This window comes from Mycobacterium neglectum, from assembly GCF_002591975.1.
GTDB classification, from domain to species: Bacteria; Actinomycetota; Actinomycetes; order Mycobacteriales; family Mycobacteriaceae; genus Mycobacterium; species Mycobacterium neglectum.
The window spans coordinates 346,030-399,264 of record NZ_NVQE01000001.1; the positions used below are offsets into that span (position 1 = coordinate 346,030).

Annotated in this window: 53 protein-coding genes and 3 tRNA genes (1 of these 56 only partly in view); 27 read left to right on the forward strand and 29 right to left on the reverse strand. The window is 65.9% G+C overall.

The genetic code is table 11. The features are described 5' to 3' along the window. Positions 1-814, forward strand: partial view of a cyclopropane mycolic acid synthase family methyltransferase gene (locus CSQ99_RS01680; RefSeq protein ID WP_099037275.1) — the 3' portion only. The gene continues 86 nt to the left of window position 1, outside the view; 814 of the gene's 900 nt are visible here — the last part of the coding sequence; its start codon lies off the left edge, out of view; it ends in the stop codon at positions 812-814. 23 nt (positions 815-837) lie between these two features. On the opposite strand, the gene CSQ99_RS01685 is transcribed toward CSQ99_RS01680, so the two are convergent. The 12 genes from CSQ99_RS01685 to CSQ99_RS01740 all read right to left on the reverse strand — a co-directional run bounded on the left by CSQ99_RS01685 (position 838) and on the right by CSQ99_RS01740 (position 7,621). Then, complete coding sequence (locus tag CSQ99_RS01685; RefSeq protein ID WP_099037276.1) at positions 838-2,424, reverse strand: PE-PPE domain-containing protein; 1,587 nt, start codon at positions 2,422-2,424, stop codon at positions 838-840. Positions 2,425-2,955: 531 nt separating this feature from the next. Continuing rightward, complete coding sequence (gene rplA / locus CSQ99_RS01690) at positions 2,956-3,663, reverse strand: 50S ribosomal protein L1 (protein WP_099037277.1); 708 nt, start codon at positions 3,661-3,663, stop codon at positions 2,956-2,958. Positions 3,664-3,730: 67 nt separating this feature from the next. Beyond that, the gene (gene rplK, locus CSQ99_RS01695) at positions 3,731-4,159 is read right to left on the reverse strand and encodes a 50S ribosomal protein L11 (protein ID WP_099037278.1); all 429 of its coding nucleotides are present in this window, start codon (positions 4,157-4,159) and stop codon (positions 3,731-3,733) included. A 34-nt stretch (positions 4,160-4,193) separates the two neighbouring features. Then, positions 4,194-4,982, reverse strand: a complete 789-nt coding sequence (nusG, locus tag CSQ99_RS01700; protein WP_425437754.1) for a transcription termination/antitermination protein NusG — start codon at positions 4,980-4,982, stop codon at positions 4,194-4,196. A gap of 62 nt (positions 4,983-5,044) precedes the next feature. Further along, positions 5,045-5,473: a preprotein translocase subunit SecE gene (gene secE / locus CSQ99_RS01705; protein ID WP_176560814.1), complete on the reverse strand. Its 429-nt coding sequence runs from the start codon at positions 5,471-5,473 to the stop codon at positions 5,045-5,047. Positions 5,474-5,541: 68 nt separating this feature from the next. Beyond that, positions 5,542-5,614, reverse strand: a tRNA-Trp gene (locus tag CSQ99_RS01710). Between the two features lie 147 nt (positions 5,615-5,761). Next, positions 5,762-6,289 (reverse strand): (3R)-hydroxyacyl-ACP dehydratase subunit HadC, encoded by a 528-nt coding sequence (hadC, locus tag CSQ99_RS01715; RefSeq protein ID WP_099037281.1) that lies wholly within the window; start codon positions 6,287-6,289, stop codon positions 5,762-5,764. Between the two features lie 3 nt (positions 6,290-6,292). Further along, positions 6,293-6,721 carry a (3R)-hydroxyacyl-ACP dehydratase subunit HadB gene (gene hadB, locus CSQ99_RS01720; protein ID WP_099037282.1) on the reverse strand — a complete coding sequence of 143 codons (429 nt, stop codon included), beginning with the start codon at positions 6,719-6,721 and terminating at the stop codon, positions 6,293-6,295. Further along, complete coding sequence (gene hadA / locus CSQ99_RS01725) at positions 6,708-7,187, reverse strand: (3R)-hydroxyacyl-ACP dehydratase subunit HadA (RefSeq protein WP_099037283.1); 480 nt, start codon at positions 7,185-7,187, stop codon at positions 6,708-6,710. Before hadA ends, hadB begins: the two co-directional genes overlap by 14 nt. Before the next feature lie 49 nt (positions 7,188-7,236). Beyond that, complete coding sequence (gene rpmG, locus CSQ99_RS01730; protein ID WP_003929651.1) at positions 7,237-7,404, reverse strand: 50S ribosomal protein L33; 168 nt, start codon at positions 7,402-7,404, stop codon at positions 7,237-7,239. A 34-nt stretch (positions 7,405-7,438) separates the two neighbouring features. Continuing rightward, positions 7,439-7,512: transfer RNA gene (locus CSQ99_RS01735), tRNA-Met, on the reverse strand. Positions 7,513-7,548: 36 nt separating this feature from the next. Further along, a tRNA-Thr gene (locus tag CSQ99_RS01740) sits at positions 7,549-7,621 on the reverse strand. A 100-nt stretch (positions 7,622-7,721) separates the two neighbouring features. Here CSQ99_RS01740 and CSQ99_RS01745 point away from each other — a divergent pair. The 9 genes from CSQ99_RS01745 (at position 7,722) to CSQ99_RS01785 (ending at position 16,136) form a co-directional block, all read left to right on the forward strand. Further along, on the forward strand, positions 7,722-8,582 hold the full coding sequence (locus CSQ99_RS01745) for an NYN domain-containing protein (RefSeq protein WP_099037284.1): 861 nt from the start codon (positions 7,722-7,724) through the stop codon (positions 8,580-8,582). A 120-nt stretch (positions 8,583-8,702) separates the two neighbouring features. After that, positions 8,703-9,413: an MBL fold metallo-hydrolase gene (locus CSQ99_RS01750; RefSeq protein WP_099037285.1), complete on the forward strand. Its 711-nt coding sequence runs from the start codon at positions 8,703-8,705 to the stop codon at positions 9,411-9,413. Between the two features lie 159 nt (positions 9,414-9,572). Continuing rightward, the gene (locus tag CSQ99_RS01755; RefSeq protein WP_099037286.1) at positions 9,573-10,535 is read left to right on the forward strand and encodes a hypothetical protein; all 963 of its coding nucleotides are present in this window, start codon (positions 9,573-9,575) and stop codon (positions 10,533-10,535) included. 85 nt (positions 10,536-10,620) lie between these two features. Next, positions 10,621-11,319: a crotonase/enoyl-CoA hydratase family protein gene (locus CSQ99_RS01760; RefSeq protein ID WP_099037287.1), complete on the forward strand. Its 699-nt coding sequence runs from the start codon at positions 10,621-10,623 to the stop codon at positions 11,317-11,319. Between the two features lie 9 nt (positions 11,320-11,328). Further along, positions 11,329-11,919: a TetR/AcrR family transcriptional regulator gene (locus tag CSQ99_RS01765; RefSeq protein ID WP_099037288.1), complete on the forward strand. Its 591-nt coding sequence runs from the start codon at positions 11,329-11,331 to the stop codon at positions 11,917-11,919. Between the two features lie 95 nt (positions 11,920-12,014). Next, positions 12,015-12,752 (forward strand): hypothetical protein, encoded by a 738-nt coding sequence (locus CSQ99_RS01770; RefSeq protein ID WP_099037289.1) that lies wholly within the window; start codon positions 12,015-12,017, stop codon positions 12,750-12,752. 31 nt (positions 12,753-12,783) lie between these two features. Next, positions 12,784-14,352, forward strand: coding sequence for an HD domain-containing phosphohydrolase (locus CSQ99_RS01775; RefSeq protein WP_245908607.1), 1,569 nt, complete (start codon positions 12,784-12,786; stop codon positions 14,350-14,352). 48 nt (positions 14,353-14,400) lie between these two features. Continuing rightward, a complete protein-coding gene (mddA, locus tag CSQ99_RS01780) occupies positions 14,401-15,150 on the forward strand; it encodes a methanethiol S-methyltransferase (RefSeq protein ID WP_099037290.1) in 750 nt (249 codons plus the stop codon). Next, positions 15,147-16,136 (forward strand): magnesium transporter CorA family protein, encoded by a 990-nt coding sequence (locus CSQ99_RS01785; RefSeq protein ID WP_099037291.1) that lies wholly within the window; start codon positions 15,147-15,149, stop codon positions 16,134-16,136. The genes mddA and CSQ99_RS01785 overlap by 4 nt, the downstream gene beginning before the upstream one ends. 3 nt (positions 16,137-16,139) lie before the next feature. Here CSQ99_RS01785 and CSQ99_RS01790 read toward each other — a convergent pair whose 3' ends face one another. Genes CSQ99_RS01790 through CSQ99_RS01800 form a run of 3 tightly spaced genes read right to left on the reverse strand, consistent with a single transcriptional unit; the run spans position 16,140 to position 18,869 of the window. Beyond that, positions 16,140-17,267, reverse strand: a complete 1,128-nt coding sequence (locus tag CSQ99_RS01790) for an NAD(P)/FAD-dependent oxidoreductase (protein WP_099037292.1) — start codon at positions 17,265-17,267, stop codon at positions 16,140-16,142. A 52-nt stretch (positions 17,268-17,319) separates the two neighbouring features. Then, on the reverse strand, positions 17,320-17,697 hold the full coding sequence (locus tag CSQ99_RS01795; RefSeq protein WP_099037293.1) for a VOC family protein: 378 nt from the start codon (positions 17,695-17,697) through the stop codon (positions 17,320-17,322). 44 nt (positions 17,698-17,741) lie between these two features. Continuing rightward, a complete protein-coding gene (locus CSQ99_RS01800) occupies positions 17,742-18,869 on the reverse strand; it encodes a glycoside hydrolase family 3 N-terminal domain-containing protein (RefSeq protein ID WP_245908626.1) in 1,128 nt (375 codons plus the stop codon). Between the two features lie 170 nt (positions 18,870-19,039). Between CSQ99_RS01800 and CSQ99_RS01805 the strand changes: the two genes are divergently transcribed. The 6 genes from CSQ99_RS01805 to recD all read left to right on the forward strand — a co-directional run bounded on the left by CSQ99_RS01805 (position 19,040) and on the right by recD (position 29,275). Continuing rightward, on the forward strand, positions 19,040-19,798 hold the full coding sequence (locus CSQ99_RS01805; RefSeq protein ID WP_176560815.1) for a DUF3060 domain-containing protein: 759 nt from the start codon (positions 19,040-19,042) through the stop codon (positions 19,796-19,798). Positions 19,799-20,056: 258 nt separating this feature from the next. Then, positions 20,057-20,674 (forward strand): HD domain-containing protein, encoded by a 618-nt coding sequence (locus CSQ99_RS01810; RefSeq protein WP_099037359.1) that lies wholly within the window; start codon positions 20,057-20,059, stop codon positions 20,672-20,674. A gap of 68 nt (positions 20,675-20,742) precedes the next feature. Continuing rightward, positions 20,743-21,009, forward strand: coding sequence for a hypothetical protein (locus tag CSQ99_RS01815; protein ID WP_099037296.1), 267 nt, complete (start codon positions 20,743-20,745; stop codon positions 21,007-21,009). Positions 21,010-21,051: 42 nt separating this feature from the next. Continuing rightward, positions 21,052-24,303: an exodeoxyribonuclease V subunit gamma gene (gene recC / locus CSQ99_RS01820; protein ID WP_099037297.1), complete on the forward strand. Its 3,252-nt coding sequence runs from the start codon at positions 21,052-21,054 to the stop codon at positions 24,301-24,303. Between the two features lie 5 nt (positions 24,304-24,308). After that, entirely contained in the window at positions 24,309-27,602 is a 3,294-nt protein-coding gene (recB, locus tag CSQ99_RS01825; RefSeq protein ID WP_099037360.1) for an exodeoxyribonuclease V subunit beta, read from the forward strand. Next, positions 27,599-29,275, forward strand: coding sequence for an exodeoxyribonuclease V subunit alpha (recD, locus tag CSQ99_RS01830; RefSeq protein WP_099037298.1), 1,677 nt, complete (start codon positions 27,599-27,601; stop codon positions 29,273-29,275). The genes recB and recD overlap by 4 nt, the downstream gene beginning before the upstream one ends. Before the next feature lie 55 nt (positions 29,276-29,330). On the opposite strand, the gene CSQ99_RS01835 is transcribed toward recD, so the two are convergent. Next, positions 29,331-29,765 carry a nitroreductase family deazaflavin-dependent oxidoreductase gene (locus CSQ99_RS01835; protein ID WP_176560816.1) on the reverse strand — a complete coding sequence of 145 codons (435 nt, stop codon included), beginning with the start codon at positions 29,763-29,765 and terminating at the stop codon, positions 29,331-29,333. Positions 29,766-29,821: 56 nt separating this feature from the next. On the opposite strand from CSQ99_RS01835, the gene CSQ99_RS01840 reads away from it, so the two are divergent. The 4 genes from CSQ99_RS01840 (at position 29,822) to CSQ99_RS01855 (ending at position 35,022) form a co-directional block, all read left to right on the forward strand. Then, on the forward strand, positions 29,822-30,268 hold the full coding sequence (locus CSQ99_RS01840) for an SRPBCC family protein (RefSeq protein WP_099037299.1): 447 nt from the start codon (positions 29,822-29,824) through the stop codon (positions 30,266-30,268). Beyond that, the gene (locus CSQ99_RS01845; RefSeq protein ID WP_099037300.1) at positions 30,261-32,078 is read left to right on the forward strand and encodes a sulfatase-like hydrolase/transferase; all 1,818 of its coding nucleotides are present in this window, start codon (positions 30,261-30,263) and stop codon (positions 32,076-32,078) included. The genes CSQ99_RS01840 and CSQ99_RS01845 overlap by 8 nt, the downstream gene beginning before the upstream one ends. Before the next feature lie 461 nt (positions 32,079-32,539). Then, on the forward strand, positions 32,540-34,174 hold the full coding sequence (locus CSQ99_RS01850) for a fatty acyl-AMP ligase (protein ID WP_099037301.1): 1,635 nt from the start codon (positions 32,540-32,542) through the stop codon (positions 34,172-34,174). A 47-nt stretch (positions 34,175-34,221) separates the two neighbouring features. Continuing rightward, the gene (locus tag CSQ99_RS01855; protein WP_099037302.1) at positions 34,222-35,022 is read left to right on the forward strand and encodes a GAF and ANTAR domain-containing protein; all 801 of its coding nucleotides are present in this window, start codon (positions 34,222-34,224) and stop codon (positions 35,020-35,022) included. A gap of 1 nt (position 35,023) precedes the next feature. Here CSQ99_RS01855 and CSQ99_RS01860 read toward each other — a convergent pair whose 3' ends face one another. The 3 genes from CSQ99_RS01860 to CSQ99_RS01870 all read right to left on the reverse strand — a co-directional run bounded on the left by CSQ99_RS01860 (position 35,024) and on the right by CSQ99_RS01870 (position 37,723). Beyond that, on the reverse strand, positions 35,024-35,779 hold the full coding sequence (locus CSQ99_RS01860; protein ID WP_099037303.1) for a GAF and ANTAR domain-containing protein: 756 nt from the start codon (positions 35,777-35,779) through the stop codon (positions 35,024-35,026). A gap of 27 nt (positions 35,780-35,806) precedes the next feature. Continuing rightward, positions 35,807-36,514 (reverse strand): GAF and ANTAR domain-containing protein, encoded by a 708-nt coding sequence (locus tag CSQ99_RS01865; RefSeq protein WP_099037304.1) that lies wholly within the window; start codon positions 36,512-36,514, stop codon positions 35,807-35,809. Positions 36,515-36,577: 63 nt separating this feature from the next. After that, positions 36,578-37,723 carry a fatty acid desaturase family protein gene (locus tag CSQ99_RS01870; protein ID WP_099037305.1) on the reverse strand — a complete coding sequence of 382 codons (1,146 nt, stop codon included), beginning with the start codon at positions 37,721-37,723 and terminating at the stop codon, positions 36,578-36,580. A 210-nt stretch (positions 37,724-37,933) separates the two neighbouring features. Between CSQ99_RS01870 and CSQ99_RS30885 the strand changes: the two genes are divergently transcribed. Both CSQ99_RS30885 and CSQ99_RS01875 read left to right on the forward strand, forming a co-directional pair. After that, entirely contained in the window at positions 37,934-38,071 is a 138-nt protein-coding gene (locus CSQ99_RS30885; RefSeq protein WP_176560817.1) for a hypothetical protein, read from the forward strand. Further along, the gene (locus CSQ99_RS01875; RefSeq protein ID WP_099037306.1) at positions 38,055-39,215 is read left to right on the forward strand and encodes a N(5)-(carboxyethyl)ornithine synthase; all 1,161 of its coding nucleotides are present in this window, start codon (positions 38,055-38,057) and stop codon (positions 39,213-39,215) included. Before CSQ99_RS30885 ends, CSQ99_RS01875 begins: the two co-directional genes overlap by 17 nt. Here the strand turns inward: CSQ99_RS01875 and CSQ99_RS01880 are convergent. Further along, the gene (locus CSQ99_RS01880; RefSeq protein WP_176560831.1) at positions 39,154-40,245 is read right to left on the reverse strand and encodes a glycosyltransferase; all 1,092 of its coding nucleotides are present in this window, start codon (positions 40,243-40,245) and stop codon (positions 39,154-39,156) included. The two genes, CSQ99_RS01875 and CSQ99_RS01880, sit on opposite strands and share 62 nt — an antisense overlap. A gap of 289 nt (positions 40,246-40,534) precedes the next feature. On the opposite strand from CSQ99_RS01880, the gene CSQ99_RS01885 reads away from it, so the two are divergent. Together CSQ99_RS01885 and CSQ99_RS01890 are read left to right on the forward strand one after the other, a co-directional pair. Then, the gene (locus CSQ99_RS01885) at positions 40,535-42,139 is read left to right on the forward strand and encodes an SLC13 family permease (RefSeq protein WP_099037363.1); all 1,605 of its coding nucleotides are present in this window, start codon (positions 40,535-40,537) and stop codon (positions 42,137-42,139) included. Then, positions 42,136-43,191, forward strand: a complete 1,056-nt coding sequence (locus tag CSQ99_RS01890; protein ID WP_099037307.1) for a tartrate dehydrogenase — start codon at positions 42,136-42,138, stop codon at positions 43,189-43,191. Before CSQ99_RS01885 ends, CSQ99_RS01890 begins: the two co-directional genes overlap by 4 nt. 56 nt (positions 43,192-43,247) lie before the next feature. Here CSQ99_RS01890 and CSQ99_RS01895 read toward each other — a convergent pair whose 3' ends face one another. The 7 genes from CSQ99_RS01895 to CSQ99_RS01920 all read right to left on the reverse strand — a co-directional run bounded on the left by CSQ99_RS01895 (position 43,248) and on the right by CSQ99_RS01920 (position 48,112). Then, entirely contained in the window at positions 43,248-44,735 is a 1,488-nt protein-coding gene (locus CSQ99_RS01895) for a glycoside hydrolase family 130 protein (RefSeq protein ID WP_099037308.1), read from the reverse strand. Then, entirely contained in the window at positions 44,732-45,751 is a 1,020-nt protein-coding gene (locus CSQ99_RS01900; RefSeq protein WP_099037309.1) for a glycosyltransferase, read from the reverse strand. Before CSQ99_RS01900 ends, CSQ99_RS01895 begins: the two co-directional genes overlap by 4 nt. Next, the gene (locus CSQ99_RS01905) at positions 45,748-46,929 is read right to left on the reverse strand and encodes a glycosyltransferase (protein WP_425437749.1); all 1,182 of its coding nucleotides are present in this window, start codon (positions 46,927-46,929) and stop codon (positions 45,748-45,750) included. The genes CSQ99_RS01900 and CSQ99_RS01905 overlap by 4 nt, the downstream gene beginning before the upstream one ends. A gap of 158 nt (positions 46,930-47,087) precedes the next feature. Continuing rightward, a complete protein-coding gene (locus CSQ99_RS01910; protein WP_099037311.1) occupies positions 47,088-47,285 on the reverse strand; it encodes a hypothetical protein in 198 nt (65 codons plus the stop codon). A gap of 6 nt (positions 47,286-47,291) precedes the next feature. Then, a complete protein-coding gene (locus CSQ99_RS31205) occupies positions 47,292-47,453 on the reverse strand; it encodes a DUF6307 family protein (RefSeq protein WP_245908610.1) in 162 nt (53 codons plus the stop codon). Positions 47,454-47,481: 28 nt separating this feature from the next. Further along, the gene (locus tag CSQ99_RS01915) at positions 47,482-47,685 is read right to left on the reverse strand and encodes a cold-shock protein (protein WP_099037312.1); all 204 of its coding nucleotides are present in this window, start codon (positions 47,683-47,685) and stop codon (positions 47,482-47,484) included. A 19-nt stretch (positions 47,686-47,704) separates the two neighbouring features. Further along, complete coding sequence (locus tag CSQ99_RS01920; protein ID WP_342746660.1) at positions 47,705-48,112, reverse strand: DUF5994 family protein; 408 nt, start codon at positions 48,110-48,112, stop codon at positions 47,705-47,707. Between the two features lie 315 nt (positions 48,113-48,427). Here CSQ99_RS01920 and CSQ99_RS30890 point away from each other — a divergent pair, with 315 nt between their 5' ends. After that, positions 48,428-48,592, forward strand: coding sequence for a hypothetical protein (locus tag CSQ99_RS30890; protein ID WP_176560818.1), 165 nt, complete (start codon positions 48,428-48,430; stop codon positions 48,590-48,592). A gap of 3 nt (positions 48,593-48,595) precedes the next feature. On the opposite strand, the gene CSQ99_RS01925 is transcribed toward CSQ99_RS30890, so the two are convergent. Next, positions 48,596-50,419, reverse strand: a complete 1,824-nt coding sequence (locus CSQ99_RS01925; RefSeq protein ID WP_176560819.1) for a GAF domain-containing sensor histidine kinase — start codon at positions 50,417-50,419, stop codon at positions 48,596-48,598. 309 nt (positions 50,420-50,728) lie between these two features. After that, the gene (locus CSQ99_RS01930) at positions 50,729-51,082 is read right to left on the reverse strand and encodes a Fe-S protein (RefSeq protein ID WP_099037313.1); all 354 of its coding nucleotides are present in this window, start codon (positions 51,080-51,082) and stop codon (positions 50,729-50,731) included. A gap of 92 nt (positions 51,083-51,174) precedes the next feature. On the opposite strand from CSQ99_RS01930, the gene CSQ99_RS01935 reads away from it, so the two are divergent. Beyond that, positions 51,175-52,191 carry a TIGR03617 family F420-dependent LLM class oxidoreductase gene (locus CSQ99_RS01935; RefSeq protein WP_099037314.1) on the forward strand — a complete coding sequence of 339 codons (1,017 nt, stop codon included), beginning with the start codon at positions 51,175-51,177 and terminating at the stop codon, positions 52,189-52,191. Between the two features lie 114 nt (positions 52,192-52,305). Beyond that, a partial coding sequence (locus CSQ99_RS01940; RefSeq protein ID WP_099037366.1) for an esterase family protein occupies positions 52,306-53,235 on the forward strand: 930 nt, incomplete at its 3' end.

A 53,235-nucleotide genomic window follows, 5' to 3' on the forward strand; every position in this document is an offset into this window, starting at 1 on the left:
CGGTGTGTTCCAGGACCCGACTCGCAAGTACAGCTGCGCCTTCTTCACCCGCCCCGACGTGACCCTGTCCGAGGCGCAGATCGCCAACGTCGACCAGCATCTGGACGCGCTGGACCTGAAGCCGGGTATGACCCTGCTCGAGGTCGGCTGCGGCTGGGGCCTCACGCTGCAGCGGGCGATGGAGAAGTACGACGTCAACGTCATCGGACTGACGCTGTCGAAGAATCAGAAGGCCTACTGCGACCAGCTACTGGCCAAGCTCGGCAGCGAGCGGACCTTCGATGTGCGACTGGAGGGCTGGGAGCAGTTCCACTCCCCCGTCGACCGGATCGTGTCGATCGAGGCGTTCGAGCACTTCGGCTTTGAACGCTACGACGACTTCTTCAAGACCTGTTTCGACATCCTGCCCGATGACGGCCGCATGACCATCCAGAGCAGTGTTGGCTACCACCCGTACGACCTGGCCGAGCGCGGCAAGAAGCTGACGTTCGAGTTGGCCCGGTTCGTCAAATTCATCATCACCGAGATCTTCCCGGGCGGACGCCTGCCGACCACGCAGATGATGGTCGAGCACGGCGAAAAGGCCGGCTTCGTGGTGCCCGAGCCGAAGTCGCTGCGCAACCACTACATCAAGACCCTCGGCATCTGGGCCGACCGGCTGGAGCGCGACAAGGAAGCGGCGATCGCCGCCACCGACGAGGAGAACTACCACCGCTACATGCGGTATCTCCTGGGCGCGCAGTACTACTTCATCGACGAATCCATCGATGTCAGCCTGGTCACCTACCTGAAGCCAGGCGCCGTCGCCGCCTGATCTTCAGCGCGAACTGGTCGCCGCTAGGCGGCGGCCGGCTCAGGGGTCTTGGCCTCTTCGGCGTCCTCGTTCTCTTCGGGATCCTTGTTCTCTTCGGAGTCCTTGATCACTTCGGGATCCTTCGTCTCCTCGAGATCCGTGATCACTTCGGGATCCTTGATCTCTTCGAGATCCGTGATCACTTCGGGATCCTTGATCTCTTCCACGATCTCGTTGCCCTCGATCAGGGTCTCCTCCTCGAGCACGATCTCCTCGACGATCTCCGCGGGCTCTAGCGTGCCTTCGGGCTCGATCGTGCCCTCGGTCAGAGTGAGGTCCTCAGCGGTCTCGATATTGGCGGCCAACTCAGTCCCTTCACCTTCAAACTGCTGCTCGACGTCGCCGGTTTCCTGCATGGGCGCCTGTCTGGCAAAGGCCGGCTCGTCCTCCTCGTCGGCCATCAACGGCGACACAGGAGGCCCAGTAACAATCGGAGGTGTCAGCGAGATTTCCTGGGTCAATCCGAAATTGGCCAAGAAGTTGTTAATGCCTTGTAAGACCGCCGGGATCAGCTTGAGGAAGAGCGTGATCGGGTTGAAAAACGGGATGAACCCGGTCCCGATGGGGGCGCCGAACGGAATCCCACGGGCGTAACCGGTCTCTTCGATGATCACGCGCAGCGCGGGCTCGAGAAGGTCGGCGATCGGCTTGCCGATCAACGGGATGAGATGCAGCGGCCGGACGAGCGGTAGGACCTTCGGCGTGATGGTGTAGTACTTGGTGTCGCCGTACTCCTGGTAGTTGACGATGCCGGGATTCAGCAGCGGGTAGGTCGTGAGGGCTTCCCACTCCTCGATGGTGTATCCGGCCGGAGTTTCACCCGGATCACTGTCCTCGTTCCACGCCAAATAGGTGCCGTGGTCGTAGGAGAATCCGAGGATCGAGTTGGCCACCGCCAGCGGATTCAAGAGGAACGTCGGCCAGTCGGCGATGCCCTCCCACCGGATCGCCCAGTCTTCGGTGGGGATGCCGTCGGGGAATGCGGTCGTGGAACCGGTGGGCGTCGGCTGACCAGTCGTCACATTGAGGATCGGGATGTAATGCAGGAAGCCCAATCGCGACAGCAGACCACCATTCGGGCGGTTGGGGTTCCCGATGAAGACGAACGCATCCGGGGTCTGGCCCACCCAATCGCCGTTGATGTAATGCATCTTCGCGATGCTGACCACGCGAGCCCCCTGCGAATACCCGGCGATCACGAAGTCGCCGGTCGTGGCGTCCGCGGCGGTTTTGAGGTTTTGCACTCCCTTCGCCACCGACACGTTGAAGGTGTCGCACGACAAATTCGGGCACCAACCGGGTAACGGAATCGGCCAAAATGACGCAGGGTAGTCGACTCCCTTTAGAACGTCGCAGCCGCCAGCGTTGGCGCACGGCTCCTGCATGTAGTAGTCGCGGAAGTTCTCCATGTATCCGCCGACGCCGTTTGCGTTCGGCGTGCCCGTGCCCGGCACGATCAGCGCGGTGGCGGCCAGGCTGACGGCCGCGACCAGCGCCGTCACGGCGCCGAGAACGGCTGTGCCCAGCAAGCTCAGGAGGAACAGAACGACGACTCGACCGGCCTTGCGCATGCGTAAACAATCACATAACGCACCGCGTGGATCCGTCGGAATCGAAAATTTGCTCAGAGAAGTTTCGTATCGACTGTCGGATTTTCCGCGGCGCCGTTCGTCGACCTGGTAGGAAGTGGGACGCAGCGTTCTGCTGGCATCCGAAAGATGACGCCATGTACTGCTTCGCCCTGTTGCTAGGACCCGAGTCGCTGACGCGCGGACCAGAGGGAGCAGGTCGACGAATCATCGACTAGTTCTGCAGCCGAATTCCGGCTTTGCGACTCGTCCCGAACACCCCGGCACCGATACTTCGGGAACGACGTCATCCACCAACGGTTGAAGCTGCGAGGGATCATTCGGATCCCACGCTGGGCGCCAAGTTAGCTGGACAGCCCGCTTGGCAGCGCAACGGACTCGCCGCGGTTGCCGGCCGCTGAGCGGAAGTGTGGTCGGCCGACACAGGCTGCGGCGGGCAGACGTGCAACAGCCCCTATATCGTCAGATTCGACAATTTCTTCAGCGATTCGCCGCCGACGCAATTTCGGCTGACTACGCCTCGGTGAAGTTGCGGGTTACCGCCGGGTCCACGGGGATGCCCGGACCCGTCGTCGTCGACACGACAACCTTCTTGAGGTAGCGCCCCTTCGACGACGACGGCTTGGCGCGCAGCACCTCATCGAGCGCCGCGCCGTAGTTCTCCGCCAGCTTCTTCTCGTCGAACGACGCCTTGCCGATCACGAAGTGCAGGTTGGCCTGCTTGTCGACACGGAAGTTGATCTTGCCGCCCTTGATGTCGGACACGGCCTTGGCGACATCGGGAGTCACCGTGCCGGTCTTCGGGTTGGGCATCAGGCCACGCGGGCCGAGCACACGGGCGATCTTGCCGACCTTGGCCATCTGATCCGGCGTCGCGATCGCGGCGTCGAAGTCCAGGAAGCCGCCCTGAATCTTCTCGATCAGGTCGTCGCTGCCCACCTCGTCGGCGCCGGCAGCCAGGGCCGCCTCCGCCTTGTCGCCGACCGCGAACACCACGACGCGTGCGGTCTTACCGGTGCCGTTGGGCAGGTTGACGGTGCCGCGCACCATCTGGTCGGCCTTACGCGGGTCGACGCCCAGCCGGATGGCAACCTCGACGGTCGCGTCCTGCTTCTTCGACGACGTCTCCTTGGCCAGGCGCACGGCCTCGATCGGGGAGTACAGGTTGTCCTTGTCGACCTTCTCGGCCGCTTCGCGATATGCCTTGCTGTTCTTGCTCATTGGTGTCTCCTAATTGATGAGTTGTGGTTGGCGGGCCGCAGCTGGCCCTCCCACGGGTACGGCCGAACTATTCGACCGTGATCCCCATCGACCGGGCGGTGCCGGCGATGATCTTGGACGCCGCGTCAATGTCGTTGGCGTTCAAGTCTTCCTTCTTGGTCTCGGCGATCTCGCGCACCTGAGCCCAGGACACCTTGGCGACCTTGGTGGTGTGCGGGGTGCCGGAACCCTTCTGCACGCCTGCAGCCTTCAGCAGCAGCTTGGCGGCGGGCGGGGTCTTCAGCGCGAACGTGAAGCTGCGGTCCTCGTAGACGGTGATCTCCACGGGGATGACGTTGCCGCGCTGGCTCTCCGTCGCGGCGTTGTACGCCTTGCAGAACTCCATGATGTTGACGCCGTGCTGGCCGAGCGCCGGACCCACGGGCGGGGCGGGGTTGGCCGCTCCGGCCTGGATCTGCAGCTTGATCAGCCCAGTGACCTTCTTCTTCGGGGCCATGAGTGTTCGGTTTCCTTTTCTTTCTTACTTGTCTTTAGATCTTGGCGACCTGAGTAAAGGTCAGTTCGACGGGTGTCTCGCGACCGAAGATCGACACCAGCACCTTGAGCTTCTGCTGCTCGGCGTTGACCTCGCTGATCGATGCGGGCAGCGTCGCGAATGGGCCGTCCATGACCGTGACCGATTCGCCGACCTCGAAGTCGACGAGGATTTCCGGACGCTCCATCGAGGCCTCGGAGGACGCGGCCGCGCCCGCAGTGCTCTTCGCCGGCTTCTTCGCCGATGCGGGCGGCAGCAGGAACTTCACCACGTCGTCCAATGATAAGGGCGACGGCCGTGACGTCGCTCCGACAAAACCGGTGACGCCGGGCGTATTGCGCACCGCGCCCCACGACTCGTCGTTGAGCTCCATCCGGACCAGGATGTAGCCGGGCAGCACCTTGCGGTTGACCTGCTTACGCTGGCCGTTCTTGATCTCGGTGACCTCTTCGGTGGGCACCTCGACCTGGAAGATGTAGTCACCGACGTCGAGGTTCTGCACGCGGGTCTCGAGGTTGGCCTTCACCTTGTTCTCGTAACCGGCGTAGCTGTGGATGACGTACCAGTCGCCGGGCCGGGCGCGCAGATCCTTCTTCAGCGCGACGGCCGGGTCCTCGTCCTCGTCTTCCGCAGGCGCTTCGGCGGCGACATCAGGCTCAGCATCCTCAGCAGGCGCCGGCGCGTCTTCCACGGCCTCGGCAGCTGTGCTGTCCTCCAGGCGCTCAGCGGCCTCGTCTGCGATCACGGTTGCCGGGTCCGCTGCTTCTGCGAGCGCGTCAGACACGGCCGAAGGCGTATCGCCCTCGAAGGAAGTCACTAGTCAGTCCTCTCTCAATACATCACTCGTCAGCCGAACACCCACATGACGAGCTTGCCCACGCCCAGATCGACTCCGCCGATCAGCGCCACCATGAACGCCAGGAAGACCAGCACCACCGCGGTGTAGCTGACCATCTGCTTGCGGTTCGGCCAGATCACCTTGCGCAGCTCGGCAACGACCTGCTTCAGGTAGTTCCACACGTAGAGGAGCGGGTTGCGCGAGGGACCGTCGCCACGCTTCTTGGCGGTCTTCTTCGCGGTGCCCGAGCCGTTCTTGGTCGGGGACGCTTGGCTGCCGGTTTCCAGGTCCACAGCGCTGCTGACGTCCTCGCCGCTGGACACGCGCCGCGACCGCTTGCCGCTGGGCCGGGTCGGCCGGGTTACGACCGCGCCGTTGCCGTCACCGGTATCGCCGGGGGCGTCTGCGGAGCCGTCACGATCACGCTCGTCGCTCACCGCATGCCTTTCGTCTGTTGTCGGGGGGACACCATCCAGTGTCCACGCTTGTCGAGTATTCAGTTGAGCAGGGGCGACAGGACTTGAACCTGCAACCTGCGGTTTTGGAGACCGCTGCTCTGCCAGTTGAGCTACGCCCCTTCAGGATGGCACTACAGGCAGAACCACCCGGGTCCGGGGCTCACACAATTTGCGCGCTCCCCGTTCGGTCGATCTATAACCGACGGACAGCGCGCTGGACTGGGAAAACCCCGAGTAGCGAGTGTAGCGCGCCACCCGCACAACGTACTAATCCGCCGCCTGTCCGTTCTCGCCGGAAGCTGTGCGGACGACCTGACCCGTCTCGGGGTCCCACTTCACCGCGATCGAGTTGTCGCCCTCGTGGCCCATGAGCGTGGTGAACGCCTCCATCACGATGGTGCCGTCCTGCTCGGCACAGACATTGCGGGTCGTCACGATGTCGGCGCCGAACCTCTCGACCACCGTCTCGACGTACATGGTCCCGGTCAGCCGGTCGCCGACCTTGATCGGCCGGTGGAACCGAAACTTCTGGTCGACCTGGACGATCTGCATGGTTTCCATGCCGACGTCGACGTGCTGAAAGAAGTGAGTCTGGATCATCACCGCGAAGATCGACGCAAAAGTGAGCGGCGCTATGAGGGCGTCATGGCCGAGTTCGGCGGCTGCAGCCTCGTCGACAGTGGCCGGCGCGGTCGACTTCACCGCTTTCGCAAACTGGCGGACCTGTTCGCGGCCCACCACGAACGTGTCGGGATACTCCCAGACCATCCCCCGGATGTCTGTCTTCAGAGCCATCCGCTACGCCAGCTTCGCAGTGGCGACCGCGCGGCCGAAGATCTTTTTTCCGCCCGCAGTGGCCGTCAATGCGATGGTCACCGACTTCGTCTCGGGTTCAACGGATTTCACACGTCCGCTGAAAACGATTTCGGCACCCACACCGTCGTTGGGAACCGGGACCACAGCGGTGAACCGCACGTTGTATTCGGTGACCGCCGCGGGGTCCCCGACCCAGGAGGTGATGTAGCCGCCCCCCAATCCCATGGTGAGCATCCCGTGGGCGATCGCGGTGTCCAGGCCGACCTGCTTGGCGATCTCGTCATCCCAGTGGATGGGGTTCAGGTCGCCGGACACGCCGGCGTAGTTCACCAGGTCACCCCGCGTCAGCGGGATCACTTTCTCGGGAAGCAGGTCGCCCACCTTCACCGAATCGAACTCACGCAGTGCCATCGCTGAAACCCTCTTCTCCCTCTTCGCCGGTGCGGCCCGCGAGGGTCGTGTAAGTCTCCTGGACAACGTCACCGTTGTCGTCGGTGACGACGTTCTTGGTGACGATGATGTCGGTGCCGTGCGCCTGCTTGACGGAGTCCACGTACACGTCGCAGTAGAGCGTGTCACCGGCGTGGATCGGCTTGCGGAACTTCACCACCTGATCCACTTGGACGATCTGCATGTCGCTGATGCCGATGTTGGCACTGGCGAAGAACGCCGTCTGCGCCTGGTAACCGAATACCGAGATGAACGTCAGCGGCGCACAGATCGCGTCGTGTCCCAGCTCGGCGGCAGCGGCGTCGTCGTGGTAGGCGGGGTCCTCGTTCTTCACCGCGACGGCATACTCGCGCAGCTTCTCCCGCCCGACGACGTAGCTGTCGGGATAGCGGAAGTGCATCCCGACGATCTGCTTCGACAGCGACAAAGTGGACCTATCCGTCAACCGCGGGCAACCGCCCGCGGGTTGGTGCGCGCTAGCGCGATTCCTTATGCGCCTGGTGCTTGCCGCAGTTCGGGCAGAACTTCTTGATCTCGAGGCGATCGGGGTCGTTACGGCGGTTCTTCTTCGTGATGTAGTTGCGGTGCTTGCACACCTCGCAGGCCAAGGTGATCTTGGGCCGTACGTCTGTACTGGAGGCCACTTCTTCGTCCTTCGTCTAACTGTTGGTCGTCTTGTAGCGGTGGGGGGACTCGATCCCCCGACCTCACGATTATGAGTCGTGCGCTCTAACCAGCTGAGCTACACCGCCCCGATAGTCCGGTCCGGCGCACCGTCCCGTCCACCGAGCCCCCTAACGGAATCGAACCGTTGACCTTTTCCTTACCATGGAAACGCTCTACCGACTGAGCTAAGGGGGCGTGACCCGACAGTCGTGCCGTGGGCCTTAAAGAGGGTACATTCTCGGCGTTTGCCTCGCCAAACCGCTGTTGGCGGCCAACAGGGTGATAGGACGGACATGTGACCGAATCCGGCGCTCCACGCGTGGCCGTCTACCTCGATTTCGACAACATCGTCATCTCTCGGTACGACCAGATCCACGGGCGCAGCTCGTTTCAGCGCGACAGAACGGCGGGATTTCACACCAAGCCCGGCCGCCTCACCGAGGCGACCGTCGACGTCAGCGCCATCATCGACTTCGCCTCCTCGTTCGGCACGCTGGTGCTGACGCGGGCCTACGCCGACTGGTCGGCCGACGTCAACGCCGAATACCAGGGTCAGCTCGTCGGCCGCGCGGTCGACCTGGTCCAGCTGTTTCCCGCCGCCGCGTACGCCAAGAACGGTGCCGACATCCGGTTGGCGGTCGACGCGGTGGAGGACATGTTCCGGCTGCCCGACCTCACCCACGTCGTCATCGTCGCCGGCGACTCCGACTACATCCCGTTGGCGCAACGCTGCAAACGGCTCGGCCGCTACGTCGTCGGCATCGGTATCACCGGTTCGATCAGCAAGTCACTGACTGCCGCGTGCGACGAGTTCGTCACCTACGACGCGCTGCCGGGTGTGCCGGTGACCGAGCCGTCCAAGAAGAAGCCGCGCAAGAAGGCCGCCGACGGTGACTCCGAACCCGACGGGCCCGACCCCCAGGCCGCCGCGACCGCACTTCTGGAGCGGGCGCTGCGGATCGGCCACGAGAAGGACGACGCCGACTGGCTGCACAACTCCGCGGTCAAGGCGCAGATGAAGCGGATGGACCCGTCATTCTCGGAGAAGTCGCTGGGATTCCGCTCGTTCAGCGACTTCCTGCGCTCCCACGCCGAGGTGGCCGAGCTCGATGAGAGCAGCACCACCCGCATGGTCCGGCTCAAGGTTGCGGAATGACTCCGCTGTTGGAGCTAGCGGCGAAATCGACACCAGGGTTGTGGATCGCAGGCACCACTTCGAATAAGCGGCCATGGTGTCAAACTCGCGCATAGCAGCCGACTGAATAGTCTGAATCCCATGACGGATCGCTTGTACTTTCGCCAGCTGCTCTCCGGCCGGGATTTCGCCGCAGGCGACGTGATCGCCGAGCAGATGCGCAACTTCGCCTATCTCATCGGCGACCGCGAGACCGGCGATTGCGTCGTCGTCGATCCGGCGTATGCGGCGGGTGACCTGGTTGACGCGCTGGAGGCCGACGGCATGCACCTCTCGGGCGTGCTGGTCAGCCACCACCACCCCGACCATGTCGGCGGCTCGATGATGGGATTCGAACTGAAGGGCCTCGCCGAGCTGCTCGAGCGGGTCAGCGTGCCCGTGCACGTCAACAGCGTTGAGGCCGAATGGGTTTCACGAGTCACCGGGATCGCCCGCAGCGAGCTGACCGACCATCAGCATGGCGATGTGATCAAGGTCGGCGACATCGACATCGAGCTTCTCCATACTCCTGGCCACACCCCGGGAAGCCAGTGCTTCCTGCTGGACGGCCGACTTGTCGCGGGCGACACGCTGTTTCTGGAGGGCTGCGGTCGTACCGACTTCCCCGGTGGCGATGTCGACGAGATGTTCCGCAGCCTGCAGGCGCTGGCTCAGCTGTCCGGCGATCCGACCGTCTTTCCTGGCCACTGGTATTCGCAGGAGCCCAGTGCGGCGCTTTCAGAGGTGCGGCGCACCAATTACGTATATCGCGCCAGCAATCTGGATCAGTGGCGCATGTTGATGGGCGGTTGAGCGCTGCGGATTCGTTGTCGTAGCTGGCAAGGTCGCCGCCAACCTCGTTAGGCACTCCGGTCTCTGCTTACCCAGCGTCCTGGGCTTTTCCAGCAAATGACGCGAGCGCAAATTTCTCTGATTCTGTAGCGGCGGACGGACCGTGATATACGTCGGTACGTGGAACGGGTCGATTTCCGGGCACTCAGCGTGACCGACGTATCGCCCAGTGGGTGGACTGCACTGGCTGCGTGGGTGGCGGTCATGGTGCTCATTGCGGCATTGGTATACGCGTGGCGGGCCTACCAACGGGCCAGAACACACGCCGAAGAGCTGATGCAGCCCAACGTGGCGATGTACATGGAGCCGGCCGCCAACGACTGGCATCTCGTCGAACTCGTCGTCAAGAACTTCGGTCAGACCGCGGCGTACAGCATCCGATTCGAGTGGGCGCATCCTCCAACCGTCGGCAAGTACGAGAACGTGTACGAGGATCGCTACGTCGACATCGTGCCGCTGAATCTCCCGGCAGAGATCCCGTACCTGGCGCCGTCGCAGGAGTTCCGGATCGTGTGGGATTCGGCGCTGGACCGCCGCGAACTCGGAGAGACCATCGCGTCCCGCTTCGACGGCGCAGTCACCTACTTCGACAAGCCCACGAGTAAGGGATCGAAGCGGGCCGGACGTCAGTTCCGGTCGGCGGCCGTATTGGACTGGGCCACACTGCATCCCGTCGAGCGGCTGCAGTTGCTGACCACCCATGATCTGGCCCGGCAGGAGAAGCAGAAGCTCGAACTGCTGCGCAATCTGTTGACGTACTACCACTACGCGGCAAGCGAGAGTCGCGAAGAGGTCCTGCGCAGCGAGATCAACAGGGTGCGCACCGCCGCCGACAAGATGCGCGAGCGCCTGTCCACCGCCCAGGCGAAAGCACCCGCTGCGGAAAGCGCGCCACCGCCACCGCCACCGCGACGGGAGGCTCCGCCGCGGAAGGCTTCGTTCAATGCGCCCCTGCGCGAGGTGCCGTTCGACGGCCCGGCGGCAGCGGATGTCCCCAAGGACAACGGAGCGGACTACGACGACGATGACGCCCAGACCCAGGTGATCAACGGTGGTCCCCGGCACCGGCGCGATCTCGCTTAGCTTGGCTTTCGTTTAGGAGCCTTGGCTTTCGTAACACTGTTTCGTAACATCGATCTGGAAACTCGACGCACTCAAAGGAGAGGCGATGACCAGCCCGGTTGGCTACGAGCTCAACGATTCAGTCGCGACGATCACCATGGACGACGGCAAAGTCAATGTGCTGGGTCCCGACATGCAGGCCGCGATCAACGTGGCCCTCGACCGCGCCGAGAAGGACTCCGCGAAGGCCGTCGTGCTCGCGGGCAATGACCGCGTGTTCAGCGGCGGATTCGACCTCGCGGTATTCCAGTCGGGCGACCCGCAGGCGGCGCACAACATGTTGGCCGGCGGCTTCGAGCTGTCGGTGCGATGCCTGACGTTCCCCGCGCCGGTGATCATGGCCGCGACGGGCTCGGCGATCGCGATGGGGTCGTTCCTGCTGCTGTCGGGCGACCACCGGGTCGGGCAGCCGAAGACCAAATGCCAGGCGATCGAGGTGGCCATCGGGATGACGATTCCGATCTCGGCGATCGAGATCATGCGGATGCGGTTGACGCCCGCGGCGTTCCAACGCGGCACGGCACTGGCATCGATCTACGTCGGCGACGAGACGATCACCGCGGGCTGGCTGGACGAGATCGTCGAAAAGGACCAGGTACTCGCCAGCGCCCAGGCCGCCGCAGCCGCGGCGGCGCAGTTGCACACCGGCGCACATGTAGCGACCAAACTCAAGGCCCGCGAATCGGCGTTGCAGGCGATCCAGGCCGGAATCGACGGTTTGGCAACGGAATTCAGCCTCGGCTAGGCCGCTGAGATGCCCAGGGCCAAGCAACGCACGCCCGAACTGCGCGAGCACCTGCTGGAGGTCGCGGTAGCGACGCTGGCCGCCGAGGGCTTCTCGGGGTTCACGACGCGACGGGTGGCCGAGCGGGCGGGCACGTCGGTGCCCGCGGTCTACGAGCTGTTCACCGACAAGGCCGGCCTGGTGCGGGCGATGTTCTTCGAGGGCTTCCGGCTGCTCGGCGCTGAGCTGGCAAAGGTGCCGGTCACCGACGATCCACTCGACGATCTGGAACGGCTGGTGCCGGTGTTCCGGCACTTTTGCCGCGCCTATCCGAGGCTGGCGCAGGTGATGTTCTCGCGGCCGTTCATGGACTTCGAGCCGGGACCCGACGAGCTGGCGGCGGGAGCATCGGTGCGCGAAGTGTTCATCGGCCGGATCCAGCGGTGCGTCGATGCGGGGCTGCTGTCGGGCGACGTCACGGACATCGCGCACGTGCTGCTCGCATTGGCGCAGGGATTGGCTGTGCAGGAGTTGGGCCGCTGGCTTGGCCCGTCGGGGCCGTCAGTCGAGCGACGATGGAAGCTGGGCGTCGAGTCGCTGCTAGCGGGCTTCCGCGGCTGACGTTTCGCTTGCGCCAATGGAATCGAGCCCGGCAGCCTCGAACTTGGGGCAATTGCCCCATGTGGCCTCCCGTGCCGTCAACAAATGATGACGGCATGACCACGACACCTCAAGCGGCCGCGACCGCAGCCAGAAACCTGCCCCTCCCCGACGGCGACGAGGAACGCGTCGTCGGCTTCGGCGTGATGGGCCTGCCCTTCGCCAACGGGCACTACCTGGCGTTCCGCGACTTCCCCGAGACGTCCTTCTCCCCCGCCTATCTGTCGGTGTGGCATCGCACCCCGGACGGCGTATGGACGTTCTACGCGACCACGCCCGGCCCGCAGAGCTGCTCGCGCTACTTCAGCTCGGCCACCCCCGTCGACCCGGTCGTCTGCGACATCACGTCGCGCTGGGTGACGCCGTGGTCCCTCGCGATTTCCATTGACTCAGTGCTGGATTGGCGCGTCGACATCAAAGCCACGCCCGCAACACGACTGATGAGCGCCATCGGATCAAAGCTGCCCGCGGCGATGTCGCGAAGCCGCAAAGTGCTCGCCGCGATGAGCCCCGCCGTCGGGCCGCTGTTGGGTGTCGGCCGGATCAAGCTGACCGGCAACCTGCCCAACGGTCAGGAGTTCCGGATCGCACCGCGACGGGTGTGGGCGGTCGCCGACTCGAGCGCCGTCCTGCGCGGCGAGGATCTCGGCTCCGTCGGCCCACATCCCGTGCAGGGCAACCTCGCGGACTTCCAGCTCCCCCAGCGCGGCATCTGCGTCGTCGCACAGGGCCGTTTCGAGGCGTTCGACGTCGCGCGGCATCGCGACGGCGACCGTCTTGACCTATCCGGCTGACCAACCGATGACAACGGCGCAGAATCGGCACATGCCCTCCCGGCAGGCGCAGCCAGACCTTCCGACCCGCGCGGAGGTACTGGCGGCGCTGTCGGTGGCCATCGACCTCGGATTGGGGCAGCCCGCCGAGCACATGCTGCGGTCGGCGCTGATCGCGACGCGGATCGCCGACCGTCTGGGACTTGCTGCATCACAGCGCGATTGCATCTACTACGCCACGCTGATCATGTGGATCGGCTGTCACGCCGACTCTCATGAGTACGCGCGCTGGTTCGGTGACGACATCGCGGTGCGTCGCGGCTCCTATCTCGTCGACTGGTCGGGGCTGCCGTACCAACGCTTCCTGCTGACCAACATCGGCCGCGGCGAGTCGCTACTGTCGCGACTGAAAACCGCGGCGACGCTGTATGCCAATGCACGAGGGCATATTTCGCAGCTCATCCACTCACATTGCACGTCGGCGGCGCTGCTGGCCGAACACATCGGGCTTTCCGACGACGTGCAGACCGCGTTGCGGTTCACCTTCGAACGCTTCGACGGCGGCGGTCTGCCGACCGGGGCGTCCGGCGAGGCCATTCCGATCGAGATGCGGGTGGCCCAGCTCGCCGACATGGTCGAGGTGCATCAGCGGGAGTACGGGACCGAGGGTGCGGTCGCGATGGCCCGCAGCCGCCGCGGCGGGCAGTTCGATCCGGCCGTGGTCGACGCGTTCGTCGCCGACCCGGCCGGCGTGCTCGCGGTGCCGTCGGCCGGCGATGTGTGGGGCACCGCGCTGCAACACGCACCGGATCGCAACACCCGCCTCGACGGCCCGTCACTGGACGCGCTGCTGGTGGCGCTCGGCGATTTCGTCGACCTCAAATGTCCGTTCACCCTGGGGCATTCACGGAAGGTCGCCCAGCTGGCGGCCGATGGTGCCGTCAGCGCAGGACTGGACGACGACGCCGTCACGTTGACTCGAAGAGCGGCATGGGTACACGACGTCGGCCGCATCGGGGTGTCGAACCAGATCTGGTCCAAATCAGGCGATTTGACGATGGCCGAGTTCGAGCGGATGCGGCTGCACCCCTACCTCTCCGAGCGCATCCTGTCGCGGGTGCACGGCCTGAAGGACGTGGCGGCGGTGGCCACCAATCATCACGAATGCCTCGACGGCTCCGGGTATCCGCGCGGGCTGGCGGCGCGGCAGCTGACGATGCCCGACCGATTGCTGGCGTGCGCGGTGAGCTATCAGAGCGCGCTCGAACCGCGGCCCTACCGTGAGGCACTCGGGCCGGCCGGTGCCGCACGCCGGCTACGTGAACGCGTCCGCGACGGCGAGCTGGACTCGGTGGCCGCCGACGCCGTGCTGTACGCCTCCGGTCATGCACCCGACCGGCCGAAGGCACGACCCCACGGGCTGACCGCGCGCGAGGTCGAGGTGCTCCGACTGGTGGCCCATGGTGCAAGCAACAAGGAGATCGCCGCCAAACTGGTGCTCAGCGAGAAGACGGTCCGCAACCACGTGGAGCGCACGTACACCAAGATCGGCGTCTCGAACCGGATCGGGGCAAGCATGTACGCCCTCGAACACGGACTGGCGGACCCACCCGAGAGTTGAGGCATCCGCCCCATGCGTCGACGGCCCGCCGGGGCGCAAGGTCGAACCATGAACCGATCCCTGGCCGTCGTGTACGGCACGCTGAGCTACACCCTGTTCCTCGTTGTCTTTCTGTACCTGATCGGATTTGTCGGCGGATTCGTGCCGCGAAGTGTCGACGAAGCCGTCGCCGCCCCGGTGGGGTGGGCGGTGCTGATCGACGTCGCGTTGGTGACGGTTTTCGCGCTGCAGCACAGCGTGATGGCGCGCCCCGCGTTCAAGAAATGGTGGACCCGCATCGTGCCGGCGCCCATCGAACGGAGCACCTACGTGCTGGCGGCGAGTCTCGTTCTCGTCGTGATGTTTTGGCAGTGGCGCGAGCTCCCCACCGTCGTCTGGGACGTCACTTGGCAGCCTGCGCGTCTTGGATTGTGGGCGCTGTTCTGGCTGGGCTGGGCGACGGTGCTGGCATCGACGTTCATGATCAATCACTTCGAGTTGTTCGGGCTGAAGCAGGTGTTCGCGAACTGGCGGGCGCGGCCGTCGGTCGAGACGGGCTTCCGGACGACGCTGCTCTACCGAGTGGTGCGCCACCCGCTGATGCTGGGCTTCCTCATCGCCTTCTGGGCCGCGCCGACCATGACCGCGGGTCACCTGTTGTTCGCCGCGGTGATGACGGGCTACATCCTGCTGGCCCTGCAGATCGAGGAGCACGACCTGATGGCGGCGCTGGGCTCGCACTACGCCGAGTACCGCAAGCGGGTCCCCATGCTGATCCCAGGGCTCCGCAGGCGTGACACTGACATGATGGTTGGGTGACCGATGTCCGGGGCCGGGTGTGGCGAGACGGCAAGCCGCAGGAGGACTTCGAGTTCGCGTCGATCTCGGACTATCTCGCCGACGACGACGCGCTGATCTGGTGCGACATCTACGACCCCGACCACGCGATCCTCAAGGATCTGGCGCTCGAACTCGATCTCGACAACTGGGCCGTCGAGGACGCAATCGCCGACGCCGAGCGCACCAAGGCCGTCGTCTACCGCTCACACACCTTCTTCACGGTGTACAGCGTGGTGATCAAGGATCCGCTGCCCCAGGACGACTCCGAGTCGATCCTGGACATCCACCGCATCTCGGGGTTCGTGCTGCCGCGCGGACTGATCACGGTGCGATTGTCGCCGCACTTCGACATCGACTCCGTCTCGCAGCGATTCGACGAGCTCGGCGGCCAGGAGTACGGCGTGGGGGCGCTGGTGCACGGCCTGCTCGACGTCGTCGTCGACGGTCACTTCGACGCGGTGCAGGCGCTCGACGACGGTATCGAGTCGGTCGAGGACGATCTCTTCGAGAACAACGTCCGAAAAGGTCTACAGCGAAAGACGTTCCGCCTGCGTAAGGATCTGGTCGAGTTGCGCCGGGTGGTGCTGCCGATGCGCGAGGTCGTCAACTCGATTCAGCACCGCAGGCTGGACGCCAAAACCTCACCCGAACTCGATCCGCTGTATGCCGACCTGTACGACCACGTGCTGCGCGCGTCGGAGTGGACAGAATCGTTGCGGGACATGATCACCACGGTGTTCGAAACCAACCTGTCGCTGCAGGATGCCCGGCTGAACACGGTCATGAAGAAGCTCACCGGATGGGCGGCGATCATCGCGGTGCCGACGGCGATCACCGGCTTCTACGGACAGAACGTGCTCTACCCCGGCATCGAGACGGTGGGCGGTTTCGTCACCAGCACATCGATCATCGTGCTGCTGGTGCTCGTTCTGTACTGGACGTTCAAGCGGAAGGATTGGTTGTGATCGCTAGGCCCGCAACAGTTCTTCGGCGCGCCGGTGGTCCTCGTCGGCGTTGAGGGTCAGCACGCCGACGACGTCACCTCCGGTCTCGTACCAGACCGTGAACCCGTTGTGGTTGTCGACCAGCCGGCAGGTTTCGTAGTTGCCCCAGCCGCTGTACTTGAGAACCGAATCGCCGATGGTGCAGGAGAATCCGGGCACCTGATCCCAGGAGGCCGAGAACCCGGCGGCGGTGAGTCCGGCGACGAGGCCCTCGTGCGCGGCGTCGCGCCAGTGCTCGGCGCGGATGCGCCTTCTGGCGGTCACGTTGTGGGCGAGTGCGACGTCGCCCGCGGCATAGACGTTGCGCGCCGAGGCGTGCATGTGCTCGTCGACCACGATGCGCCCGTCGCGAGTCTCCAATCCCGCCGACTCGGCCAACCTGATGTCAGGCCGCATACCGGTCGCCGATACGACAAGGTCCGCCTGAACGGTGGTGCCGTCGTCGAGCACCACACACGAGTCGCCGATCTCGGTCACGGTGGTCTCGCCGACGAAGCCGACTCCGTTGTCGGAGAGGATCTTGACCACGCGCTCACCGGCTTCGAGCCCGAATCGCCGCTGCAGGGGAACGGCTTCCGCGGCCACGAGCGCGGTGTCCACGCCGCTGGCCGCCAGGCAGGCCGCGGCCTCACAGCCGATCAGACCGCCGCCGATCACGACCGCTGAGTCCGCGTAGCGGGCCGCCATCTTGAGCGCGACCGCGTCGCCGAACGAACGCAGGGTGAGCGCGGCCTCGGCGCCGGGGATATCCAGCTTGACCGCCGCGGCGCCCGAAGCCACGACGAGGTGCCAGTAGGGGTAGCGCTGTCCGCCGGCCGTGACCACTTCCTGGCCGGCGGTGTCGATGCGGTCGACGGTGACGCCGCGAATGAGTTCGACGTTGTTGCGGCCGAACCAACCGGCACTGTGCAGGTCACGCTTGGCCTCGCGCCCGCAGAGATAGCCCTTGCTCAGCGGGGGCCTGGCATACGGCAGCGCGGGGTCGACGGTGAGGATGCGCACGGGAATGCCGGGGTGCTTGCTGCGGAACGTCTCCGCCGCGCTCAGCCCCGCGGGACCACTCCCGATGGCGATGAATCCTGGTGCAGCCACGTTTCCTGGGTACCCCGCTGAGGGGTCCGCGACGTGCTTTGTCAGTCTTTTGTCACTTTTGCTGATCGTCGACTCCCCACACCAGACAGAAGGTGTGACCGGCCGGGTCGCGATACACCCGGAAGAGGTTGTCCTCGGCGGCATCGCTCACCCGGGTCGCGCCCAGCGCAAGGACTTCACGCTCGGCGGCGTCGACGTCGTCGACCGCGATGTCGAGGTGGAATTGCTGCGAACCGTGCGGATCGGGAAAGCGGGGCGGATCGTGCTGGGGAGACAGCTGGAAGGCGAGCCGGCGTCCTGTGGGGTCGGTCAGCACCACCCACGTGTCGTCCTCTGCATAGAGGCTGCCACCGAGAACACCGGCGTAGAAGGTGGCCAGGCCTCGCGGGTCGCGGCAGTCGAGGACGGTGGATCGCAGCTTTCCCAGCATGACTGCGGGGTTGCCGCTATCGCGACACCGCAAACGCCTGGTGCTCAGCCCATACAGTTGGGCGACGAGCTCTTCGACGCCGCCACGCGCGTCGCCGACTCGTTCACGCGGTCCATGCTCAACTGACCCGAATTGACCGCCTGCTCAAGGGAATCCAAAACCGCAGGCACTTCGTCGGTGGTGATCCACAGCGCGATGTCGGCGCCGGCCTGCAGCGCGCGCAGCACCGCCTCGGGCACGCCGTACTGCTCGTTGATCGCGGCCATGCTGGACAGGTCGTCGGTGTACACCAGGCCGGAGAAGGGCGGGCCGCCGTAGCCCCCGGACCGCAGCAGGTCGTAGGCCGGCGCCGACAGGCTGGCCTGATCGGTGCCCGTCAGGCCAGGCACCTGCACGTGACCGAGCATCACGGCGACGGGATGCTGGGTGGTCAACGTCCGGTACGGGAGCAGGTCGTCGGCCTGCAGTTGCTCGATCGGTGGGACGCTCACGCCGCCCGTGTGCGAATCGCCCGAGCCATGGCCATGTCCGGGGAAGTGTTTGAGCACCGGAAGCAGTCCTGCGTCACGCAACCCTTGCGCGTACGCGCCTGCGTAGGCAGTCACGGTCTCGGCGTTCGAGCCGAACGACCGATCGCCGATCACGGTGTCGTCGGGCGCATCGGTGACGTCGACCACCGGGGCGAAATCGACTGTGATTCCGAGCTGTTTCATCGCGCGGCCACGTTCCAGCGCGATGTCGTAGACGTCATCGGGTGAGCTCGTGGCGGCCAGGACGCGCGGCGACGGCTGCTCGCCGATGATGGGCGCCAGCCGTGACACGCGGCCGCCTTCCTCATCGACGCTGACCGCGAGCGGCAGCGGACCCGTCGAAGCGGCGATCCCGGGCAGGGATCCGTCCTGCAGCATCGACAGGTCGGTCCAGCTGCCGATCATGATGCCGCCGATGTGATGGTCGGCCGCCACGGCCCGGGCGTCCTCGGCGCCGGTCACACCGACCATGAGGAGCTGTGCGAGCTTGTCGCGGGTGGACAAGGTGTTGACCAGGGCTTCGGCCTCGCTGCACGTCGGCGGCACGGGCGCGCTGGGGGCCGGTGAGCTGGGTGCAGAGGCCTGGGTCGACGGCGATGTCGACGATCCCGGGAGCCTGGGCTTGACGACGAACACCACCATGGCGCCGAGCAAGGCCAAGGCGAACACCGTGAACGCGATCGTCATCCACCGAGGCGTCTCGTTCCGTCGTTTGGCGCCGCGCGAGTTCTGCGTTCCTGGCATGGCAAAGAAAGTACCTGGCGTCGTTGCTTCGACGCCCACACATGATCGCGATATGCGAATATCTGCGCATGACCTCCCCGGAAGACCCCGAGGAACGGATCCGGCAGCTCGAGCAGTCGGCGGCCGGGTACGGGGCCCGGGAGCTGGGCACCGACGATCCGCCCCGTTACGCCGAAGGCGTCAACCCCACGGCCCAGCTGCCGCCACCCCCGTACGGCAACCCGCCTTACGGAAGTCCGCCGCCGTACGGAAGTCCGCCGTCCTACGGCAACCCGTATCAGCCGCCGTTCGGCACGCACTACACGCCGGTCGAGAAGAAGCCGAGCGTTCCCGTCGGATTGGTCATCGGAGTGATCGCGGTCGTGTTCGCCGGCCTAGTCGGGATCGCCGCGGTCGTGTGGAGGGTGTCGTCAACGGTCGAGGAGGTGGCCGGTGGCGGCGGGTCGGTCGATCGCCCGGGTGGCGCGTCGACCTACAGCCCACCGTCGATCTCCTTTCCGAGCATTCCGAGCTTTCCGAGCATTCCCGATATTCCCGGCCGCGAGACGGAACAGACCGCGACACCCGGCGCTCCGGCGAGCGTGTCGGGCGTCGACGGAACCCAGACGGTCGTCTGCCAAGGCGGCGACGTGAGCATCAGCGGGGTCAACAACACGGTCACGCTGACCGGACAATGCGTCAACGTCACCGTGTCGGGCGTCGAGAACAAGGTCACCGTCGACAGCGCCGATGTGATCGGTGCGTCCGGCTTCGACAACGAAATCGTCTATCTCTCGGGCGATCCGGAGATCAACAGGAGCGGATCAAACTCGGTCACGCGAGGCTGATCCGCGCTGCATCCCTCTCCGTTCGCGCCGCGTCTCCCTCTCCGTTCGCGCCGCGTCCCTCGGAGGTACTCCTCGACTTGCCAACCTCTGCGCGACTTTGTCGCTCAACTACTACCGCCGCGACCAACGTCAGCGACAAAGTCGCGCGGAGGTTGGCACTACGTATATATGCCTCCAGAGGACCCGCGTCGGCGCATGGACGACACGAACACGGGCGCCCCGGCCCGCGGCTATGGTCGGGCAGTAGGAGGAGACGACGTGAGTGAGCAGACCTCGACACCGAAACTGACCGGGCAATTCTCCAAGGCGCTCGTATACGCCGAACTGAAGCATCACAACCAGGTCCGCAAGGGCGGTGACATTCCGTACTTCGGGCACCTGCTGTCGGTGGCGGGCTTGGTGATCAACGACGGCGGGTCCGAGGAGCAGGCCATCGCGGCGTTGCTGCACGACTGCGTCGAGGACGCCGGTGGGCCGCCGACGCTGGATGAGATCCGAAAGAACTTCGGTGCGGACGTCGCGCGCATCGTCGATGAATGCAGCGACGCCGATGAGGTGCCGAAGCCGCCGTGGCGCGACCGCAAGACCGCCTACATCCAGCGCCTCAACCAGGTGGGCGAGGACACCCTGCTGGTTTCGGTGGCCGACAAGCTGGACAATGCGCGGTCGATGCTGCGGGACTACCACGAACACGGCCCGCAACTGTGGCAGCGATTCACCCGGAAGAATCCGCAGGACCACCTCTGGCACTACGGCGCACTGCTGGCCGCCTACCGGAACCGCGGTCTGAACAGCTGGATGGTCGGCGAGCTCGACCGTGTCGTCGACGAGTTGAGGCGACAGGTCGAGGGTGGCGACCGTGTTGTCCTGGTCTAACGAACGAGCTATCCACAACCTCGCAGCTTCCGACGGCGACTGCGCCGTCGCCGCCATAGGATGCAGTGATGGCCACGTTGGAGGACCTGGAGGCGCGAGTTGCGGCCCTGGAAGCCTCGCAGGCTGATTACCGCGCGGTGCTGTCAGCGGTCAATGCTCTGGGCGCAAATCAGCGAGAGCATTCGCAGCGACTGACGGCGGTCGATTCACGACTGACGGCGGTCGAGACAGGCCTCGCCGACCTCCGACAGGAGACACGAGCGGGCTTTCGGACGGTCGAGGAGCACGTCGCCGAACTCAAGGACCTGATTATCCGGCGCAACAACGGCAGCTAGTTACGGCACTGCGCCGCTTCCCGACTCGTATGGTGGACGGCGATGGCACTGCACCTGCACCGTGCTGAGCGCACCGATCTGCTGGCCGACGGGCTCGGTGCCCTGCTATCGGACCCCCTGCCCGACCCGTTCGCCGAGGAAGTCGTCATCGTCCCGGCCAAGGGTGTCGAACGGTGGCTGAGTCAGCGGCTGTCGCACGTGCTCGGCCGCGGCCGTGGCGCCGACGGGGTGTGCGCGGGCATCTCCTTCCGCAGCCCGTACTCGCTGATCGCCGAAATCAGCGGCACCGACCGCGACGATCCCTGGTCGCCCGACGCGATGGTCTGGCCGCTGCTCGACGTCATCGACGAAAGCTGCGACCAGCCCTGGTGCAAGACCCTGTCGACCCACCTCGGCCACTTCGAAACGGGCGACGAGCGTGAACTGCGGCAAGGTCGGCGCTACTCCGTCGCCCGGCGGCTCGCCGGACTCTTCGCGTCCTACGCCCGCCAGCGACCCCAACTGCTCATCGACTGGGAGAGCGGCGCCGACGGTGGCGTCGACGACGATCTGCGGTGGCAGCCACCCCTCTGGCGCGCCTTGACCGGTCGCATCGACGCCGATCCACCGCATATCCGCCACGCCAAAACCGTTGCCACACTGCGAGACTCCCCGACCGACCTGCCGCAGCGCATCTCGCTGTTCGGCCACACTCGACTGCCGAGCACCGAGATCGAACTGCTCGACGCGCTGGCTACCCACCACGATCTTCACTTGTGGCTGCCGCACCCCAGCGACGAACTGTGGACGTCGCTCGTCGACGACCAGGGCCCCATCCCCCGTCGTGCGGACACCACCCACCGACAGGTGCACCATCCGCTGTTGGCGACACTCGGCCGCGATCTGCGCGAGCTGCAGCGCGGCCTGCCCGCCGACCGCGATACCGACGAATATCTCGGCGGCCGCGCCCATCCCGAGACGATGCTCGGCTGGCTGCAATCCGATATCACCGCCAATGCCGTTCGCCCGCAAGGCCGCACGCTCAGAGCCGACGACCGCTCGGTGCAGGTGCACAGCTGCCACGGTCCCGCCCGCCAGATCGACGTCCTACGCGAAGTGCTGCTCGGCCTGCTCGCCGATGATGACACCCTCGAGCCACGCGACATCCTCGTGATGTGCCCCGACATCGAGACCTACGCACCGCTGATCGTCGCGGGCTTCGGCCTCGGCGACGTCGTCACCGGCTCGCATCCGGCGCATCGGCTTCGCGTCAAGCTCGCCGATCGCGCACTGACACAGACCAATCCGCTGCTCGGCGTCGCGTCGCAGCTGCTCACACTCGCCGGCGGACGCGCCACCGCCAGCGAGGTCCTCAACCTCGCCGAGGCCGGTCCCGTCCGCACCCGATTCAACTTCAGCGACGATGACCTCGACGCCATCGCCGACTGGGTCCGCGAGGCGAACATCCGCTGGGGTTTCGACCGGGCCCACCGGCACCCGTACGGCGTCGACTTCCTGCAGAACACGTGGCGTTTCGGCATCGACCGGGTACTTGCGGGCGTGGCGATGTCCGACGACTCGCATGCGTGGCTGGACACCACCCTCCCGCTCGACGACGTCGGCAGTAACCGGATCGAACTCGCCGGCCGGCTGGCCGAGTACGTCGAGCGCCTGCACACCTGTGTCGAATCGCTCTCCGGCGCACGGCCACTCCGTGACTGGCTGGCCGCGTTGTCCACCGGCATCACTGCCCTGACCGCGGTGCCCGATGCCGACCTGTGGCAGTCCAGCCAAGTCGAGCGCGAGTTCAACGACGTGGTCGCGAAGGCCGGCTCGCATGCCGACACCGTGATGCGGCTTCCCGACATCAAGGCGCTGTTGGACCGTCACCTCGCCGGCCGGCCCACGCGCGCGAACTTCCGCACCGGCACGCTGACGGTGTGCACGATGGTGCCGATGCGGTCCGTACCGCACCGGGTGGTCTGCCTGGTCGGGCTCGACGACGGCGTGTTCCCGAGGCTTGGCGTCGTCGACGGCGACGACGTGCTGGCCCGCGATCCGATGACCGGTGAGCGCGACATCCGTTCGGAGGACCGGCAACTACTGCTCGACGCCATCGGCGCGGCGACCGAGAAGCTCGTCATCACCTACACCGGCGCCAACGAGTACTCGGGACAACGTAAGCCTCCTGCGGTGCCCCTTGTCGAACTGCTCGATACGCTTGACGGCACCACCCCGGAGAAGGTCCGCGATTGGGTTCTCGTCGAACATCCGTTGCAGCCGTTCGACGTTCGCAACGTGACACCCGGTGCGCTCGGCATGCCTGCGGGTCAACCGTTCACCTTCGACCCGACAGCGCTGACCGCGGCACAGGTCGCGGCGGGCCATCGCGGAAAGCGCCCGACTCTGATCGGTCAACCTCTGCCCGCACCGCCACCGGATGACATTGCGCTCGACGACCTGATCGGCTTCTTCAAGGATCCGGTCAAGGGGTTCTTCCGTGCGCTGGACTACACGCTGCCGTGGGACGTCGAGGCCGTCGAGGACGCCATGCCCGTCGAGATCGACGCCCTGCAGGAGTGGAAGGTCGGCGACCGGATGCTCGACGACATGTTGCGCGGCATGACACCGGAATCGGCCAGGGCCGCGGAGTGGCGTCGCGGCTCACTGCCGCCTGGCAAGCTGGGGTGGCGCACGGCGACCGACATCTGCGTGCAGGTCGACGCGCTCGCCTCGGCCGCCAAACGGCACCGCACCGCCGAACCGGACGCGTACGACGTCGACGTCGAGGTGACACTTGGCAGACGGGTCACGGGTACCGTCCCGCGGCTCTACGGTGACCGACTGGTCGCGGTCACGTACTCGAAGCTGGATGGCAGGCATCTGCTGGAGTCGTGGATTCGCCTGGTGGCGTTGACCGCCCAGTATCCGGGCCGGGAATGGACAGCGGTGTGCATCGGACGGCCCAAGCGTTCCGGCCCACCCAGGGAGCGGCTGCTGGGCCCGCCGGAATCCGCCGTCGATCTGCTGCGCGATCTCGTGACGATGTACGACGCGGGCCGACGCGCCCCGATTCCACTGCCGCTCAAGACGTCCTATGCGTGGGCGGAAACCGATCACCATCGCGGAGCCCCACTGCGGGAGGCCGGTTGGCGGTGGAAGACCGGCAAGTATCCCGGGGAGGACGCCGAGCCCGCACACGTCCGGGTGTGGGGGCCCGGCTTGCCGTTCGAGGATCTGGTCGCCGCCGGACTGCCCGACTACGCGACGCGGTTGTGGCTGCCGATGCTGTCGGCCGAACGGGACCCCGACTGATGGACATGCCACCCTTCTACCTGCTCGGCCCGCTGCCGACACCGCGGTCCACCACCGTGCTGGAAGCCAGCGCGGGCACCGGCAAGACGTTCGCCCTCGCCGGGCTGGTGACCCGCTACGTCGCCGAGGGCGTCGCGACGCTGGACCAGATGCTGCTCATCACATTTGGGCGGGCGGCCAGCCAGGAACTGCGGGAGCGGGTGCGCGGTCAGATCCTCGAGGCGCTGCTGGCGTTCGACGAGCCGTCCGGCGACTACAACGACCTCGTCAGACATCTGCTCGACGGTGACCCCGGCGAGCTGGCCGAGCGCAAGCTGCGGCTGCGTGACGCATTGGCGGGCTTTGACGCGGCGACGATCGCGACCACCCACCAGTTCTGCCAGCTGGTGCTGAAATCGCTTGGGGTGGCCGGCGACACCGATGCCGGCGTGCAGTTGGTGGAGAGCCTCGACGACGTCGTCACCGAGATCGTCGACGACCTGTACCTGGCGCACTTCGGCCAGCAGAAGGACGATCCGCCGCTGACTCGCGACCAGGCACTCGACCTCGCGCGGGAGGTCGTCGGCAGCGCCCACACCGAGCTGCGGCCGCTGGACCCGCCGCCGGGCTTCGAGCCCGCGGTACGGGTGGACTTCGCCAAGGCCGTGTGCGAGGAGTTGGAGAAGCGCAAGCGAAAGCTCGGCATCCTGCACTACGACGACCTGCTGTCCCGGCTCGCGAATGCGTTGGAGGCCATCGATTCTCCGGCCCGCGCACGCATGCAGCGACGCTGGTCGATCGTCATGGTCGACGAGTTCCAGGACACCGACCCGGTGCAGTGGCAGGTGATCGACCGCGCGTTCTCCGGGCGGTGCACAGTGATCCTGATCGGCGACCCGAAGCAGGCGATCTACGCGTTCCGCGGCGGCGACATCGTCACGTATCTCCACGCGGCCGACTCCGCAGGCGAGCGCCAGACCCTCGGCACCAACTGGCGGAGCGACGCCCCGCTGGTCGACAGCCTTCAGGCGGTGATGCGCGACGCCCAACTCGGTGACGCCAGGATCGTCGTTCGGGGGGTGGCGGCCAACCACAAGGAACATCGGCTCAAGGGGGCGCCGCACAACGAACCGTTCCGCCTGCGCGTCGTGTCGCGAGATACGTTGCGCACCAAACCCGATCGTGTCATCACGATGGACCGCCTGCGCACCCACATCAGCAAGGACCTGGCCTCCGACATCGCCGCGCTGCTGTCGAGCGGCGCGACCTTCTGCGAGGAGCCGCTGAGGCCCGGTGACATCGCGGTGATCGTCGAGACGCACCGTGACGGCCGGGTGTGCTTCGACGCACTCACCGCCGCGGGCATCCCCGCCGTGTACACCGGCGACTCCGATGTGTTCGGCTCGCCTGCGGCCGACGACTGGCTGTGCCTGCTGGAGGCGTTCGACCAACCGCACCGTTCCGGGTTGGTGCGCGCGGCGGCGACGACGATGTTCTTCGGCGAGACCACCGAAACCCTGTCCGCCCAGGGCGACACGCTGACCGATCGGATCGCCGACACCCTGCGCGAGTGGGCCGACCACGCCCGCGACCGTGGGGTCGCGGCCGTCTTCGAAGCCGCGCAGCACAAGGGGATGGGCACCCGGGTGCTGTCGTGGGTCGACGGCGAACGGCATATGACCGACCTGGCCCACCTGACACAGGTGTTGCACGACACCGCGCACCGGGAACACTTCAGCCTGCCCGCCCTGCGTGACTGGCTGCGCACCCAACGCGAAGAGCGAAGCGGCGCAGCCGAACGCAATCGGCGCCTGGACAGCGACGCGGCGGCCGTGCAGATCATGACGGTGTGGGTGAGCAAGGGTTTGCAGTATCCGGTGGTGTATCTGCCGTTCGCGTTCAACCGCAATATCCAGACCCGCGATGTCGTCCTGTTTCACGATGGCGACACCCGCTGCCTACACATCGGCGGTGAGCAGAGTCCCGACTACTCGAAAGTCCAGCAGTTGGGCCGGCGCGAGGCCGCCAGCGACGACGTCCGGCTCACCTATGTCGCGTTGACCCGGGCGCAGTCGCAGGTGGTCGCATGGTGGGCGCCGTCGTGGGACGAACCCAACGGCGGACTGTCACGCTTGCTGCGTGGCCGTCAGCCCGGCGATCCGGTGGTGCCCGACCGCTGCGATCCCCCGAAGATCGACGATGCCGATGCGATGGCGGCCCTGCGGGCGTGGGAGAACGTCGGCGGGCCCGTCCTCGAGGACTCGGTGGTCGCGCCCTCCACAGAGGTCGAATTACCGCCCGCTCCAACTGGGCTCGGCGTCCGGCACTTTCACCGTCAGATCGACGCGTCGTGGCGGCGCACGTCGTACTCGGGGCTGATCCGCGCGGCCGAGTCCGAGTCTTCTCAGGGGGTGACCAGCGAGCCGGAGGTGATCGAGCTCGACGACGAGGTCGGCGACGTCACGGTGACCGAACCGGCCGACTCCGCGGCCACCGCCGTCCCTTCCCCGATGGCAGACCTACCGATGGGTGCGAAGTTCGGCTCTCTGGTGCACGCCGTGCTGGAGACCGCCGACCCGTACGCCGCCGACCTGGCCGCCGAACTCGAGACGCAGACCCGCGAGCACTCCGTGTGGTGGCCCGTCGATGTCTCTGCCGAGGATCTCGCAGCTGCCCTGGTGCCGATGCACGACACCCCACTCGGCCCGCTCGCGTCGGGCACGACGCTGCGGCAGATCGGCTTGCGGGACCGGTTGCGAGAGATGGATTTCGAGTTCCCGCTGGCCGGTGGCGACCTGCGGGGCGATGGGCCGAGGATCTCCCTGGCCGACGTCGGACGGCTGTTCCGTGAGCACATGCCCGCCGGCGATCCGCTGGCGTCCTACGCCGACCGGCTGGCGAGCGGTGCGCTCGCCGGACAGTCGCTGCGGGGTTACCTCACGGGCTCCCTGGACGTCGTGCTGCGTGTCGGCGGGAAGTACCTAGTCGCGGATTACAAGACAAACTGGCTCGGCGAGCCCGAAAAGTCGTTGACGTCGGCGGATTACGGTCAGGCCCGCATGGCCGAAGCCATGCTGCATTCGGACTATCCGCTGCAGGCGTTGCTGTACTGCGTTGTGCTGCATCGGTTCCTGCGCTGGCGGCAACCGGGCTACTCACCGGAGCAGCATCTCGGTGGCGTGCTCTACCTGTTCGTGAGGGGTATGTGTGGTGCACAGACGCCGATCGTCGACGGGCACCCCGCGGGCGTGTTCAGTTGGCGGCCGCCCGCGTCGCTGATCGTAGCGATGTCCGACCTGCTCGACGCGGGAGTCGCATGAGTCTCGAAGTGTTCTCGGAGCTGTTCGAGCCGGCCGATGTCCATGTCGCGAGGCGGCTCACCGCGATGGCGAACGAGTCCGATGAATCGGTGGCATTGGCCGTCGCGATCGCGGTGCGTGCACTGCGCGGCGGGTCGGTATGCGTCGATCTACGGTCGATCGCCGAACAACTCGAAATGCCTGAGCTGCCATGGCCGTCGCCCGATGACTGGCTGGCCGCGGTGCGGGCGAGCCCACTCGTCACCGATACGCCGGTCCTACGCCTGTTTGGCGACTTGCTGTACCTGGACCGCTATTGGCTCGAAGAGCAGCAGGTGTGCGACGACGTGCTGACGCTGCTGTCGTCGACACTGCCCGGCGAGGTGCCCGGCCTCGAACGGCTGTTCCCCGCAGGCTGGGAGGAGCAGCGCGCCGCGGCCGAAATCGCACTGACACAATCGCTTACGGTGCTGACCGGCGGCCCCGGCACCGGCAAGACGACGACGGTGGCGCGGCTGCTGGCGTTGCTGGCCGAGCAGGCGTCGCTTTCGGGCCGCCCGCCGCTGCGTATTGCGTTGGCGGCGCCGACGGGTAAGGCCGCCGCGAGGCTGCTCGAGGCCGTCCAGTTGGAGGTCGGCAGGCTCGACGCCGTCGACCGCGATCGTCTGCCGGAGCTGAAAGCGTCGACGCTGCATCGCCTGTTGCGGTCGCGGCCGGGTAATTCGTCGCGGTTTCGCCATCACCGTGAGAACCGGCTGCCGCACGACGTAATCGTCGTCGACGAGACGTCGATGGTGTCGTTGACCCTGATGGCCCGACTGCTCGAAGCGCTGCGCCCCGACAGTCGGCTGCTGCTCGTCGGCGATCCCGACCAGTTGGCGTCGGTCGAGGCGGGCGCGGTGCTGGCGGATATGGTCGACGGTCTCGGCGAGCGCTCCGACGTCCGCATCGCGGCGTTGACGACATCGCACCGGTTCGGCGAGTCGATCGGTGCGCTGGCGTCGGCGATCCGCACCGGCGACGTCGACGACGTCGTTGCCTTGCTGCGCGCCGGCGGCGACCACATCGAGTGGGTCGAGACCGACGACCCCGGCGAGCAGCTGCGCAAAGTCCTTCTCCCCCACGCGTTGCGGCTGCGCGAAGCGGCCATCCTCGGCGACGTGAAGGCGGCATTGTCGACGCTGGACGAGCACCGGCTGCTGTGCGCGCACCGGCGCGGTCCCTACGGCGTGCGGTTCTGGAACCACCAGGTGGAGCGATGGCTGACCGACGCGACCGGCGAGCCGCTGTGGACGCAGTGGTATGCGGGCAGACCGGTGCTGGTGACCGCGAACGACTACGGGCTGAACCTGTACAACGGCGATACCGGCGTGACGGTGGTGCGCGGCGACGGGCTTCGCGCCGTCGTGGCCGCGGGTAAGGGGCCGATCGAGTTCGCGACCGGACGGCTATCCGACGTCGAGACCATGCACGCGATGACGATCCACAAGTCGCAGGGCAGCCAGGCCGATGAGGTGACCGTCCTGATGCCGCCCGAGGACTCGCGACTGCTGACCCGCGAGTTGTTCTACACCGCGGTGACGCGGGCCAAGGAGAAGATCCGCATCATCGGCGCGGAGGCGTCGGTGCGCGCGGCGGTGCAGCGGCGTGCGGTCCGGGCGTCCGGGCTGGCGCAGCGGCTCCGCGCGACCTAGACGCGATTTCGGTGTCGGCAGTCGCGCCGAGCACGACCAGCGACACCGATCGCAACTAATTGTCGGCGACGAGCTCGAAGACCGGGATCACGCGGTCGGTGCGCGTCTCGTACTCGCCGAATCCGGGCGCGCGCTCGACGATGATCCGGTAGATACGGTCGCGGTCCTCCCGGGTCAGTTCACGGGCGACGACGGGGCGTTTCGGTTCCGCGCCGATCTCGACCTGAACGTGGGAGTGGGCGCGGAGGTTGAACACCCAGGCGGGGCTTTCGTCGCGGCCGGCCGCGGAGCCGACGACATAAATCTTGTCGTCGATGTCGAAGTAGGCCACCAGATTGACCCGCTCTGCCCCGCTCTTGGCGCCCGAGGACGTCAGCAGCAGCAGCGGAAAGCCTTCGAACTGCCCGCCGACCTTGCCGCCGTTGCGGCGGAACTCCTCGATGTTGCGCTCGTTGAATTCACGTTCGGAGGTCATGTCGTCGTCGGGCATGACTTCATGGTGACACTTCGGACCGCTTCCCGAGCCACAACGCGTAGCGTGAAGCCGTGGCCCAGATCGACCGCACCCGCACCATCGCGGCTGCCCCGCAGGACGTCTGGGAGGTCCTTGCCGACTTCGGTGCACTGAGTTCGTGGGTCGATCGCGCCGACCATTCGTCCATCCTGACCCGCGGCGCCGACGGTCCGATCGGCACCACCCGGCGGGTCCAGATGGGGCGCAACACGCTCGTCGAGCGCATCGTCGAGTTCGACCCGCCGCACGCGCTGGCCTACGACATCGAGGGTCTGCCCACGCGGCTGCGCAAGGTCAACAACCGCTGGACGTTGCGACCGTCGGGAGAATCGGCGGTCGTGACGCTGACGAGCACCGTCGAGATCGGCTCTGGCCGCATACAGAGACTTGCCGAACGCGTCATGTGTCGACTGATGACCCGGGAATCCGACGGCATGCTCGCCGGCCTCGCCAAGCGATTGGAGACCTCTCATGTCTGACAGGCCCGACATCGTCATCCTGATGACCGACGAGGAACGTGCGATCCCTCCCTATGAGTCCCCCGAGGTGCTCGCGTGGCGTGACCGCACGCTGGCCGGCCGCAAATGGTTCGACGAACACGGCGTCAGCTTTGCCCGCCACTACACCGGATCGCTGGCCTGCGTGCCAAGCCGCCCAACGATTTTCACCGGGCAGTATCCCGATCTGCACGGTGTCACGCAGACCGACGGCATCGGCAAGGTGTTCAACGATTCCCGCATGCGCTGGCTGCGCCAGGGTGAGGTGCCCACGCTCGGCAACTGGTTCCGCGCCGCCGGTTACGACACCCACTACGACGGCAAATGGCACATCACGCATGCGGATCTGACCGACCCGAAGACCGGACGTCCGCTGGCGACCAACGACGACGACGGCGTCGTCGACCATGCGGCGGTGCAGCGCTACCTCGACGCGGATCCGCTTGCGCCGTTCGGCTTTTCGGGCTGGGTGGGGCCCGAGCCGCACGGCGCGCTGCTCGCCAACGCCGGCGTCCGTCGCGACGCGCTGATCGCCGATCGCGTCGTCGCATGGCTCAACGACCGCTACGAGCGGCGCCGCGCCGGCGAAGCGGATGCGCTGACGCCGTTCCTGTTGGTCGCCAGCTTCGTCAATCCACACGACATCGTGTTGTTCCCGGCGTGGGCGCGCAGGAGTCCGGTGCAGCCGTCGCCGCTGGATCCCCCGAACGTGCCCGCCGCACCCACCGCCGACGAGGACCTGTCGACGAAGCCGGCCGCGCAGATCGCTTTCCGCGAGGCGTACTACACCGGATATGGGGTGGCGCCCGCGGTCGACCGGACCTATAACCGCAGCGCTCAGCGCTACCGCGACCTCTATTACCGACTGCACGCCGAGGTCGACGCGCCAATCGATCGGGTGCGCCGGGCGGTGACCGACAGCGGCTCGGACAACGCCGTGCTGGTGCGCACCTCCGACCACGGCGACCTGCTCGGCGCCCACGGCGGCCTGCACCAGAAGTGGTTCAACCTGTACGACGAGGCCACCCGGGTTCCGTTCGTCGTCGCGCGGACTGGAGCGGGCGCCACGTCGGCTCGGACGGTGACGGCGCCGACGTCGCACGTGGATCTGGTGCCGACGCTGCTGGGCGCGGCGGGTATCGACATCGCGGCGGTGGCCGAGACGCTGCGGGAGTCCTTCTCCGAGGTGCACGAACTCCCCGGTCGCGACCTCATGGGTGTGGTCGACGGGACACCCGCCGACGAATCGCGCGCCGTGTACCTGATGACGCGCGACAACATGCTGGAAGGCGACACCGGCGCCTCAGGGGTGGCCCGCCAATTGAAGCTGACCGCGAATCCCCCTATGCCGCTGCGTATTCAGATACCCGCGCACGTCGGATCCAACTTCGAAGGACTGGTCGTCCTGGTCGACGAGGCCGACGGCGGCGAGGGACATCTGTGGAAACTGGTGCGCACGTTCGACGATCCGGCCACCTGGACCGAACCCGGGGTGCGTCACCTCGCGGCCAACGGTCTTGGCGGCGAGGCGTATCGGTCATCGCCGCTGGACGATCAGTGGGAGCTCTACGACCTGACGGTCGATCCGATCGAAGCCGTCAACCGGTGGACGGATCCGGGACTGGACGAGATACGTAGCTACTTGCGTATGCAACTAAAACACGTACGGGCCAATGCGATTCCCGAACGGAACAACCCCTGGCCGTATGTCTCTCGTCGGCCACCGGCGGCAAGACAGTCGGTCGCCGGCCGGATAAGGCAACGATTGAGCGGCAGACGTCCGGTCAAATAGTCCATCTGGCCAGCAAACGCGGTAAAGTCTGACCGGGTTGACTTTCCAGCCCACCGGAAACGTCTCGGCGGCGACTCCAACTCCCCGCCGAATGGGTGATAACCCTGACGTCAGCCGACATTAGACGGGTAGGAATTCGAGCTGGGGGGCTCGTTGTCGGTAAATACAGATTTCATAACGACTTTGCCAAGCAGGGGCGCGCTAAGTCGTACTCGGATAGTCGGGTCTGTACAGTCAGTGCGTCCGACACGCACGGCACGTCGCTCCGACCGGGGCGGCGAACCATCTGGGGTGAACACAGAGGAGATGCGCACCTCCACAGTCATCGTCGGCCTCCAACGGGGCTGTACGACGGCCGTACCCCAGCGGCTCCCACATCACCTGGCGCATCAGCAATTTCGCGCCGGGTCACTACCACAGCCAAATCATGGCGTCGTTGCGCCTAGGCCAAAGGGATTGTCGTGAGTCGATTCACCGAGACGATGTACAGCAACGCCCTGTCCAGCAACAAGGGCATGGTCACCGGGGAGCCAGGCGCCCCCGTCCGCCATAGCTGGGCCCAGGTGCACGAACGGGCCCGTCGAGTGGCAGGTGGGCTGGCCGCAGCCGGTATCGGGCCTGGTGACTCCGTCGCAGTGCTGGCAGGCGCGCCCGTCGAGATCGCACCGACCGCCCAGGGCATCTGGATGCGCGGCGCCAGCGCCACCATGGTCCACCAGCCCACGCCCCGCACCGACCTGGTGCGATGGGCCGAAGAGACCACCGCCGTGATCGACATGATCTCGGCGAAGGCCGTCGTGGTTTCCGACCCGTTCATGGCCGCAGCGCCGGTGCTGTCGGGGCTCGGTATGACGGTGCTGACCATCGAGTCGCTGTTGGGTAACGACCCCATCGAGCCGTTGGAGACCTTCGACCACGACGTGGCGCTGATGCAGCTGACGTCGGGCTCGACGGGCTCACCCAAGGCCGTCCAGATCACGCACGCCAACATCGTCGCCAATGCCGAGGCCATGGTCATCGGCTGCGACTTCGATCTCGAGACCGACGTGATCGTGAGCTGGCTGCCCTGCTTCCACGACATGGGGATGACGGGCTACCTGACGGTGCCGATGTATATCGGAGCCGAACTGGTCAAGGTCACCCCGATGGACTTCCTGCGCGATACGTTGTTGTGGGCCAAGCTCATTGACAAGTACAAGGGCACGATGACCGCCGCGCCGAACTTTGCCTACAACCTCTTCGCCAAGCGCTTGAGCAGGCAGGCCACGCCCGGGGAGTTCGATCTGTCCTCGCTGCGGTGGGCATTGTCGGGCGCCGAGCAGGTCGACCCGCTCGACGTCGAAGATCTCTGTGTAGCGGGTGCACCGTTCGGGCTCAAGCCCGAGGCCATCATCCCGGCCTACGGGATGGCCGAGACGACGGTGGCCGTGTCGTTCTCCGAGTGCGGCGGCGGCATGGTCGTCGACGAGGTGGACGCCGACCTGCTGTCGGTCCTGCACCGAGCCGTGCCGGCGACCAGGGGGAACACCCGGCGATTGGTCTCCCTCGGCAAGCCGCTGCAGGGCTTGGAGGTCCGCATCGTCGACGAGGACGGCAGCGTACTTTCGGCGCGTGGCGTCGGTGTCATCGAGGTCCGCGGCGAGCCGGTGACCAGGGGTTACACCACGGTGGCCGGTTTCATCCCCGCGCAGGACGAACGCGGCTGGTACGACACGGGTGACCTGGGCTATCTCACCGAGACCGGCGAAGTGGTGGTCTGTGGACGCCTCAAAGACGTGATCATCATGGCGGGGCGCAACATCTACCCGACCGACATCGAACGTGCCGCCGGCCGCGTCGACGGGGTGCGGCCCGGCTGTGCCGTCGCAGTGCGACTGGATGCCGGGCTCTCGCGGGAAACCTTCGCCGTCGCGGTGGAGTGCAAGGACTTCGCCGATCCCGCACAGGTGCGCCGCGTCGAGCGCCAAGTCGCCCACGAGGTGTTCGCGGAGGTCGACGTGCGACCCCGCAACGTCGTCGTGCTCGAACCCGGAATGATCCCCAAGACGCCGTCGGGCAAGCTGAGGCGGGCGCACGCGCTGTCGCTCGTGGACTGACCGGAGGAGTTAAATCCTCCGCATTGGCGGGTACATTCGTAGCGCACATGGCTGACTACGACCCGCAGCCCGGCCGTTCGCCGGAGCCAGATCTATCTGCCGCCCAACGTGAGGCGGACGACGTCGACCTGCACGCCGGCCTGAGGGGCGTGGCGGGCCTGGTCGCCGGTGCCCGCAGCGTGATCGACCTCCTGAGCGACGTGGCGGAGTTCGCGGCCCGCGCGATTCCCGGTGTCGACGGCGCAGGCGTCACGGTGATCGATATGTCCGGCGACACACCGTCGGTCAAGACGTGGTCGGTGACGGCGCCGTTCGTCGAGAAAATCGACAAGTTGCAGTACATCGACCTGAAGGAGGGGCCGTGCGTCACGTGCATGCAGACGCGGCGGCCCACCGTCAGCGGATCGCTGGGAAGCGACATTCGATGGCCGCGTCTCGGCGGCGGGGTGGCCCGCATGGGCGTGCACTCCGCGTTGGCGCTGCCGATGCTGGTCGGCGATCAGCTGATCGGCGCCATCAACACCTACGCCCGTAGCCGCGACGCATTCGGCGAGCATGCCGTGGTGCTGGGCTCGCAGTTCGCCGGGTCCGCGGCGGTGTCGGTGTACAACGGGCAGTTGCTCGACCACGCCCAACAACGAACCAAGCAGTTGCAGAGTGCGCTGGGCACCCGCGCGGTGATAGACCAGGCGATCGGGATCATCCGCGCTAGGTCGGGGGTCGGTGAACAGGCGGCGTTCGACCGGCTCGTCCGGATGAGCCAAGCGGAGAACTTGAAGCTGCACATTGTCGCCGAGAGGCTGGTCGACGAGGCGGTGCGGCGCGCCGTAGCGCGGCAGCGCGACTGAGTTACGTTGCCGGCGTGACGAATTCGCCGATGGCAGAGATCAGCACCGGGCGGGCGTGTCGATCGGTCATCAGCCGCCGGGCGACATCGGTCAGATGCTCACGGTTGGCGCGGGCGTAGGAGCGCATCAGTCTGAAGGCCTCATCGACGGTGACGTCGAGGGCTTCGCGCAGAAATCCCTTGGCCTGCTCGACGATGACGCGGCTCGCCAGCGCAGAGCGCAGCTGCGGGATCACGGTCGACGGCGTTGGCGCGTGTTCCTGCAGGATCGCCACGCACGCAATGTGCGCGAGCGTCTGCGCTACGAGCCGGTCCGCGTCGTTGAGTTCGCCCGAATTTGAGCCGAACAACCCGAGTGCGCCAAGCACGATGCCTGCCGCGCGCATCGGCACGGCGTGCACGGAGGCGAAGTCGGCTTCGAGTGCGGCAGGCACGAACCGGGGCCACTGCGCGATCGCGTCGTTGAGGTCGGCGACCGACACGGGTTGGCCGGTGGAATAGCAGTCGACGCAGGGTCCCTCGTCGGCCTGCAGTTGGAAGAGTTCCAGCTCGCGGGCCTGTTCGGTGGTGGCTGCCAGCAGGCGCAGCTGGTCGAGCGGATCGGCCAGCAGAAATGCGGCCGCCTCGACGTCGAGCAACTCGGCACAACGTTCGGTGAGTTCGGTCAGCAGGTCCACGACGTCGAAGTCCTCGAGCAGACTGTCGACGAGCGAAACAACCGCGTCCAGAACGCGGGTTTCACGAGGGGTTTCGGTCATTGCTCACTCCTTCCCAGGATGGGTGCATCAGTCCGACTCCAGCCTGAGTTTGCGGTCGAGGATGTCGCGGGCGACCTCGGTGGCGCTGCGGCCGGTCGAATAAGCGTGGGCACGCAGGCGGACCAGCGCCTCGGCCGGCTCGACCTCGAGCTGCGCAACGAGCATGCCGGTGGCCTGGCTGACCTCGGCGCGCGAAAGAGTGTGCAGTTCGGCCCAGGCGTCGCTGTGGGGGTCTGCGGCGGCGGCGTGCAGGTCACCGTCGAGGAGGTCGAGTAGCGGAATGCCGGCGAGCTCGGCGGCGACGACGGCGCCGGTGATCTGCGACTCTTCCAGCCGGCCGGGTTGAGCGCGGAAGAGGTCGAGGGCCCCGACGAACTCACCGGCGACGACGACGGGCATCGCAAAGACGCCGCGGATCTGCAGGTCCAGCATGGCCGGGCCGTAGACCGGCCAGCGCCCCTCCTCGGGGTCGGCGAGATCGATGACGAGCACGGGTGCGCGCCGGGTGACCGAGTCCAGACACGGACCTTCGCCGAGGAGGAACTGCAGTTCGTCGCACGTGCGCGCGTGTTCACTGCTGGATCCCAGCGTTCCGGTGTTGGCGCCGTCGAAGACCAGGGAGATCGCCGCGGCGTCGACCTCGAAGAGCACCACGCACGCCTCACACAGCCGGTCGGCGGCGTCCACCCCTCGCCGGCCGTCGACAGCGGCCAGCAGCTGTTCGTGAATCGCCACATCTAACCGAACGGCGGCGGGGCGTGAGCGTTGCCCGCGGGTCGTGGCGAAGTCGTCATCCCTTCAGCGTCCTCTCCTGGGGAACGCCAACAGGCGGCGGGGTCGTGTCGGCGGGCGCGGCGTCGGACGAGACCCTACGGGGCGATCGGGCAGCGCCAGCGTGTGAATGGTCCGTAGCACCTGAAAATACTGGCGCACAAGCGAACCCGTGGTGTACGGCAAGTCGTACTTGTCGCACAGCGCCCTCACGCGCACCGCGATCTGGGGAAGGCGGTTGCTGGGCAGATCGGGAAACAGATGGTGCTCGATCTGATAGCACAGGTTCCCGCTCGAGAACGCAAGCAGCGGACCGGCGTTGAAGTTCGCGGCTCCCAACATCTGCCGCAGGTACCATTCGCCCTTGCTTTCGTTGTCCAGGACGTCGGCGGTGAACTTCTCCGCGCCATCGGGGAAGTGGCCGCAGAAGATCACCACATAGGACCAGAGGTTGCGCAGCAGGTTGGCCACCGCGTTGGCGGCCAGGGTTCTGCGCCAGCGGGACCGGCTCAGCGCCGGGAAGAGTACGTAGTCCTTGAGCGACTGGCGGGCGATCTTTCCGGCGAATTCCTTTCTGGCCGCGCCGACCTTGGCAGCATCCGGGGCCAGCCGATCGCGCTCCGAATGAATACCGTGCAGACCGATACCCCACTCGAAGATGCTGGCCAACAACAGATTACGAAGGGGCTGCAGTAGATTCTCGGGCTTCCATGCCTCATCGCGGGTCATGCGTATCACGCCGAAACCGAGATCGTCGTCCACGCCGATGATGTTGCTGAACACATGATGGCGGTAGTTGTGCGAGTACCTCCACTGCGACGAGACGCCGACCATGTCCCACTCCCACGTGCTCGAGTGGATTTCCGGGTCGTTCATCCAATCCCATTGGCCATGGCCGACGTTGTGGCCGATTTCCATGTTCTCGACGCTCTTCGCCAAGGCCAGCGAAGAGGTTCCGATTAGCCAACCCGCCCTGGACCGGGTGCAGGCGATGATCAGGCGGGCGGCGACGTCCAGCGTCCGCTGGAACTTGATGGTGCGCCGGATGTAGGCCGCATCGCGCTCACCGAGGGATTCCTCGATGTCGCTGCGGATGGCGTCGAGTTCACACGCGAGCGCATCAATATCCGCGTCGCTGAGATGCGCGTACGCGGCAACATCGGCAATAGCCATTGAAAAGTCCCATAGAGCCGGCGGTGAGTCAGGTCTGGGCTCCTGAGCGAACCCGGAAAGAATGCGGACGAGCGGTCGAGATCGGAGAAGACGACGCTTGCGTCGGCGTACCGTCAGCCTACCCCGTCAAGACCTCGGGTAATCGCGCTCGGCACGAGGTAAGGTCAGCAGATCGGGACCATTCAGGCCCCCACTATCAAGGGGCCGTCGATGTCTGATAAATCTCCGCGACAAGCCATGGCAAAGAAGTCCGGCAAGTCATTGAAAGAGAAACGCGCGGCCAAGCACGAGAAAGCGGCTGCCAAGGCGTCGTCGGCCGAGGCCTTGTTCCATGATAAGAAGCGCTGAGGCGCAAACGCTTTCACTGGGAATTCTGGCTCGTTCGCGCAAGCCGAACGAGCGCAGATTGCCGATTCACCCGGCGCATTTCAGCCGGATCCCGCGCCGGCTCCGGCGGCATATCTTCCTCGAGCACGGCTATGGCTACGATTTCGGCGCCACCGACGACGGGCTGGCCGCGCTCGTCGGCGGAATAGCCACTCGGGAGCAACTGATCGCCGAGTGCGACGTCATTCTGTTGCCCAAAGTTCAGTCCGAAGATTTGGCCGAACTCAGGCCGGGCCAGATCGTATGGGGCTGGCCGCACTGCGTTCAGGATTCGGCGATGACTCAGATCGCCATCGATTCGCGGTTGACGCTGATCGCCTTCGAGGCGATGAATCACTGGAAGTCCGACGGCGGGTTCGGGCTGCACGTCTTTCACAAGAACAACGAGCTGGCGGGCTACTGCTCGGTTCTACACGCCATGCAATCCATCGGGATCGCCGGCATTTACGGCCGCCGGCTGCGCGCCGCGGTCATCGGGTTCGGCTCGACCGCCCGCGGCGCGGTCCATGCCCTGAACGCCCATGGCGTTGACGACGTGCGGGTGCTGACCAACCGCGACGTCGCCGCAGTGGGGTCGCCGATCCATTCCACTCAGATCATCCAGATGGGTCCCGACCCGGACGCACCCGACCAGATATTGGCCGACACCCCGGACGGGGTCGTTCCGGTGGCCGACCTGCTCGCGGACAACGACATCGTCGTCAACTGCGTCCTGCAGGATCCCGACGCACCCCTGGTCTTCGTCACCGAGAAGGATCTGGCCGCCTTCGCTGCGGGCAGCCTCATCGTCGACGTGTCCTGCGATGTGGGCATGGGCTTCAGCTGGGCCGAGCCGACATCATTCACCCAGCCGGTCATCGATGTGGCGAACGGCGTCCATTACTACGCCGTCGACCACAGCCCGTCCTATCTGTGGGACTCGGCGACCTGGGAGATCAGCGAGGCGTTGATGCCCCACCTCGACGCGCTTCTCGAAGGGCCTGCGACGTGGGATGAGACTCCGACGATCGCGCGGGCGATCGAGATCCGCGACGGCGTCGTGCTCAACCCCGGAATCCTGTCGTTTCAGCACCGTGACGACGCTTATCCCCATGCGCGGCAATGAGACGCTGCGCCAGCTCGACATAGGCGGCGGCGACCACCGGCCACGCCACCTCTGATGCCCGCAGACGGACCTCGGCGGCCATTGAACCGGCAAGGCGCGGTTGCGTGATGATCTGCCGCAGCGCCGCGGCAAGGGCGGCGGGGTCGTCGTGGTCGACCACCATGCCCGCCCCGCTGCCCAACAGCTCGACGGCATGCGGGAACGCGGTCGCCACAATAGGTCTGCCGTTGGCGAATGCGTCGATGAGCACACCGGAGCTCACCTGCTCGGTCGAGTCGTGGGGCAAGACGACCACGGACGCCTGCTGGATCAGTTCGGCCAGCGCGGTCTTGTCGTAGTAGCGGGGGTCGAACGACACCGAATCGGCGATGCCGAGTTGGCGGGCCTGTTCGAGGCGCGCATCGCGATACGCCTCGGCTTCGGCGACCGAAACCCTGGGATCCATCGGGCCTGCGATCACGTAGCGGGGCCGACCGGGGACATCGCGCAGCGAGGGCATCGCGTCGATGACTCGCTCGATGCCCTTGCCGGGGCGCAGCAAGCCCCAGGTCAAGATGGTGGGCCTACTCGGGCGCTTGACGCGCGGGGCGGTCGGCAACGTAGCGCCGTTGGGGATCGTGGTGACCTTAAGGCGGTCGACGGCGTAGGTGAGATAAAGACGTTGTCGCGCTGCCTCAGACAGTACGACCACGTGATCCGCTGCGGCCGCGATCGCTTCGAGCGCCGAACGTTGCTGTGGTGTCGGACTTTTCGGGACCGTGTGGACGATGACGATCGACGGGACCCGCAATCCGTCGATGATGTCGACTACATCGTCGCCTGCCGTGCCGTCTTCGTGTTGCAGGATTGCGATGTCACCCTGACTCAGTGGCCTGTCCGCCACCCAGCAGGCGCTCGACCCGTCGACGCTCAGCGCGTCGGCCAGGCCCGCGGCGAACCTCGCAAGCCCGCATGGCGCAGACGTGCGGGTGCTGACGATCTCGAAGCGCACCGTGCGCGAAACTCGTTGCGGCGCAGCATAAGGAATCATCGGCTCAAAGAGCGGCAGAGCATTCAAGGGTGTCCAGCCTCACGGTTAGTACCGGCATGTCCGGCGTGAGCGGTTGCTCGGCGGATCAGCAAAGATCGGCTGAAACATCCCGGACTGGCTGGGCTCCCAACAGCTCAACTTTACACCCTGGCGGGCAACGTCCTGCCTCTGCGTCGTCCAGCTGCACGCCATCGCAGTCGAAACGTGATGTTTAAGTTTCGCGGTTAACAGGCAATCCCCAGAAAACGAGTGTGGCGTAGAACACAGCTGCCGGTGGATGGAGCCTGCCATGACCACGGACAATCCGGTCAAACGGACCGATGTCGACAAAGCCCTCCTCGGGAGCGCCACCTATCGAAGCCTCGGGGAGCAGAAGCTCTCCCCGAAGGAGGAACGTTTCGAGAAAGGTCGACGCACCGTCGGCCTTTTTCTCGCTCCACTGCTGACCGTCGCCTTCCTTGTCCTACCGATCGACATCCCCCGCGAGCAGCAGGTGCTCGCCGCGGTGTTGCTCGGCGTCATCGCACTGTGGATCAGCGAGGCAATCCCGATACCCGTCGGCGGCCTGCTCGGTGTCGCGGTCGCCGTCTTCCTCGGTGTGGCACCGGTCGACGACGTCCTCGGTCCGTTCGGCTCGTCGACGATCTTCACATTCATCGGCGCCTTCATCCTGGCGCAGGCGATGCTCAAACACGGTCTGGCGCGGCGGTTTGCGTTCCGGATCCTGTCCCTTCCCGGTGTTGGTAAGTCCACCACCGGTGTGATCCTCGCGTTCGGTGCGATCACAGCCCTGCTGTCGGCGTTCGTGTCCAACACCGCGACAGTGGCGATGTTGCTGCCGACGGCCATCGGCATCCTCGCCGTGATCGCGAAGCTGCTGCAGAAGCGCGGTGACGTCGAAGAGGACTTCGATCCGCAGCGACTGAGGGTCGGCGCGGCGATCATGTTGATGCTGGCCTACGGCGCCAGCGTCGGCGGTCTGCTGACCCCAGTGGGCAGCCCGCCCAACCTGATTGGGCGCGGCCTCATCGAGGAGGCCACCGGCGAGCGAATCAGCTTCGGGCAGTGGATGGTGATGGCCGTCCCGATCTGCCTGCTGATGTTCGCGCTGCTGGCGCTCATCCTGCTGCGGCTGAACAAGCCGGAGATCAAGAGGATCGAAGGCGTGGCCGAGTACGTCGCCGAGGAACGCGAGAAGCTCGGCTCGCTGTCGCGGGCCGAGAAGAACACGCTCATCGCGTTCGGCGTCACCGTCACGCTGTGGATCCTGCCCGGCATTTTCGCGCTGGTCACCGGCACCGACTCCAGTACATACGAGTTCGTCAGCGACCGACTGGACGAGGGCGTCGTCGCGGTGTTCGGTGCGGCGCTGCTGTTCCTGCTGCCGACCGATTGGAAAGAACGCGAATTCACGCTGCGCTGGAGCGATGCCGCCAAGATCGACTGGGGCACCATCATTCTGTTCGGCTCCGGCATCATTTTCGGTTCACTGATCTCGTCGACCGGACTGGCCGAGACCATCGGCACGTCGATCAACGGCGCTCTGGGCCTGTCGAGCGTCGTGCCGATCACGATCTTCGCGGTGATTCTGGCGATCGTCGTGTCGGAGACGACGAGCAATACGGCGTCGGCGGCGGTCGTGGTGCCGATCATCATCCCGGTCGCGGTGGCCGCGGGCGTCAACCCGTTCGTGCCTGCCCTGGCGGCGACGTTCGCGGCGTCGTTCGGCTTCATGCTGCCGGTCTCCACGCCGCAGAACGCGATCGTCTACGGCTCCGGCGTCGTGAAGATCACGACGATGATCCGGTCCGGGATCACGTTCGACATCGCCGGAGCGATCCTGATCATCATCCTGCTGCCGATCATGATTGGCCTGCTGGGGCTGGGCGGATGACGGCAATGCAGACGATAGCGGTGATCCCGGGTGACGGGATCGGACCCGAGGTCATCACATCGGCGCGCGCGGTGCTCGACGCGGTGGCAGGAAAGCACGGAATCGAGCTGTCCTACACGGATTTCGACTGGTCGTGCGAGCGGTACACCAAAGACGGTGCGATGATGCCCGCCGACGGCATCGAGACACTGCGCGGGTTCGACGCGATCCTGCTGGGGGCGGTCGGCTGGCCGGGGGTGCCCGATCACGTGTCGTTGTGGGGACTGCTGATCCCGATCCGGCGGGCATTTCGTCAGTACGTCAACCTGCGTCCGATCAAGGTGTTCGACGGCGTGGAGAGCCCGCTACGCGCGCCGGGTCACGTCGACTTCGTGGTGGTACGGGAGAACGTCGAGGGTGAGTACAGCGAGATCGGTGGTCGGCTCAACCGCGGCTTCCCCGACGAGATGGCCGTCCAGGAGTCGGTTTTCACCCGCGTCGGGGTGAGCCGGATCGCCGACTACGCGTTCGAGTTGGCGCGGTCGCGCAGCGGCTACGTCACGTCGGCGACGAAATCGAACGGGATCGTGCACACGCTGCCGTTCTGGGACGAGGTGGTCGCGGAGCGCGCGGCACAGTTCCCCGATGTGCGGATGGACAGCGAGCACATCGATGCGCTGGCGGCGAAGTTCGTCTTGCAGCCGGACCGCTTCGATGTCGTGGTGGGGTCAAACCTGTTCGGCGACATCCTCTCCGATCTCGCGGCAGCAGTCGCGGGGTCGATCGGGATCGCGCCGTCGGGCAATCTGGATCCGACGAAGCAGTACCCGTCGATGTTCGAGCCGGTGCACGGTTCGGCGCCCGATATCGCGGGCCGCGGGATTGCCAACCCGATCGGGGCGGTGTGGTCGGCGGCGTTGTTGCTCGATCATCTTGGGCATTCCGTCGCAGCGGATGAAGTGCTGGCGGCCATGGAGGCGACGTTGGCAAAGCCGGAGACCCGCACCGGCGATCTGGGCGGGACCGCATCGACGGTCGAGGTGACGGAGGCACTCGTCGCTCAGTTGCGGTGAGGTTCGGGCCGAATCTGAAGATATGCAGGCGAATCGCCGGAATCACCTGCACAAGCTCAGTTTCGAGCGCTCTCCATCGCGTCGAGGACCTCTGACACCGGGACACTCGCGAACCCGATAGTGGCGTCACCGATTCCGTAGGGCACGACCAGTACTCCGGCATGCACGATCCCGCCGCAGGAGTAGACGACGTTCGGGACATAGCCGTCCTGCTCGTCGGCCCCGGGACTCAGTAGCGGCTCGCGGAGCTGCCCGACTACCCGTGACGGGTTCTCCAGATCGAGCAATATCGCCCCGATCCGGTACGTTCGCATCGGTCCGACACCATGGGTGAGCACCAGCCACCCCGCCTCGGTTTCGATGGGCGGCCCGCAGTTTCCGAGCTGGAGCACCTCCCACGGTTGAGTCGGCTGCTGACACGGCACGGACTCCGTCCACACAAACGGGCAGTCCGAGTACGCGAACGAATTCGTTTCGCGGTCCGACCTCGACATGGCCGCGAATTGACCGCGGAATCGGCGGGGAAACAGCGCCAAACCCTTGTTGGCGGCGGCGCGGCCGACCATCGGCGTCGAGGTGAATGAGTTGAAGTCCTTGGTTGCGAGCAACTGCTGGCTGATACGCGTGCCGCTGTATGCCGTGTAGCTCGCGCAGTAGGTGACCGACCCATCGTCGTCGACGAACCGGACGAAACGCGCGTCCTCCATACCAGCGGCCTCCGCACCCATCGCCGGCCACAGAATCCGCTCGGCAAGCGGGATGTCCTCGGCGAACTCGACCCCATAGAACCGGTCGGCGATTTCCCGAATCAGCGAAATCGTCTCGGACGCATGACCGCGCGTCCTGCGGTGCCTTTGCAGTCTGTCGAGTTGTTCGTCGAGGTCATTTCGAGTGAACCGGTCGCCGAGCGCGTCGAGCACGTAATCAGCGCCCTCTCCGGCTTCGCGCAGTCTGGAGAGCTCGCTTCGCAACACCACAGCGTCGAGCAGAGCCGGCACAGCGCCTCCCGCCGTCGCGTACGGAGCGGCAGCATCGATCGTCGTCGCACCTGTCGCGTCAATGACGCCGGTACGGAATCCGATCGACGATATGTGCCCCTCCCCGATGCCGCGCACACTCATCACGAACCGCAGGCTGCCGGAAGGGATACCCGTCTGGTCCGGGTGCGCCACCATGCTGGGATTGCACAAGGCCGCGCCTTCGATGGCGTATTCGCTCGTGAATGTCGCACCTAGCAACATCATTCGCGCGTCGGACAGTTCGGCTGCCGCGTCGAGCCGATCGGCGAGTTCACGGGCATGCGCCCGGAATACGCCGTCCAGGTCGCGGTGACGCCAGCCGAAGCGCGTGACGACATCGTCCAGCGACGCGCGGACCTCGTTCTCGTCCAGCGCCAAGATTCGGTTCAGCACCGCGCCCGCGCGGGAGTCTTGATGCTCGAAACCCTCCTGTCCGGGGACGAACAGTCGGGTGATGACCCGCGACGAATCGGCTGCGAGTCGCAACGGACTGCGCGTGACGAGTCCGGACCGCACCGAAGTCATTGCGGCACTGCAGAAAAACGTAGCGCGTGCTGCAGCGTCGAGAGCACCGCCAGTGTCGACTCTGCGCCCTGGTTGCGGTTCACGCCGTCGGCGTGCAGGCCGTCGAATCCGCCGCCCGTCTCGGGATCCCACATCACCTGGCCCGCGTCGTTGACACCCTGGAACCAGGCCGCTGCGGCGCGGACGCCGTCCGGCCACATCGCGTCGCTGTCGACGGTGGCGGCGCGGGCACATGCGTCGGCCAGCGTGGACACCTCGATCGGCTGCTGGTCAAACGCCGGCCCTTCGTCACCGGGTCCCCTGCCTGCCACCGGAGTGACCGAGAGGCGACCGTCCGTCGTTTCGCAGTTGAGAAGCCATGCCAACAGGTCCAGACCGCGCTGCCGAAGCGACGCGTCCTCGAGGACGGCGCCCGCGGCGATCATCGCCTCGGGCAGGACCGCGTTCGCGTAGGTGAGTCGCGGTTCGGGCCACGGCCACGCCGGGTCACCGTTGGGTTCGGCGACCGAGGCCGCGTAGTCGATGATCAGTAACCGCGCCGCCCGATTTTCGGGGTCGTAGGCGAGCATCTCGGCGGCGCCCAGCGCCGCGAATGCCATCGCCCGTGGCCATGCCGACCGTGCCTGCGCACCGCGCTCGAACTGCATGATGGCCGATTGCCGGGCCCAGACGACATCGCTGTGCGCGGCGGCGGTCCCCAGGCCCCAGAGGCAGCGCCCCCAGGCGTCCTCCAGGGCGGGCTCGTCAATCCAGTTGCCCTTGCTGTCCATCCGGTTGCGGCAGGCGCCGGTGAGCGTCTGCGCTTCGCCCAGAAACCGCAACGCGGTTCCGGCGACACCGTTGAGTGTGCGATCCAGGCCGGGCTCCCGGGTGGTGACAACCAACACCCGCGCCACATCGTCGGTGCAGTAGCCGTGATCGGGATCGGGTTCGGTCAGTCGGGCGTGCTCGAATGTGCCGCGATGGTCTGTCAGTCGCTGCAGGTGGTCGAACACCGGGGCCGGAGTCGTGGTCATACGAGTGCCGGCCGCTCGGCGAGCACGCGGTGCGCCAATCGCACATATGCACCGGCGATCACACGCCACGACATCGTCGGGGCCAGGCGACGGGCCTCCGCGGCCATGGAGCCTGCCACCCGGGGATCGGTGATGATCCGGCGAAGCGCCAACGCGAGGGCGTCGGGGTCGTCGTGATCGACGACGATGCCGGCCCCACTGGCCAGCAGTTCGTTGGCATGGGGGAAAGCGGTGGCGACCACCGGACGGCCACTGGCGACGGCGTCGACCAGCACGCCTGAAGTCACCTGGTCGGTGGAATCGTAAGGCAGCACGACAACGCTGGCGGACTGAGCAAGAGCGTTGAGGGAAGCGACGTCGCGGTAGTCAGCGTCGAAGAACACCGAGTCGGCCAGCCCGGCGCGACGCGCCTGCTCGATACATCCGTTGCGGTACGCATCGCCTTGTGAGGCCAGCACTTTGGGATGCGTCTGCCCGGCGACGAGGTACCGCGGACGGCCGGGAAGGTGGGCAAGCGACGTCATCGCGCCGATCACCCTCTCGAGGCCCTTACCCGGACCGATGAGGCCCCAGGTCAGCAGGGTGGGTCTGCCCCACTGGTTCGCCGCGGCGGCCTTCGGGACAGTGGCGCCATGCGGGATGGTGACGATTTTGCGACGGTCGACGTCGAAGTTCAGGCACAGTCGTCGACTGGCCGCCTCGGACATCACCACCACACGGTCCGCGGCCGCGGTGACGGTTTCGAGCACTGAACGCTGGTGTGCAGTAGGATCTTTGAGAACGGTGTGCGCGATCACGATCGATGGCACGCGCAGTCCTTCGAGGACGTCGACCACATCGTCACCGTCGACACCGCCGTAAATGCCGTACTCGTGCTGGATGATCGCGACGTCGCACTGGTTGAGCAACTCGGCGGCCGCAGACGCAGATGCCGGTGAATCGGCGACCAGCTCCCCGACGACGCGGTCACTCGAGGGCGGCGATCCGTCGTCGGCCACCCGGACCACGCTGACCTCAGCGCCGTCGGCGGTCAGTCCTTCGGAGAGCGCTGCGCTGAAGGTCGCGAGTCCGCACGCAGTCGGCGGATGCGTTGTGAGAATGCCAAAGTGCACCGGATGGGAAAAGGGTTGCTCGACAATGGAATTAGTCAGTAAAGGAAAAGTAGACAATTGTTTCAACGTGATCCAGACCTGCGGTTGGCACCTGCATGACCGGGCGTGAGCGGTTGCTCTACAAGATCAGCGGCTGACGGCTGTCTCATTCCGGAGTGGCTGGGTTCCCAACACCTTCCACAATACACCCAAGTCGTCGAGTCACCAGACCAGATGTGAGGTGATCAGCGCCCGAAGAAGCCCATTTTCCAACTCTTTTCATCACCAGCCACGTCGGTCCATCCGCCCGATTCGTAGTGGTGTGACTCCTTTGCCCCATTGCGGAGGACATCGAGCGTGCCGTCGGCATGCTTGACATAGGCGTCACCGAAGCGCAGGTAGTCGTCGGCTCCCCCGTCAGGGAGAGTCACGGTGACTGTCACCGTCGATCAGCGCATCTTCTCGGGGATGGAGTCCAACGCTTGCAGGACATGCTCGGCCAGCTCATCGGCAGCCTTGTCATTGAGTTTGGAGTGAGCCACGATCGTGTCCTTGACGAGCCCAACGCGATTCTCGTAAGGCGTGCGGAATGTTACTGCTGCTGAAGCCATTTCAATCCTTTTCCGTAATTGGTGGGAGCTAGATGGTGGTTACGCCGACTGCCTGGGGGCCTTTGGGGCCCTGGGTGACGTCGAACTTGACGCGCTGATTTTCGTCAAGCGAGCGATAGCCGTTCGACTGAATCTCCGAATGATGGACGAACACATCCTTTTCGCCGCCATCCGGAGTGATGAAGCCGAAGCCCTTTTCGCTGTTGAACCACTTGACAGTGCCCTCTGACATTTTCTTCACTTTCTTTCTGTTATCGAACGGTGTTCACAAGCAGAGCGTCGACAGGCGACTCGTCGCTGGGCGCCGCCGCAGCCATCAGCGCGTCGTGTGCCCCCTCCGGGTCGGAGTCCGGCGGCACTACCAGCAGGGTGATTCTGGCGTCGTCAGCACCGACGACCTCCACGGTGTTGACCGGCTGACGTTGATGTCCGTCGAGCCGCACCGCTCGCCCACCGGAAAGGAGTTTCGGGGTCGGTTTGGACCATTCGTTGATGTTGAACAACACGCGATCAATGGGGCCGAGCCGAACTGACAACACTGCCAACAGATCTGGAAGCTCAGAGTTGAGGTCGTAGCCGTGCGGCCACCATGCCCCGTCGACAAATCCACTCCGAGGAGCTTTGGGTTTCAATCGCAATCGCGGCGTGTGTTCCGGCATCGTGCGTTGCGGGGCGGCGGCGGCAGAAACTGGTCGTAGCGTCATCGCGACGCTCCTGTCTTGACCGCGTACCGGCCAGATGCTGCGAATCGCCGACGACACAACCTTGAACAGCCATATAACGAAGTACCGGCGCTGCTCGCTCAGTCTACGCTGCCGTTTCAGCAGGCGTGACTGCGCCCTAAATTATTTGGGGCGCAGCTATTTTCCATCCCAAATTCGAGCCATCGGGTGGGTCGATATTGACGTCGGGGCTGATCAGGGGTGTACTGAGGGCCGAACCAAGGGGCCGATATCGCAACCAACGCAATTATTTTGATCGCTGTCACCACAGCGGCCCTGCTTGTACTCCTCGGTGCGCTGGCAATCGTGATCGCCAAGACGTGGACCTCGCATTGCCGTGGAGAGGCCATTTCGATCAACGATCTGGTCGCCGAAGACGACCATCGACGGGCTCGTGCGGCCGAGGTCGAGATTTAGCCGTCACCCGCCGAGCGGGATCGTCACTGTGAGCGTCGTGCCTGCGCCTGCGGGGCTCGCGATCTCCATTCGCCCCGACACCGCCTCGACCCGGTCCTTGAGCCCGATCAGTCCCGAGCCGCCGGCGTCGGCGACTGCTCCCCCGACGCCGTCGTCGCTGATCGTCATCCGAAGCTCATGGTCATCACACGATGCATGCAGCTGAATCTCGGATGCCTGGGCATACTTCGCGGTGTTCGTCAGCGCTTCGGCGACAACGTAATACGCCGCCACTTCGATCGACTCGGGCAGTCGACGGTCCATGCCGGCGTCCAGCACGACAGGCACCGCCGAGCGTCGCGCCAAGGTCTTGATCGCCGGCCCCAGGCCGCCCCGCGACAGGATCGCCGGGTGAATGCCGCGCGAGATCTCCTGCAGATGCTCGTGCACTTCCATCAGGTCGGTGACAGCGCGGTCGATGCCTTCGCGCGTCGACCCTTGTGCAGAGGTCTCCAGCGCCCGCAGTTGCAGTCCGAGGGAGACGATCCGCTGCTGCGCTCCGTCATGCAGATCGCGTTCGAAACCTCGGCGCGCCTCATCGGCCGCGGCGACGATGCGCGCGCGTGACGCCTTGAGGGCGGCGCGATTCTCCGCGTTGGAGATCGCAGTCGCGAGTAGGTCGGCAAAGTCTCCCACCTGGTGTTCGGTTTCCGGCGGCAGCGGTTCGGCGACAATCGAACCCACCATCAGCCCACCGCGTACCTTTCCGTCGACGATGACCGGCGCACCGACTCCGGAGCACACGTTCAACCCGCGCATGCGATCGGCGATCGCGCCCTTGGCGGTGCTGTAGTCGTCGATCCGCGCCGGCTCGCCGGTGCGGACGACCTGTGCGCTCAAGTTGTCGCCGGCGAGCGGAAACTGTTCCCCCACAATCATGGTCGCGCGGTCCGGGCTGTCGCGGGTGGCCAGCACGACGCCGACACCGTCGTCGTACCCCACCAGCGTCACGTGCTCGACGCCGAGGCCTCGGGCCAGCTCGGACACCGCGACCGGATACACCTCGGAGGGTTCGGCGCCGCGTGCCACCAGGGTCGCGACGGCGCGCAGCGCAGCTTGCTGTTTGACCAGTGCGGTCAACGCGGCGGTGATTTCCTGGCGATCGCGGGTCGCGGCCATCAATGCCTCGAGCGAGGGCACCATTCGTTCGACTCGCTGCCGCGCCGCGGCGGGCAGGTTCGCCGGAACCATCAACCTGCCAACCACTTCGCCGCCATCGCGCAGTGTGATCGCAGCACGTCCGTCGTCGCCCGGCACGTCGGACGGATCCAGGACGGCGAACGGCAGATCCAGCACGTCGGCGAGCCGGCAGCCGGCCGCGTCGAGGGCGGCGTTCAGATCTTCGGCGCGCAGGGTCGATCGCGCGAGCTCGGCAGACAGGTCGGCTTCCAGTCGGCGCTGCTCAGCCTCGAGTGCACGCAGGCGCGCCTGTCCCGCCAACACATTGGCCAGCAGCGCCAGGCTCAGAAACACCAGGACGGCAGGGACGAAACTGTCGGCACCCTCGGAGTGGATGTAGACGTATACCGCCGCACTCGCCAACGACGTCGCCACCGCGAGGCCGAAGCCCCAGCCGGCCGACACCACGAGCACGCCGAGCAGGAAGACCGCGCCGAACGCATTCTCCGGCGCTACCCGCTTCAGCTGCTCGACCAGCACCAATTCGGCGGCGATGAAGCCCGCCGCGACGAGTACGCCCAGCCAGATCGGTGGTGCAGTCGGCCGCACCACCAGTGCGAGAAACCGGCGGTACAGGGTTTGCCATCGAGTGGTCGTCGATGGGCTCATCCGGCCGATCGTAGTGCCAGCCGGTGGCCCGTCCGGTTCTCCGCGCGAGCGCTCGCGCCTGAACTGACGTTGGCGAAACACCTGCGTCTTTTGTCGCGATTACACCCGCAGCAACATCAACCTCATAAGTCTCATCCTCTGCGGGGTCGTAACGGGCGGCAATGCACGCGCCGGCAATACCGAGGCCGGCGGCCATGGACGGCTTTCCAGCGCTACGCGCGAGATCGACACCACGGTTGTGATTCCGCGGCAAATCACCATTTGAACGACCATGGCGTCGAAATGGCGCCTAGGACGCAGAATGCACCATCACCACAGGACCGCCACGGCGGCCGCAATGAAGGACAGCAGGCCGACGGCGACGAACAGCGGACGAGGCACGGGGTTTCCGGTGCGCTTCTGCCGTGCGCTGCCCATGCCGAGCAGTCCGCCGATGACCACGAGGATGACGAGCTTGACGCCGATCTTCGGGTAGTTCAGTTCGATCCCCGCGGGCCAGGGCGCGGCCAGCGCCAATCCGGTGAGCAGCGAGAGCAGCAGTCCGTAGTCCATGACGCGGGTGAAGCGGAACCGTTTCGCCACTGCCTCGGCGGCCCAGGCGCCGAAGGTGATGGCGAAGCCGACGATGTGCAGCAGTACAACTACGTTGCGTAGTAGTTCCATGCCGCGAGCGTACGACAGGACTGGCCGGACAACCAGCGATTGCGCCGACGCGGCAAGATCCGATCGATGCGTGGCACGCGTACGGTGCCACTGTGTACGTCGACGCGATGATCACCCCGCAGCCGTTGACCACGATCGGCGCACTCGCCCGTCGTTCAGAGGACGCAGGGTTCTCCGGATTGCTGTTCACCGAGACCGGTCGCACCGCGTATCTCAATGCGGCAGTGGCCTCGCAGGCCGCGCCGGGGCTCGAATTGTCGACGGGCGTCGCGGTGGCGTTTCCGCGCAGCCCGTTCGTCACGGCGGCCTCAGCGTGGGAACTACAGGAGGCCACGGACGGCAAGTTCCGGCTCGGCCTCGGCACGCAGGTGCGCACCCATGTGGTGCGGCGCTACGGCGCGGACTTCGAGCATCCCGGTCCACGGCTGCGCGACTACGTGCTCGCGGTCAAGGCGTGTTTCAGCGCTTTCCGCACCGGCAAACTCGACCACCATGGCGAGTTCTACAACCTGGACTTCATCAGCCCACAGTGGAGCGCGGGGCCCATCGACGCGCCGGACCCGGAGGTCGACATCGCAGCGGTGAATCCGTGGATGCTGCGCATGGCGGGCGAGGTCGCCGACGGCGTGCACGTGCACCCGCTCGGCGAGCCCGGCTATATCGAGCGGCATGTGGTGCCGAAAATCGCTGAGGGCACGGCCAATTCGGGCCGTTCGCCGGACGATGTCGCGGTGATCGTGCCGGTGATGACGATCGTCGGCGACAGCGACGAGGAACGGGCTCGCGAGCGGGAACTGGTCCGGGCGAGCATGAGCTTCTACGGGAGCACCCCCAACTACGCGTTCATCTGGGACGAGGCCGGGTTCGAGGGCACGACGGCGCGCATTCGGGAGAAACAGAAGGCCGGCGACTTCAAGGGGATGGCGGCTCAGATCAGCGACGAGCACATCGCGACGTTCGCGACCGAGTCGACGTGGGATGGGCTGGCCGACGCGCTGGTCTCGAAGTACGGGGGCCTCGCGACGCGTGTCGTGCTGTACAACGCGCTGGCCGATCCCGACCGCATCGAGCGCTACGGCGAAGTGTCACGACAAATCTCATCCCGATAACAGACTGATCACTGCCGAGCGCGGGAGCACCGGAGTATTCAGCGGCGTTGTTAGTTTCGCGCTGTGGTGGAGGGATTCGCGCGTCGTGTCGGCAGGCTGGTCATCTGTGCACTGATGATGGCTGCGGCCGTGATGGTGGCTCCGTCGCCGCAGGCCTCGGCGTATTCGCGGGAGGGCCTGCCGGTCGAGATGCTGATGGTGCCGTCGCCGTCGATGGGCCGCGACATCAAGGTCCAGTTCCAGGGCGGCGGACCGCATTCGGTGTATCTGCTCGACGGCCTTCGTGCCCAAGAGGACTTCAACGGGTGGGATATCAACACCGCGGCGTTCGAGTGGTTCTACGAGTCGGGTGTGTCCGTGGTGATGCCCGTCGGCGGACAGTCGAGTTTCTACAGCGACTGGTATGCGCCGGCCAGCGGTTTCGCCGGGACGACCACCTACAAGTGGGAGACCTTCTTGACCAACGAGCTGCCGAGCTGGCTGATGGCCAACCGAGGGCAGGACCCGCGGGGCAATGCCGTTGTGGGACTGTCGATGTCGGGTGGAGCAGCACTGACGTTGGCCGCGTGGCATCCGCAGCAGTTCTTCTTCGCCGCATCGCTGTCGGGATACCTGAACCCGTCGAAGGGGATGTGGCCGACGCTGATCGGCTTCGCGATGATGGACGCCGGCGGCTACAAGGCGACCGACATGTGGGGGCCGCCGAACAACCCGGCGTGGCAGCGAAATGACCCGATGCTCAACATCAATCGGCTGGTGGCCAATCGCACGGCGCTGTGGGTGTACTGCGGCAATGGTGCGTCGTCGGACCTGGACGCCGGCGGCGGGGGCTTCGGCACGCAGTTCAGCGCGGCCTACCTGGAGAACATCACGCTGAGCACGAACAAGGAGTTCCAGGAGAAGTACCAGGCCGCGGGCGGTCGCAATGCGGTGTTCAACTTCCCGCCGAACGGCACCCACAGCTGGGGGTACTGGGGTGCGCAGCTGCAGCAGATGAAGCCGGACATCCTGCGCATCATCAACCCGCCGCCGCCGCCCCCGCCC

Coding starts and splice junctions, on each gene's coding strand:
- CSQ99_RS01685 (WP_099037276.1), bottom strand. CDS start 2,424: ATGCGCAAGGCCGGTCGAGTCGTCGTTCTGTTCCTCCTGAGCTTGCTG.
- rplA (WP_099037277.1), bottom strand. CDS start 3,663: ATGAGCAAGAACAGCAAGGCATATCGCGAAGCGGCCGAGAAGGTCGAC.
- rplK (WP_099037278.1), bottom strand. CDS start 4,159: ATGGCCCCGAAGAAGAAGGTCACTGGGCTGATCAAGCTGCAGATCCAG.
- hadC (WP_099037281.1), bottom strand. CDS start 6,289: ATGGCTCTGAAGACAGACATCCGGGGGATGGTCTGGGAGTATCCCGAC.
- hadB (WP_099037282.1), bottom strand. CDS start 6,721: ATGGCACTGCGTGAGTTCGATTCGGTGAAGGTGGGCGACCTGCTTCCC.
- CSQ99_RS01750 (WP_099037285.1), top strand. CDS start 8,703: ATGACGGATCGCTTGTACTTTCGCCAGCTGCTCTCCGGCCGGGATTTC.
- CSQ99_RS01760 (WP_099037287.1), top strand. CDS start 10,621: ATGACCAGCCCGGTTGGCTACGAGCTCAACGATTCAGTCGCGACGATC.
- CSQ99_RS01765 (WP_099037288.1), top strand. CDS start 11,329: ATGCCCAGGGCCAAGCAACGCACGCCCGAACTGCGCGAGCACCTGCTG.
- CSQ99_RS01770 (WP_099037289.1), top strand. CDS start 12,015: ATGACCACGACACCTCAAGCGGCCGCGACCGCAGCCAGAAACCTGCCC.
- CSQ99_RS01775 (WP_245908607.1), top strand. CDS start 12,784: ATGCCCTCCCGGCAGGCGCAGCCAGACCTTCCGACCCGCGCGGAGGTA.
- mddA (WP_099037290.1), top strand. CDS start 14,401: ATGAACCGATCCCTGGCCGTCGTGTACGGCACGCTGAGCTACACCCTG.
- CSQ99_RS01795 (WP_099037293.1), bottom strand. CDS start 17,697: ATGCTGGGAAAGCTGCGATCCACCGTCCTCGACTGCCGCGACCCGCGA.
- CSQ99_RS01800 (WP_245908626.1), bottom strand. CDS start 18,869: ATGGTGGTGTTCGTCGTCAAGCCCAGGCTCCCGGGATCGTCGACATCG.
- CSQ99_RS01805 (WP_176560815.1), top strand. CDS start 19,040: ATGACCTCCCCGGAAGACCCCGAGGAACGGATCCGGCAGCTCGAGCAG.
- CSQ99_RS01815 (WP_099037296.1), top strand. CDS start 20,743: ATGGCCACGTTGGAGGACCTGGAGGCGCGAGTTGCGGCCCTGGAAGCC.
- recC (WP_099037297.1), top strand. CDS start 21,052: ATGGCACTGCACCTGCACCGTGCTGAGCGCACCGATCTGCTGGCCGAC.
- recB (WP_099037360.1), top strand. CDS start 24,309: ATGCCACCCTTCTACCTGCTCGGCCCGCTGCCGACACCGCGGTCCACC.
- recD (WP_099037298.1), top strand. CDS start 27,599: ATGAGTCTCGAAGTGTTCTCGGAGCTGTTCGAGCCGGCCGATGTCCAT.
- CSQ99_RS01835 (WP_176560816.1), bottom strand. CDS start 29,765: ATGCCCGACGACGACATGACCTCCGAACGTGAATTCAACGAGCGCAAC.
- CSQ99_RS01845 (WP_099037300.1), top strand. CDS start 30,261: ATGTCTGACAGGCCCGACATCGTCATCCTGATGACCGACGAGGAACGT.
- CSQ99_RS01855 (WP_099037302.1), top strand. CDS start 34,222: ATGGCTGACTACGACCCGCAGCCCGGCCGTTCGCCGGAGCCAGATCTA.
- CSQ99_RS01860 (WP_099037303.1), bottom strand. CDS start 35,779: ATGACCGAAACCCCTCGTGAAACCCGCGTTCTGGACGCGGTTGTTTCG.
- CSQ99_RS01870 (WP_099037305.1), bottom strand. CDS start 37,723: ATGGCTATTGCCGATGTTGCCGCGTACGCGCATCTCAGCGACGCGGAT.
- CSQ99_RS30885 (WP_176560817.1), top strand. CDS start 37,934: ATGTCTGATAAATCTCCGCGACAAGCCATGGCAAAGAAGTCCGGCAAG.
- CSQ99_RS01875 (WP_099037306.1), top strand. CDS start 38,055: ATGATAAGAAGCGCTGAGGCGCAAACGCTTTCACTGGGAATTCTGGCT.
- CSQ99_RS01880 (WP_176560831.1), bottom strand. CDS start 40,245: ATGATTCCTTATGCTGCGCCGCAACGAGTTTCGCGCACGGTGCGCTTC.
- CSQ99_RS01885 (WP_099037363.1), top strand. CDS start 40,535: ATGACCACGGACAATCCGGTCAAACGGACCGATGTCGACAAAGCCCTC.
- CSQ99_RS01890 (WP_099037307.1), top strand. CDS start 42,136: ATGACGGCAATGCAGACGATAGCGGTGATCCCGGGTGACGGGATCGGA.
- CSQ99_RS01895 (WP_099037308.1), bottom strand. CDS start 44,735: ATGACTTCGGTGCGGTCCGGACTCGTCACGCGCAGTCCGTTGCGACTC.
- CSQ99_RS01900 (WP_099037309.1), bottom strand. CDS start 45,751: ATGACCACGACTCCGGCCCCGGTGTTCGACCACCTGCAGCGACTGACA.
- CSQ99_RS31205 (WP_245908610.1), bottom strand. CDS start 47,453: ATGGCTTCAGCAGCAGTAACATTCCGCACGCCTTACGAGAATCGCGTT.
- CSQ99_RS01915 (WP_099037312.1), bottom strand. CDS start 47,685: ATGTCAGAGGGCACTGTCAAGTGGTTCAACAGCGAAAAGGGCTTCGGC.
- CSQ99_RS01920 (WP_342746660.1), bottom strand. CDS start 48,112: ATGCCGGAACACACGCCGCGATTGCGATTGAAACCCAAAGCTCCTCGG.
- CSQ99_RS01925 (WP_176560819.1), bottom strand. CDS start 50,419: ATGAGCCCATCGACGACCACTCGATGGCAAACCCTGTACCGCCGGTTT.
- CSQ99_RS01930 (WP_099037313.1), bottom strand. CDS start 51,082: ATGGAACTACTACGCAACGTAGTTGTACTGCTGCACATCGTCGGCTTC.